The sequence below is a fragment of the Amycolatopsis rubida genome, from assembly GCF_900115345.1.
GTDB lineage: Bacteria > Actinomycetota > Actinomycetes > Mycobacteriales > Pseudonocardiaceae > Amycolatopsis > Amycolatopsis rubida.
This window is the reverse complement of record NZ_FOWC01000024.1, coordinates 56312-100425: the sequence shown is the minus strand read 5'-3', so window position 1 is coordinate 100425 and position 44114 is coordinate 56312. Positions and strand designations below refer to the sequence as shown.

General features: G+C 64.4%; 35 protein-coding genes and 2 pseudogenes (1 of these 37 cut by a window edge). 22 read left to right on the top strand and 15 right to left on the bottom strand.

The genetic code is table 11. The features are described 5' to 3' along the window. Window positions 1-113: 113 nt before the first annotated feature. On the bottom strand, window positions 114-1685 hold the full coding sequence (locus BM362_RS43865; RefSeq protein ID WP_093577166.1) for a hypothetical protein: 1572 nt from the start codon (window positions 1683-1685) through the stop codon (window positions 114-116). A gap of 611 nt (window positions 1686-2296) precedes the next feature. On the opposite strand from BM362_RS43865, the gene BM362_RS43860 reads away from it, so the two are divergent. Then, entirely contained in the window at window positions 2297-2851 is a 555-nt protein-coding gene (locus BM362_RS43860) for a RipA family octameric membrane protein (protein WP_208865526.1), read from the top strand. 1237 nt (window positions 2852-4088) lie between these two features. On the opposite strand, the pseudogene BM362_RS43855 reads toward BM362_RS43860, so the two are convergent. The 4 genes and pseudogenes from BM362_RS43855 to BM362_RS43840 all read right to left on the bottom strand — a co-directional run. Continuing rightward, window positions 4089-5209 (bottom strand): annotated as a pseudogene (locus BM362_RS43855) (IS3 family transposase); the annotation flags it as partial. 94 nt (window positions 5210-5303) lie between these two features. Then, window positions 5304-5492, bottom strand: a complete 189-nt coding sequence (locus BM362_RS43850) for a hypothetical protein (RefSeq protein WP_093577165.1) — start codon at window positions 5490-5492, stop codon at window positions 5304-5306. Next, a complete protein-coding gene (locus tag BM362_RS43845) occupies window positions 5489-5953 on the bottom strand; it encodes an AbrB/MazE/SpoVT family DNA-binding domain-containing protein (protein ID WP_244287483.1) in 465 nt (154 codons plus the stop codon). The genes BM362_RS43850 and BM362_RS43845 overlap by 4 nt, the downstream gene beginning before the upstream one ends. A gap of 578 nt (window positions 5954-6531) precedes the next feature. Beyond that, a complete protein-coding gene (locus BM362_RS43840) occupies window positions 6532-6756 on the bottom strand; it encodes a hypothetical protein (RefSeq protein ID WP_093577164.1) in 225 nt (74 codons plus the stop codon). Window positions 6757-6856: 100 nt separating this feature from the next. On the opposite strand from BM362_RS43840, the gene BM362_RS43835 reads away from it, so the two are divergent. Then, window positions 6857-9562: a tetratricopeptide repeat protein gene (locus tag BM362_RS43835; protein ID WP_167545668.1), complete on the top strand. Its 2706-nt coding sequence runs from the start codon at window positions 6857-6859 to the stop codon at window positions 9560-9562. A gap of 24 nt (window positions 9563-9586) precedes the next feature. Here BM362_RS43835 and BM362_RS43830 read toward each other — a convergent pair whose 3' ends face one another. After that, window positions 9587-10471: a serine/threonine-protein kinase gene (locus BM362_RS43830; protein ID WP_093577162.1), complete on the bottom strand. Its 885-nt coding sequence runs from the start codon at window positions 10469-10471 to the stop codon at window positions 9587-9589. Between the two features lie 31 nt (window positions 10472-10502). On the opposite strand from BM362_RS43830, the gene BM362_RS43825 reads away from it, so the two are divergent. Genes BM362_RS43825 through BM362_RS43810 form a run of 4 tightly spaced genes read left to right on the top strand, consistent with a single transcriptional unit; the run spans window position 10503 to window position 19221 of the window. Then, window positions 10503-12116 (top strand): PD-(D/E)XK nuclease family protein, encoded by a 1614-nt coding sequence (locus tag BM362_RS43825; protein ID WP_143132647.1) that lies wholly within the window; start codon window positions 10503-10505, stop codon window positions 12114-12116. Beyond that, the gene (locus tag BM362_RS43820) at window positions 12116-13102 is read left to right on the top strand and encodes a pPIWI_RE_Y domain-containing protein (protein WP_093577160.1); all 987 of its coding nucleotides are present in this window, start codon (window positions 12116-12118) and stop codon (window positions 13100-13102) included. The genes BM362_RS43825 and BM362_RS43820 overlap by 1 nt, the downstream gene beginning before the upstream one ends. Then, window positions 13095-16517 carry a pPIWI_RE_Z domain-containing protein gene (locus BM362_RS43815; protein WP_143132645.1) on the top strand — a complete coding sequence of 1141 codons (3423 nt, stop codon included), beginning with the start codon at window positions 13095-13097 and terminating at the stop codon, window positions 16515-16517. The genes BM362_RS43820 and BM362_RS43815 overlap by 8 nt, the downstream gene beginning before the upstream one ends. Beyond that, the gene (locus BM362_RS43810) at window positions 16510-19221 is read left to right on the top strand and encodes a pPIWI_RE module domain-containing protein (RefSeq protein ID WP_093577158.1); all 2712 of its coding nucleotides are present in this window, start codon (window positions 16510-16512) and stop codon (window positions 19219-19221) included. The genes BM362_RS43815 and BM362_RS43810 overlap by 8 nt, the downstream gene beginning before the upstream one ends. Window positions 19222-19366: 145 nt before the next feature. Here the strand turns inward: BM362_RS43810 and BM362_RS47185 are convergent, their stop codons facing one another. Next, entirely contained in the window at window positions 19367-19726 is a 360-nt protein-coding gene (locus BM362_RS47185) for a hypothetical protein (protein ID WP_143132644.1), read from the bottom strand. 89 nt (window positions 19727-19815) lie between these two features. Here BM362_RS47185 and BM362_RS47180 point away from each other — a divergent pair, with 89 nt between their 5' ends. Together BM362_RS47180 and BM362_RS43800 are read left to right on the top strand one after the other, a co-directional pair. Then, window positions 19816-20172, top strand: a complete 357-nt coding sequence (locus BM362_RS47180; RefSeq protein WP_143132643.1) for an ATP-binding protein — start codon at window positions 19816-19818, stop codon at window positions 20170-20172. Continuing rightward, window positions 20153-21781, top strand: a complete 1629-nt coding sequence (locus BM362_RS43800) for a hypothetical protein (protein WP_093577156.1) — start codon at window positions 20153-20155, stop codon at window positions 21779-21781. Before BM362_RS47180 ends, BM362_RS43800 begins: the two co-directional genes overlap by 20 nt. A gap of 101 nt (window positions 21782-21882) precedes the next feature. Here the strand turns inward: BM362_RS43800 and BM362_RS43795 are convergent, their stop codons facing one another. Both BM362_RS43795 and BM362_RS43790 read right to left on the bottom strand, forming a co-directional pair. Further along, a complete protein-coding gene (locus BM362_RS43795) occupies window positions 21883-23118 on the bottom strand; it encodes a DNA cytosine methyltransferase (protein WP_093577155.1) in 1236 nt (411 codons plus the stop codon). 107 nt (window positions 23119-23225) lie between these two features. Beyond that, window positions 23226-23618, bottom strand: coding sequence for a very short patch repair endonuclease (locus BM362_RS43790; RefSeq protein WP_093577154.1), 393 nt, complete (start codon window positions 23616-23618; stop codon window positions 23226-23228). Window positions 23619-24329: 711 nt separating this feature from the next. Between BM362_RS43790 and BM362_RS47175 the strand changes: the two genes are divergently transcribed. Genes BM362_RS47175 through drmB form a run of 5 tightly spaced genes read left to right on the top strand, consistent with a single transcriptional unit; the run spans window position 24330 to window position 33609 of the window. After that, entirely contained in the window at window positions 24330-25103 is a 774-nt protein-coding gene (locus BM362_RS47175) for a hypothetical protein (RefSeq protein WP_143132642.1), read from the top strand. 17 nt (window positions 25104-25120) lie between these two features. Then, entirely contained in the window at window positions 25121-26599 is a 1479-nt protein-coding gene (locus BM362_RS47170; protein ID WP_143132641.1) for a hypothetical protein, read from the top strand. Then, window positions 26596-28287 (top strand): nuclease-related domain-containing DEAD/DEAH box helicase, encoded by a 1692-nt coding sequence (locus BM362_RS43785; protein WP_167545667.1) that lies wholly within the window; start codon window positions 26596-26598, stop codon window positions 28285-28287. The genes BM362_RS47170 and BM362_RS43785 overlap by 4 nt, the downstream gene beginning before the upstream one ends. Further along, window positions 28280-31735 carry a helicase-related protein gene (locus tag BM362_RS43780; protein WP_093577152.1) on the top strand — a complete coding sequence of 1152 codons (3456 nt, stop codon included), beginning with the start codon at window positions 28280-28282 and terminating at the stop codon, window positions 31733-31735. The genes BM362_RS43785 and BM362_RS43780 overlap by 8 nt, the downstream gene beginning before the upstream one ends. Before the next feature lie 8 nt (window positions 31736-31743). Continuing rightward, the gene (gene drmB / locus BM362_RS43775; RefSeq protein ID WP_208865524.1) at window positions 31744-33609 is read left to right on the top strand and encodes a DUF1998 domain-containing protein; all 1866 of its coding nucleotides are present in this window, start codon (window positions 31744-31746) and stop codon (window positions 33607-33609) included. Between the two features lie 282 nt (window positions 33610-33891). Here the strand turns inward: drmB and BM362_RS43770 are convergent, their stop codons facing one another. The 4 genes from BM362_RS43770 to BM362_RS43755 all read right to left on the bottom strand — a co-directional run bounded on the left by BM362_RS43770 (window position 33892) and on the right by BM362_RS43755 (window position 35596). After that, entirely contained in the window at window positions 33892-34203 is a 312-nt protein-coding gene (locus tag BM362_RS43770) for a signal peptidase I (RefSeq protein WP_093577151.1), read from the bottom strand. Between the two features lie 345 nt (window positions 34204-34548). Then, on the bottom strand, window positions 34549-34743 hold the full coding sequence (locus BM362_RS49760; RefSeq protein WP_244287482.1) for a hypothetical protein: 195 nt from the start codon (window positions 34741-34743) through the stop codon (window positions 34549-34551). A 158-nt stretch (window positions 34744-34901) separates the two neighbouring features. After that, window positions 34902-35144, bottom strand: coding sequence for a hypothetical protein (locus tag BM362_RS43760; protein ID WP_093577150.1), 243 nt, complete (start codon window positions 35142-35144; stop codon window positions 34902-34904). Further along, a complete protein-coding gene (locus BM362_RS43755; RefSeq protein ID WP_093577149.1) occupies window positions 35141-35596 on the bottom strand; it encodes a hypothetical protein in 456 nt (151 codons plus the stop codon). Before BM362_RS43755 ends, BM362_RS43760 begins: the two co-directional genes overlap by 4 nt. A 144-nt stretch (window positions 35597-35740) precedes the next feature. Here BM362_RS43755 and BM362_RS43750 point away from each other — a divergent pair, with 144 nt between their 5' ends. Then, window positions 35741-36898 (top strand): NsdA family TPR-like regulatory protein, encoded by a 1158-nt coding sequence (locus BM362_RS43750; protein ID WP_093577148.1) that lies wholly within the window; start codon window positions 35741-35743, stop codon window positions 36896-36898. A 42-nt stretch (window positions 36899-36940) separates the two neighbouring features. After that, a complete protein-coding gene (locus BM362_RS43745) occupies window positions 36941-37489 on the top strand; it encodes an NUDIX hydrolase (RefSeq protein ID WP_093577147.1) in 549 nt (182 codons plus the stop codon). On the opposite strand, the gene BM362_RS43740 is transcribed toward BM362_RS43745, so the two are convergent. Both BM362_RS43740 and BM362_RS43735 read right to left on the bottom strand, forming a co-directional pair. Beyond that, window positions 37475-38608, bottom strand: coding sequence for an NsdA family TPR-like regulatory protein (locus tag BM362_RS43740; protein ID WP_244287481.1), 1134 nt, complete (start codon window positions 38606-38608; stop codon window positions 37475-37477). The genes BM362_RS43745 and BM362_RS43740 overlap by 15 nt on opposite strands. Before the next feature lie 174 nt (window positions 38609-38782). Beyond that, window positions 38783-39157 carry a helix-turn-helix domain-containing protein gene (locus tag BM362_RS43735; RefSeq protein WP_093577146.1) on the bottom strand — a complete coding sequence of 125 codons (375 nt, stop codon included), beginning with the start codon at window positions 39155-39157 and terminating at the stop codon, window positions 38783-38785. 165 nt (window positions 39158-39322) lie between these two features. On the opposite strand from BM362_RS43735, the gene BM362_RS43730 reads away from it, so the two are divergent. From BM362_RS43730 to BM362_RS43705, 7 genes and pseudogenes are all read left to right on the top strand, one after another. Beyond that, window positions 39323-39517, top strand: a complete 195-nt coding sequence (locus BM362_RS43730; RefSeq protein ID WP_093577145.1) for a helix-turn-helix domain-containing protein — start codon at window positions 39323-39325, stop codon at window positions 39515-39517. Continuing rightward, window positions 39514-39828: pseudogene (locus tag BM362_RS43725) on the top strand (WhiB family transcriptional regulator); the annotation flags it as partial. The gene BM362_RS43730 and the pseudogene BM362_RS43725, both read left to right, overlap by 4 nt. 15 nt (window positions 39829-39843) lie before the next feature. Further along, entirely contained in the window at window positions 39844-40173 is a 330-nt protein-coding gene (locus BM362_RS43720) for a hypothetical protein (RefSeq protein ID WP_093577173.1), read from the top strand. Then, window positions 40170-40895: a hypothetical protein gene (locus tag BM362_RS43715; RefSeq protein ID WP_093577144.1), complete on the top strand. Its 726-nt coding sequence runs from the start codon at window positions 40170-40172 to the stop codon at window positions 40893-40895. The genes BM362_RS43720 and BM362_RS43715 overlap by 4 nt, the downstream gene beginning before the upstream one ends. Then, a complete protein-coding gene (locus BM362_RS43710; protein ID WP_093577143.1) occupies window positions 40885-43056 on the top strand; it encodes a P-loop NTPase family protein in 2172 nt (723 codons plus the stop codon). Before BM362_RS43715 ends, BM362_RS43710 begins: the two co-directional genes overlap by 11 nt. Window positions 43057-43203: 147 nt before the next feature. Continuing rightward, complete coding sequence (locus BM362_RS49755; protein ID WP_244287480.1) at window positions 43204-43488, top strand: hypothetical protein; 285 nt, start codon at window positions 43204-43206, stop codon at window positions 43486-43488. Then, window positions 43473-44114, top strand: the 5' end (the start) of a protein-coding gene (locus BM362_RS43705) for a recombinase family protein (protein ID WP_244287479.1). The gene runs 837 nt beyond the window's last position; the window shows 642 of its 1479 coding nt (coding positions 1-642); the start codon lies at window positions 43473-43475; its stop codon lies beyond the right edge, outside the window. Before BM362_RS49755 ends, BM362_RS43705 begins: the two co-directional genes overlap by 16 nt.

Below are 44114 nucleotides of genomic sequence, written 5' to 3'. Positions count from 1 at the left end.
CTACCGGCTCAAGCTTCGGCCCCCGACGTCCCGCGGCACCATCAGTCATGCCGCCAGAGCCTAACTGACGACGAATTAACGACGCAGGACACTAGTTGCATTCGGGCCGGGTCTCATCGACGCTCGAGCAACTCGGCGACGTGGTCGGCGACGGGCTTGAGTTCGCGGCACACTAATCTGCGGATGGTTCCAACATGCCGGAGGCGAGGAACGGTCGACGGAAACCGGGTGAACTGCGGACGCTGGTCAATGGTGAAATGGAATATTCCGGTGAGAGGGAAGTCCCACGGCATGCCCTTGTCGCAGCGCCCGGGCGGTGGGAGATTCGGCAGATCGGGCAACGGAGGCCAGAACTCTCCATCCGCTGCGGTTGCGCGAACGGTATTTGCGTGTCGAACCTTGTCCCGAAAAGTGTAGTAGTCTGTTTCGTTGTATACCAGAAGCAGCAGCCGGGCGGGAGTGGAAACGCGGACCACTTCGGTGAATTCCCATACTGTCCCCTCGCCAGGCGACGCTGTCATGATGATGGCGTGCGCTCCGTGGATCAGGCTGCTCAGCGTGTCCTTCCAGTCGTCGATCGGCAGGTATCCGCGTTCGGCGCCGAGTTCGGGCAGTCGTTCGCCCGGCTGGCCGATCGCGATGATGCGGCCGAAGCCCTGAAACTGCCGCATCACGAAATTTTCGTGCGTCAACCCCGGCAGCTCGAATGGCGAGCGGGTGAGCCAACCGGGCGCCTCCGTTGGAGATGAGGCCATCGCGGCGTCGGCGGAGAAGGGACGGAGGTAGAGCAGATATCGTTGTCCGTCGAGGGATTCGAAAGAGTCGATGGTCCGGTGGAGGTGTCGTCTGCCCCGCTTGAGGACAATCGGGGACACTGCGAAGAGCAGAATGCCAAAGCTCAAGATCGCGATCAACAGTGTCAGTCGAATCCAGGACGGGATTTCCTGGAGGCTGCCGGCTGTCTCTGTGAAGAAGGTCCGATAAAGGAGTGCGCCGCTGAAGGTCAGGAAAAGACCGAGCACTCGGCATGTCCAGCCCAGCGTGACCAGCAATCTCCCCAAGCTTCGACGCTGAGCGGTTGAGATGGGGGCGGGCATGCGCACGGGTGGCTGCCCGCTCAGCGTGGTTGCCGTGCGGCCCTCGGCAGAAAATTCCTGCTGGTGAAGATGTGGCTCGTCCTCCTGGTGGGCGAACCCTCTCAGCGCCGCCAATACGACCAGCGTCCAGGGAATTGATTGATGGGAAGCGAGATGGTCGGACATCTGAACGGCGACCGACGAGGTAGCCGCCGCGAGTGCCAGAACGTTCCACGCCGTCACCGGAGTGACAGAACGAGCGGCCGCCAGCGCTCTGATGCTTGCCGCAGCCGCCCAAGTGCCCATGAGGAGGATGAGCAAGTCGATCGCGAAGAGCGACAGGAACAGCGGCACGGCGGTGTCGGGCTCGCTGTCGGGGCCGACCATGAGCCCGCCTTCCGCGGCGAGCGTGGTATCCGCAAAGCTTCGAGCTGAGAACCACGCGATACAGAGCGTCGCGGTGAGGATGGCCCATTTCAGCAGTTCTGGCGGTGGCGTGGTGGACAGTCTCCCGGAGAGCCACCCTTGGCGGGGAAAGAGCACGGCCGCGGTCGCTTGGAACAGAACCGCCATGGCCACGATCCAGGTGACCTCGGAACCCGACAACACCCGCCGATGATCGCTTCCCACGAGCTTTCGCGTCGCTAACATCGGAAAAGCGGCACCGTACGGACGCGCCGATCACTCTAACGGAGCAGGCGGGGTTGCCTTGTCGACGGTCGACGCAGAACGAGGCGCGTTCCGGCGGAGGTGCAGGCAGATTCGGTATCCGCGGCGAGGCAGCCGAGCTGGCGTTGGCTCCGGTGGTCTTGTGCGGCGCGGCATCGGGCGAGGGAGTGCTCTCACCCGCACAGGCTCAGTGCCCGGTGGATCCGGCGTCGGGCGTAGAGCTCACTGGTCTCGGTTTCCGAGGTGTCGTGTCGGTGGAGGCGAATCAGGGCGACGGCGGGGCGGGCCGACTCGAGTTGAAGCGAGGACCGTGAAGCGGCTGTGTCGGCAAGCCTGACGGCGTGCCGGTGCTCCCCCCTGACAGGACCGCCGTGGCTCACTCAGTACCGGTCCGAGTGCTGGTGAGCAGGCACCGGCCCCGGTGGCTAGCGGTTTGCCCGGAGCGGCCGGCTTTACTGCCTCGCGCCGTGGCCGGCTGCCGTCGACGAGGGCATGCCGGCGTTGTTCGCCTCCGGCGGCGACTGAGCCGCGGACCCGGCTAGAGTGAGCGGGTGCCCGAGTTCCTGGCCCGGTATTTCCGACCGAAGCCGATCGACGTCGATGTCGTGCGCGGTGGCCTGTGGACAGCGGTCGACGCCACGGCTTACGCCGGTGAGAAGGCCGCCTACCAGGCCGCGCTCCTCGACCAGTACAAGATATACGTCGAAATGGCCGATCGGATCAGCGCTCGCCGAGCGGTGGCGAACGGGTTCTTCCTGAGCCTGAACACAGCGACGTTGACCGCGGCGGGTGCGTTGTGGGGCTCGGCGTCCCTGCGGTCGTGGTTGCTGTTCGTGCCGCTGTGCCTGCTGTTGGCGCAGACCGCGGCCTGGTTCTGGATCGTCCGCTCGTACCGGCAGCTCAACTCGGCCAAGTACATCGTGATCGGGATGATCGAAGAACAGCTCCCCGCATCGCCGTACTGGCGGGCCGAGTGGCAGGCGCTGGGCGAGGGCAAGGACAAGGCGCTGTACTGGCCGCTCACCCACCTGGAGCAGTGGCTGCCGGTGATTCTCGCGGTAGTTTACGTCCTCGGCTTCGTCGTCGCGGTGGCCCTGCCGCGCTGATCTGCTGGACGCAGTAACGGTTTTTCGCAGCACAATGAGCTCCTCCCCGATGCGTGCGCCGAGCGGGAACGTCTTGATACAGACGGTGCACGAAGCGGGTCTGCCTGTCGTGAACCAGGCCGTAGCCGCAGGCTCGGACCAGGCCGAAGGCGGACGCGCATCAGGCGCTGGCGAACGGGATCCGTGCGGATGACGGCGTTCTGGCCGGGAAACGCCCGGGGCCTCGGGCCGCCGCGCGACTATGGCGACCCGGGTGCCATGCCGGAATGCGCCGCTGATCCGGTTCGGCATCGCGTAGTTCGGCCAGCCAGCTGGGGCATCCAGCGCGGATCCGGGTGCTGGAGCTGCTGGGCGCAGCGGGAGCACGCGGTGGCCGAGGTCGGCATCGAGCCGGCGAATCTCTCGCAGCAGCTGGCGGTCCAGATGCACGGTAGCCTCGACCGACCTGGTGACTGCCCAGTCGACCGCGCGGGCGGAGCTGGAGATGGTCGGCAGAAGCAGGTCCGGGTGCTGCCGGGTCATCTCGGACATCGGGGCTGCCCCGTCCTCGAATACGGTGGCCAGGGCGGCCGGGGACTTGCCTGTGGGCCATTTCCGAGGCAGCTGAGCCACGCCGCCGTTCGGGTCGCACACCGGCCGCCATCAGCCGTGCGAAGTAACCCGCGACGTCCAGGACCTCGGGAACGCCCCGGGCGCGAGCATGTCGCGGTGGAGCTGGGGTTGCCGACGATGGAAGCAGGCGTGCATTACGCGCGTCCGGAGCAGGACCGGCACGCGTGAGCGGTCGCGGCGGTGCTGGGCGCGGCGGTCGGTGAAGGAGCTGGAGGGGTGGCCGCCGGCGGACAGGACCGCGTTCCTGCGCTCGGGGGAGAAGCGGGTAGAGGGCTCGGGGTGGCAGTAGTGAGTGTGGTTGCGGAGCATGGCGTGGAGGACGTCGCAGCGGCGGCGGGCTGGGGGAAGGCGGTGTTCTCGTTGAAGTGCTGGTGTGTGGACAGGCAGTGGTGGAGGCAGCCGGGCATGCGGTTGAAGAGGTTGCGTTGGGCGGCTGCGTGGCGGTCACCGGTTTGGTGCCGGCGGTCGTAGTGGCGGCGTGCTCCTGGTGGTGCGGTGAGGGCGGTGAGGTTTCCCCGTTGGGTCGGACACCGGGTTCCATGCTGCGTGGGTGGTGGGTGGACTGGCGTTGCCCAGGTTCTTCGGACTGTCGTCTGTGGAGTGGTTGTTGTAGTTCGTGGAGTCTTTCATATTCGACTGGGGTGAGGTACCCGAGTTTGGAATGGCGGCGTTGCCGGTTGTGGAAGATCTCGAGGTACTGGAAGATCTCGTTGGCTAGTTCGGTCCGGGTTTTCCATTTCCTTCGGTCGAGAAGTTCGGTCTGCATCTTCGACCAGAACGATTCCATCATCGCGTTGTCGTATCCGTCGCCGACGGTTCCGAGCGAGGGCATCAGACCGGCCGCCTTGACGCGGCTGGTGAAGGTCCAAGACGTGAACTGCACCCCGTGGCCGGAGTGAAACACGTTGCCAGGCTTGGGATCACGGTTGCTGATCGCCATCTCCAGGGCGTTCACGACGAGCGTGGTGTTCTGGCTGTTGTCGATGGACCCGCCGACGATCTTGCGGCTGAACGCGTCCAGCACCGCGCAGCAGTAGAGTTTCCCTTCCCGGGTGGGATGCTCGGTGATGTCGCACACCCAGAGCAGATTTGGTTGGGTGCGCAGGAAATTCCGGTTGACCAGGTCTTCGCTGCGGACCTCGACTTTCGGGTTCTTGCGGGTCTGCGGCCGCGGAATCCCGGCCAGCCCGGCCGCCCGCATGAGTTTCGCGACCGTCTTGCGGCTGACCATGATGCCCATCCCCAGGCGCAGTTCGGCCTGCACCCGTGGTGCGCCGTAGGTGCCGCGGGAGCGGGCATGGATCTCGGTGATCACTCCGGACAGCCACTCCCGGCGCAGCGCCGCCGGCGAGACCGGCCTCGAGCGCCACTCATAGAACCCGGAATGACTCACCTCCAGCATCCGGCAGGTCAGCTTGATCGGTAGACCCCGCTCCGCGAGCCGGGCGACTACCGGAAACGCCCTTTTGGGTCGCCCTTCAGCTCCTCATAGATCTTCGACGCCTCACGCAGGACCTCCAACTCGGTCTCCAGCTGGCGGATCCGTCGCTTCGCCGCCACGAGATCGGCGTGCTCGGTGTTGCTCAGCCCAGGACGTTCACCATGGTCGATACGGTCCTGCTTGATCCAGTTGTGCAGGCAGGACTCGCTGATCTCGAGCTCACGTGCGGTCTCCCGGACCGACCTGCCGGCCCGGACCAGCGCGACCGCCCGAGCCCGAAACTCAGCGGGATAAGCCTTCGGCACGATCGACAGCCTTCCAGACGACAAGCCATCGACTCCACAAACCCGAGTCCGTCATCAGGGGGCAACGCCACCGTGTCCGGCGAACGGGGGAAGCTCAGCGGGTGCCGTGGGTGACTGCGGCGGACACGACGGGGATGTAGTCGGCGAAGGTCGGCAGGAGTGGTTTGGAGGCGGGTGTGTTGAGGAGGTCTTGCGGGGTGAGGCCCATCCTGTCGAGCAGGAGCCGGGCCGCGTCGAGGTCGGTGTTTCGGGCCGGTTCGGTGCCGTGGCGTTGGGAGGTCATGCGGGATCACCGTCCAGCAGCGTCGGGTGGGCGTCGGCGAGCAGCCGGTCGAGCTGTGCCGGTGGGTGTGCGAGAAGCACGCCGCGGTCGGGGTGGGCGGCGAGCAGAACGCGGTCGCCGGTGGCCAGGCTGCAGCGGTGTCTTACGGGTGCGGGCAGGCGCAGGTCGCCGTGGCCGGTCATGGCGAGTGTGCCGTTGGGGTCAGCGACGATCACCGCAGTTGCGTGAGTGACGTTGACGGCCAGTCGTGTCCCGGGTTCCCAGCCCAGGGCGGAGAACACCGTGCGGTCGGCGATCCGGCCGTGGCAGTCGAGGGCCGACAGCCCGTACGCGACGGTGCTGGTGCGCGGGGCAGGGATATCGGGCAACGGCAGGGGCTTGCTGGCTGCCGCAAGCGGGGAGCGCCTGTCGCGTGCCGATGTGGAGGGGATCGCCACCGGAGCGATCACGGTGCCGGTCATGCCCACCACCCCCGAAGCGGCGACCGGCTGAAGGCCGGGCCGGGGTGTTGAGGTGCCTTCCGGCACCGGTACGTTGCTTGTAGCACGTATGCGACAAAATTGTGTCCGAGGGGTGAGTTGCACACTATCCACACGCCTTCGATCGCCAGCTTGACCACCGATCAAGGTCGACGCTCAACTGGTAGGTCAAGTAGCGTCATAGCTGTGAGTGGTGGACGACCGGAGCGCCGCTTGCGGGGCTGCAGCTTCCGGGACGGGGGATTCGTCTCGCTCGTGGTGTAGGCATGGCTAGTGACCATCTTCTCCAACTTGCTGTTTAAGAATAAGAGTCGCTGCTTGTTCAGTCGGACGGTGCCGGGTAATAGCGGGCAGTGTCTTTCGCCTAGTCGCGGACGCGCGTCGTGTTGTGGGATGTAGGTCGAGGAGTCGGGCACCGAGAACGTTCAGCGGTGCTGGGCAGCGAACTTCGGGAGCGTGGATGCATGCCCAGACCTCGGGCGGGTCTCATGCGAGTATTCGAAGCTCTTGCTGGCCGGGGACTGTCGCCCCGGCCAGCAAGAGCTGTCTGATGACGCGGGTCAGTGGACGCGTGGGTCGTCCGTGCCGCCTTCACTGCTGATGTTGATGTTCACGATGTACACCTCCTTTGTGGAGTGCCCCGGCAGGTCTGGCCACGCGCACCGGTACCTGCACCATACGATCAAGGTAGCCATGACCAGCAGTTGCATCCACGCGTGGATGCTGCCGGACGTGGCGCTGCCGGCAAGACCGGTCAGTTCGCAGCCGAGCAGTGGGTGGTTCATGGCGCTCTCCTTTCTGGTCTTGTGGACCGCTTTGCAGCATTCGCGAGTGCCGTGGCTATAACGTGGCCATTTCGTGGCCAACCGCATGGAGGAGAGGCCGATGTTGATCAGGCTGCTGGGACAGCCCGCCGTGATGCAGAAGAACGGAGAACTGAAGGTCCTGCCTCGGCGGGTCGGCGAGGCGGTGGCAGTCCTGGCGACGAGGCGCGGGCGGAGGACAAGCACCCGGCAGTTGCCAGAGCTGTTGTTCCCCGGCGTGCCGCCAGACAAGGCGGACTGGCGCACGCTGTTGAAGAAGGCCCGGAAGGAACTGCCAGCAGGGACCTTGCCAGATGCCTACGGCGGCGCGGCCCGGTTGATTGTCGAGTCGGACGAAGTCGACTGCCTGCGTTTCGCGGACCTCGTGCGGAGGGCCGAGCATGAACAGGGAGGTGCCCGTGCTCGGCTGTTGCTGGAGGCGTTGGCATTGTGGACGGACGACGTGCCATTCGAAGGATCCGAGCTCCGGTGCCTGGACGAGGAACGCGCCAAACTGGAACGCCACCGGGCCGACGCACACTGCTCATTGGTGGAGGCGTTGATCGCGGACCACCAGCTCGGTGTTGCTTGGACGCACGCGCGGAGTGCGCCGCCCGAATGCATGGATTCTGAGCGGTTCCTCGCGGCGCTGGCAGCTTTGCTGGCTGAGCGGGGCGAGATGCGCGAGCTGAGGTCACTGATCCCCGGTTACGAACAGCGGACGGCCGCACCGGCGAGCCGGGCGCTCCGCGAACACGTCGATCGCTTGCTGGCCGAAGGGTTCTCTTCGCAGAAGCTGCAGGCTATCCGCATGGGGCCAGGCGTGCCGAGGGAGCTGCCGCGCGGACGCGCCGAGCTGACTGATCGGGAAGCAGAACTTGCGGAGCTCGTCGATCGTCTTTCACGAAGGGGCGGCATCACTGTCGTATACGGGCAGGGTGGCGTGGGGAAGACCCAGCTCGCTCTCCGCGCCGCTCGGGAACGCCAGGGTGAGTTCGACGGCGGGACGTTGTTCGCCGACCTGCGAGGGTTCTCCGTCGACCCGCCGCGAGACCCTCGGCAACGCCTGCTGACGTGGTTGTCGATGCTGGGGGTTTCGACGAAGGATTACGGCCTGGACACTCCTTCGGCCGATATAGACGACCTCGCAGCGCTCTACCGGAGCGTGCTCGCCGAGCGCGCGGTGCTGGTGGTCCTCGACAACGCGGCGGACGCGAACCAGATCCGGCTGCTGCTGCCTCCGCCCGGCCCCTCAGCGTGCTTGATCACCACCCGGACCGAGCTGAGGTCTCCGGAACTGCCCTCGGACGTGCAGAGTGTCAAGCTGCACCCGTGGCGGGTGGAAACGGGCATCGCGTTCCTGCGAGAGGCGCTCGCCGACGGGCGAGTTTTGACCGACTCGATGGCCGCACGGACTATTGTCGAGTACTGCGGTGGGCTCCCGCTTGCGTTGGACGCGGTGAGATCGAGGCTGCGCAGGCGCGGAGACTTGAGCCTGGGCATGGTGGTGGCGGAGCTGAAGGACCTCCGAGAGCGATTGCGTACCCTGGACCGTTTCACGGCAGAGCCGGGTGTCAGCGCTGTCCTCAGCTGGTCAGTTCGTGCATTGCCAGACTATGCCGAGGACGCTTTCCGGCGGATCGGAGTAGTACCGGAGCTCGCGATCACGGCCTTCTCCCTCGCCTCCGTGCTCTCCGAAAGGGGATCGGAGGCCAGCGCAGTCATCGACGAACTGGTCGAGGCGAACATCATTTCGCCGGCGGACCGGTACGGGGTGTTCGAGATGCACGATCTTTTCCGCGCTTGCGCGGCGACTGTCGCAGCTGACCTCGAGCCGGAGCAGCGGCAGTGCACGGAGGACAGCGTGCAGGACTTCGCGCTGCAACAGGCCATCGCCTGTGATCAGGTCCTCGATCCGAGACGAGCGCTCTCGGCGCCGGAAGCGCGGGAAGAACGTTCGGTCTGCGTCCCGGAATCAGTCGAAGGAGCCCTGCGCCTTGGGGAAGCTTTTTACGTTGTGTGCAAGTGGGCACTGGATCGAGCCGCCCGGTTGGAGCAACACAAGTATTCGATGTGGATGCCCGTAGTATTGGCGGTTTTCTACCGGAAGACGGGGCGGTGGAACGACCAGGTGGCAGCCCTGCGGCAGGCGAGTGAGGTTGCCGAGATCTCCGGAACCCCAACTGAACGTGCGCGCGTATGGCGCCATCTTGGCGCTGCGTACAACTACATCAATCAGCATGGTCTTGCAGTGACCAGCCAAAAACGAGGACTCCGGATCAGCGTTGAGAGCGGCGACCGGACGAGCGAGGCGTTGTCAACGCAGGCGCTGGGCATCGCATACGAGAAGGCAGGGGATCTTGCGTTGGCCCAGCCCTGTTTCGAGCGGGCCTTGGAGCTTTTCGAAAGTCTGGGAGACGAACGCGGGCTGGCTCACGCGCACAATGGCATCGCATGCGTGCGATTCGCGGAGAACGACCTGAAGGCTGCCCTCAGGGCAGCGAGGACCGCACTTGACAAGGCGGAGCGCGCGGGAGACGTCAACGGGCAAGGCGCGGTTCTCCGCAGTCTCGGACAGATTTACCACGGGTTAGGAGATGCCCAAGCAGCTGTCGACGCTTATCTGGAGGCATATGAACGATATCTCGCAGATGGCTACGTGACTGCGGCGGCAAAGGCGGCCCGGCGCGCTGCCGACCTCCTGGCTGAGACCTCTCCGGATCGAGCGCAGGCGCTGCGCGACAAAGCCGATGTCTTGCTGGCTGGCCTGCCGAAGGCCGGCACTTAGCAGCCTGCTGAGTGAAGCGGCCGGTCATAGCTGAGCCGATTGCCGGTGTTTCGCGGTGAGATCCGGTCGGGCGGCGAGAGGGTGCGGAAGCGAGCTGGGCTCGGGCAAGAGCGGGGCCAGCCGCTCGACCACCTCGTTTATCGATTGCGGGCGCTGGGTGCAGTCTCTCTGCACCATACTTGTCAACAGCGGCCGGAGCGGCGGTTCGATGCGCTCCCGGATCGGCTCGGGAACCTGGTGCGCTTCCGCTTCGACGTTCCAGTGCAGCTTGGCGTCATACGGGACTTCACCCGTTTGCGCCTTGATCAGCGTGCAGCCGAGCGCGTATATGTCTATGAGGGGGTTCACGACGTCGGCTCGCACCTGTTCGACCGGAGCGTATCCGCGCGTGGCGAATCTGACGGTGCGGTTTCCGGTCTCGTGGGTGATGCCCAGGTCGAGCAGGTAGACGGCGGCGTCGTCGCCGATCATGATGTTCGACGGATTGACGTCGCAGTGCACCAGGCGCTTCCGGTGCACCGCGGCCAGGATCTGGCCCAGGGCGGTGCCGAGTGCAGCGATCTCCTCTGTGCTCAGCAAAGGGTTTGCGTCGAGGAAGCTGTCGAGCGTCCGTCCGTCGACCAGGCTCATCACGTAGTACGCGGAATTGTTCCAGGTGCCGGCATCGAGGTATTCCGGGATTCCTGGAATATTCCTCAGTCGCTCGGCGGTACTGCTCTCTCGCTCGAACTCTGCCCATTTGGCTTTGAAGAGGCTGGTCGACTCGTTGAACCGGTCCTTGACTCGCTTGAGCGCGACCTCAGCGTGGGTTTCGAGATCTACTGCTCGGTAGACATGGCCCATGCTTCCTTGCCCGGCTTCTTCTACTACGCGGTAACGGCCGTCGACCACGTCACCTTCGAAAATCACGCCCGCTCCGTTTCGTGCTTCTCCGGCCGGTTTGCTTCCTCTTGGAGAGCACTATGGCAGAATATGCGCTCGGCGACAGCGAAGGGGAGGTCAAGTGTCGGCTGGGAATCATCCGAACTGCGCACGGGGAAGTGTTTCCGGGCTGACTGTTTCGGTCGGGAAAATCGGTGCGTCGAAGTTCAACTGCCCGATGAAGGACGCGCTGAACGCCAGGGAGGGCTTGGCACCGGAGAGGCCGGTGCCGAGTGGGCGGGCGCGGATGGAGGAGTTCGGGCTCGAGCCAGTCATGCGTGCACTGGATCAGTTGGAAGGTTTACCCGGCGAGTATCGGCCGTCTGCTGCGGTGCACGAGGGGCACGTCCGATGGGCCGAGCACGCTGTGCGGCATTACCAGCAGGTCTTCGCTCCTGCGGAGGCTGGGGTTCCGCAGTTGCGGCCGCTGCTGGGGCGGACCTGGAAGACAGCGTGGTCGGCCGAAGGGCAGGTGAGCAAGACGATCACCGCGTGGGGCCGCCGTTACGCTTCCGTGGACGGCGCTTTCTGCGAGTTGCGGCCGATCACGTTCCGGAGCCGCGATGAGGCGAAGGAGTTGCGCGAGCTGAAGGCACAGGTCGCCGCGTATGTCATCGCCAGAGCAGAGCCCCGTGCTAAACGCATTCGCGTGGTCGATTTCGCTTGTCTGGATGGGGACCGCCTTGTCAGGTTCGACGGTCCGCCGGAACTGGCCGCGGAACTTTACCGGGACAAGGGCCGGAAGGCTGTCACGGCTGTCGTGGATGGCGAATCCCATCAGCCGGGTACGGCGTGTGGGGACTGCCGGTTCATCGCGAGCTGTCCCGCCGTCCCCGAGGTGCCTGGCCTGCTGGGTGTCCCTGGACGGCCGATCCGCCGCAGGACCTGGTCGCCCAGCACCGGGCGGAACCATCAGGCGTGCCCGGCCCGCCACCATCTCCGGGACCGGCTGCACCTGCCGATAGACCAGGTACGAGAACACGAAGGGCCGGCCGAGCGCGGTCGCGCCGTCCACCGGGCGCTGGCCTCGGCGCATCGTCGGCAGCCGGCGCGCCGGTGCTCGCCGGTCCCGGAAGAGGGCTGGGAACCAGAGGGCCTTCCGGATTCCGAGCAAGAACTCGCCCGCCAGTTGTTCGCGGAACACGCGGAGGTCTGTCCCGGCGTGCATTTGCCGGCGACCGCGGAGCTGCGCCCGGAGCACGATCTCGTGGTGTGGGACTCGGAAGCGGACGTAGTCGTGATCACGACCCCCGACCTGTTATACGAGGAAGCGGGTTCGACCGTGTGGCGGGAGGTGAAGAGCAGCCGGACGCGGCGTCCGTGGCGCGGCGACCCGGTGACGAAGCTGTCGCAGATCGCGCTGGCTGTGCTGATGATGCGGCACGGCGTGCTCGGGACAGGGCCCGGGCAGCGGATCGAGCTGGAAGTCCTGCGTCCGGACATTTCCGAGGTGATCCCGGTCGATCCGTTCAACGAGTCCGTGCACGAAACCGCTCGCACGGTCATTCGTGAACTCGTTGCGCCGTGGCACTCGGACGATCTCTTCCCCCCGAACCCGGGTGAGCGCTGTGCGGCCTGCGTGGTCGCGCGTTGGTGCCCGTCCGCCATGCCCGAGGCCAGGGGCGAGGCTTGATGGAGCAACGGTTTGTGAGCGATTCCGCGCTGATCCGGGTGGTGGCGCAAGCCTTGCTCGATCTTGAAGCAGGGCGGGTGGGCAGTTCCGGCGCGGTGTACCCGTCGGCTGTGCAGCAAGCGCTCGACCAAGTTGGCCTAGCGTGCCTGCTCAGCGGTGACGACGATGTTCCGGGCACTGTGCCCGCATTGGTCTCTTGGTGCGCCGCGACGCCGTTGTCCCGGTGGCCGTTGAAGCGGCCGGGGGAAGAGGACATCTACTTGCTCGATCCAGATACGCGGAGACCGACTCGGTACTGCCTGGATTTTTCTGGTGCTGCGGTGTCGCGGAACGAGGACGGCGTGCTGCGTATGCTTGCGGATCTGCGCGTTCGGGCTGGCTCGGACGAGCGGTTCCGGCAATGCCGCAGGCTGCTGATCGAGTCGGGCGCGGTAGACCGGGACACCCGGCTGGGGTTCATGGCGGACCCGGAACAGGGCGGATGGTGGGAGCTGATCCGCCCGCTCTACCTCGACGCGGACCCGGCTGCGGCCGGGAATGCGTGCGCGGGCTGCGGGGAACGCGCCGAGGGCTCCTGTTCTACCCCGTGGTGCACCTCGACGGAAGCTGTCCCGGTGTCGGGCGCACAAGTGCCGGCTCGCGAAATGCGGCACCGTGTCGTTCACCCCGGGCTAGGAGAGCACCAGATCGAGGCGCGGCTGCAGGCTCTTGGCGTGCGGACCGGCCCCACTCCCGGTCTTCTCGGCGGGTTGATCCTGCCGGACCTGGCGTGGACCGCGTACGCGAGCAGCCGGACCCTGCCGGAGTTCGTCGTGGCCGATTTGCCTGACCAGACGCCGGAAGGGCGAGTTTTCGTCGTCCTTCCCGATCCGGCGCCGGATGAGGAGTTCCGGAGCGAGGTCCTTGAGCGATCCGGTGGCCTCAAAGCCGAAGCGGTCTCCGCGCAGGATTTCTTCGATCTGGTCGGGAGGGCGTTGGATGCGTAGTTCTCGATCGTTTTTCCGGCCGCTGGTCGAGGAAATGCGTCGCTTCTGCAGCGCGGACGCGGGATTGCTCTACAGCGCCTGCGCGGTCGAGCTTGGCCTGGAAACGGCCCGCCGGCTTTCCGGGTCTCTGCGTGTGCGGGATACCTGGCCGTTGTTCAGCGGGCATCCGTTCGCGCGCTGGGCCGGCTTGACGATCAGCCCGGCAGATGAGGCGATGCTGCGCCTGGTCCGGCAGGAGCTGTGGACGCTGGCCGGACCGACTTCGTGGGCGGAGGCGGTCCGCGGATACGGGCAACTCACCGAACTGGTGCGCGGATTCGACAACGTTTCCTGGAGCGAAGTACCGAACCGCCGCCAGGTCGGGGTCGCCAGGGAACGGTGGGACGTCTACGACCGGCTCCTGATCGAAGCCGCGCCGCTTTCTGGCCGGGCCCTCCTCCCGGCTGAAGCTGGTCGGTACAGCTTCTTCAGCGGTCGGAACCGGCTGACTCTGCATCTCCCGGAATTGAACGCGACTGTGCCTGAGCCGCACGACCTCGGCGCGCCGGCGGCCGGTGGCGGACAACCGATGAGGGTGACGAAGGACGAGCTCAAGGCAACCGCGAAGGCCATGAATCGTCTGCGCCCGGAAAACTGGGTCTCGCGGTTGAATGATGTCTGGTTCGAAATTAGCGACGGGAGTGAGTTCGTCGATTCCGAGGAACTCACGATTGAGGGCCTGACTCACGTGCTCGGCATCGTAGGTGCCGGAAAAAGCACCCTGCGGGACATCTTGGCAGTGCATGTGGCTCGGAAGCTGAACGGACGGGTGACAGTCGTCGTCAATGACGTCGCCGAAGCCCTCAAATGCGTTGAGCGGTACAACGCGTGTCTCGGTGCGAACGGGCACGCGGCACCAGTCATCGGGATTTCCGGTCGAGCAGAGCACTTGCGCCGGCTGCACCGGCGCAAGACGAGCCGCGGCGTGCGAAATCTCCTGGATCATCAGGACGAAGGTTTCGCCTATGTCAGCGTGCAATGCCTCCTGAACCCGATCCTTGCCGCGCAAGGGGCGGAGCCGGTCGAGTATCACGCCGCGCCCTGCGAAAGCCTTTACCCGCCGACCCGCGCTACCCCGGACGAGGCGGACATCGACGACGTCGAATGGTCCTCTGCCCGTCGTGCCTGCCCGCTGTGGAACCGCTGTGGGCGGCATGAAGGAGCCCGCAGACTTCGGGACGCGGCGATCTGGGTGGCGACGCCTGCCGCGTTGGTCGACGCCCGGATTCCCTGGGCACAGAACTCCGAGAAGGTCCACTTCCTCGAGGCCGCGGCGCGGCGCAGCGACCTGATCGTCGTCGACGAGGCGGACCGGGTGCAAGTCCAGCTGGACGCGATGTTCGCGCCGGGGATCGTCTTGACCGGGCAGGGCGCGCAGTCCTGGGTGGACAACACGATCATCCATCGGTCGGGGGAATTTTCCGCGCATGGGCGGGTGCAGCTGTCCAGCCAGACCGTGGAAACGTGGAATTCCTCGATGCACGGCGTGGGCATGATCTCGGACCAGCTCACGGCGAAACTGGTGCAAGACAAGGCTCTTCGCCGCTGGCTCCCCGCCAGGCACTTCAGCTCCTGGCGGCTTATGCAGAAGCTGATCGCCGACATCTACGGCACGGACCAATCCCGGGCGGCGGAGCGAGACGTGGTCACGGACGTGCTGGACGCGTTTCGCGGCAATCCATACGGCGATCGTGCCCGGCCTGGCTATGAGGTCTGGGACGCCGACCGTGAGCTGCTGCAGCAGGAACTGGTGACGTTGACCGGCCAGTTGCTGCACACCCGGTTCGAGGATTTCACCAGGAACGAAACGCTGCGCGTGTACCGGGCGCTGTTCGGCTTGGACCTGGCGACGCTGGACGAGGCGACGCGCAAGCTGCGCTGCCTTCAGTTCGAGTTCTTCCTCCGGCTCGCCGCGCTAGAAGCCGATCTAGCCACGGTCGTCGCGATGTGGCCGCGCGTACGAGCGGCGATGCGCCTCGGCTTCAGTGAACTCTACCGCCGGCCCGTTGCCTACGCACCGATGGTGCCCGAGGCACCCATGGGCAACGTCCTCGGGTTCCAGTTCCGGGAGGACGCGGTGGACGGGGAGGACCGGGTGCGCGGTCAGCTGCGGTTCTTCCTGTGTTCCGGTGTGGGCAGGGCATTGCTCGATGCGTTGCCGCGAATGCCGGAAATCGACCGTCGGCCAGGGCTCCAGGTGATGGCGTTGTCGGGAAGCAGCTGGGCTGGTTTCTCGACGCGCTATCACCTGCGCGCGCCGGTGACCGTGCTGATCAAACCTGACTCCCGGAAAAAACAGCCGATGCGGGACGGCTGCGTTTTCCGGTTCGAGCCGTTGTTCGACGGCGGAGTTCCGCTGACCTTGTCCGGTGTGGGCCTGGACCGACGGTTCGAGATCTTGGAGCGAATGACCGTCGAGCTGGGCAGAGGAGGCAACGACGGAAAACTGGGGACCGAACTGAGCGAGATCAAGAATCGTGATCGTCGCCGGGCACTCTTGCTGGTCGGCAGCTACGAGGAAGCCCAGTTCGTCGCCGACTGCCTGCACAATCTGCACCCGAGATGGAAGGGCAGGGTCCTGCGACTGGTTTCCGACGATGCCGAGGACGAAGCGCACGCGGCGGAGGTCGGGGAGTCCCAAGGAGACCGGCAGGCTCGCATCGTCCGGCGCGGTGATGTCGAGACCCTGAGCGAAATCAGAGGCGCGGAGATTCTTGTGGCACCGTTGCTCGCGGTCGAACGCGGTCACAACATCCTGGTGAGCCAGAGAGATTACGCGGCCATCGGAACGGTCTTTTTCCTCGCCCGCCCGCAACCCCGGCCGGACGACCTGGGACTGACGGTCAACATCGTCAACGACTGGCTCTGCCGGAACGAATCCGAGGCAGCGGAATGGCTCGCGTCAGCCGGCAGCCTCGACGAGGGAGCCCGGAAGTTCCGGAGCGAAAGCCGCACGCGCTGGCATCAGGCCATGAACAGGTCTTACGGCTGGCTGGCGCTGGCCGGCAAGGGCCGCGAAGCCGACCACTCAGCCGTCACCTGGAACCTGCTCGTGTTGATGTGGCAGGCGATCGGGCGACTGGTTCGCGGGGGCGTCGAAGCTCGGGTCGTGTTCGTCGACGCCGCCTTCCTGCCCCGGTGCGCTGCCCGTCGTGCTTTCGTCCGGAGCGGAGAAGAGGCCGAGTTCGTCCCGGACGACGCCGCATCGAGTTTGCTCGTGAGCATCGCCGAGCAACTCGGCCGATATCTGGATCCGGACGCCTCCGAACGCGGAGTGCCGGAGAGCGAAATCCGGATCGCCGACCTGCTTTACCGACCGATGTGGACCGCACTGACGAAGTGCCTCGACGAAGCGATGAAGGGCTGCGATGGTTGACTATGTCCTCCGCCCGACCGCCTACCGGCTCGATCCGGACTTCCCCGGTTGGACGCCGGAGTTTTACGTGATCGAGTTCGGCGATGAGCGTGCCGCCGCCCTGAGAGACCTCCGGATCCGGCTGTCGAAGCACAAAGGGCTGCCGACTAAGGCGCTGAACCAGCTGTTCGAGGCGATCTGCCCGGGCGTGATCGCCGCTCGGAACGCCCAGGACGCTGAGGACAGCACCTGGTTGTACTCCCGCCGGGAAGTCCCGATGAGGGTGGTCTGGGCTGCGATCAACAACTGGGTGCGCAGCTGGCGCCGAGCCGACGACACCGGCAGGGACGACGAGGACATCGCCGAGGTGCTGCGAAACCTTCGGCGGACACCGCTGGAATGGCGCGCGGACCGAGTGAACCTGGCCGAGCGGACAGCGTCGCCGGGCGGCGCGACGCTCCCGCACCGTCGACTGTACAAGATCCTTCCAGAGTTCCTCGCGGCTCGCCTGACAGCCCATCCTTGTCCGTATCTCGGGCCTAGGAGCGGGCTCCGGGTCCTCGGGGGTGGCGAACGGACCGAGCTCTTGTCCTGGCCGCCACAGCAGTACCGTGCAGACGGTCGCGTCTGGCACTACTCGCTCCGGGTGCGGATCTCCGTGCAGACGGTGCCTTTCGGACGGGACTTCCGGGTCCACGTCACGACGGGGATCCGGCGCTGGCTGACCGGCGAGCCGTTGCGGGAGCGCAGTGCTACCGCGGTCCTCGAAACAAGCCTGGACTGGCTGTGCCCTTCGGCAGAACCGGCCCGGCTGATCTCCGGGCGCATCTGGCGAAACTCTCGGAGCAGGGAATACCGCTGGGGAATGCACAGTCTGCCGGTTCTGCTGCCGTCGTTGTCCGATTACTGCCCGCCCGCAGACGACCTGATGCGGGATCCGGACCGGTGGGCGTCGGGTGACAAGCAGGCCTACTTGACGTACTGGACGCGCCATGAGTTCAAGCACAAGGTCAAGCCTGGCCTCCTCCCCAAGGAACGTCGGCTGATCGACGAATGGGTCCACGAAAGCCTGCGGGGCTGCCTGGTCCGCGACGGCGACCTCGTCCGTGCACTCGGCGCACGATCGCTGCGCCGCCCTCGGCCGCCGGCCCGCACTTCTCCGGAAGTCGGTCGCCAGCGGCGCACCGCGATTGCTCGGGCTACCAACGGAAAGCCGGTCGTGCTGGAGCTTCTACATCGCGAGGAGGCAATGGCCGAGCTCGTGGTGAGTGAGCTTGCTGTCCTCCTCGGCCTGCCCGCACCGTTGGCCTCGGACAGGCAGTGGAAGTGGGACACACCCGAGCTGACCGTCGTGCTGCGGACCTTGCAGGACGTCGGAGTGCTCGCGTCCTTGCCCGCCGGCAAGGGGGACTATCAAGAGCGTGCCGAATTCCATGACCAGGCGGTGCGGGCGCGGCGGGGCGAGGTGGCACAGTCGCTGTCCGCGGTCGGTCCGGAGGCCGCGGTGCCCATCGCGCTCGTCGAGCTGCCCGGGCCGAAGAAGTTTCCGGATCCGCGCCGGGACCCGAAATTCGCCGTCCGGCTCGGCTGCGCGCGGGCCGGACGGGTCAGCCAGTTCGTCCGGCCGGTGTCGGAATCCGCCGAAGATGCTCCGCATCGAGTCAGGGCGGCTTTGCTGGATGGGTTCCGTCAGCTCGGTGCGGTACCGGTGCCTGACCACACCTTGGGCGATCTGCTCGAGATCGACTTGGACTACCTCGGAGTGTGGATGATCAGGAAGCGCCGGAACCGGGAGGACAGCCATCTGGCGAACGCACTGGTCGCCGTTCGGATCAAGCGGTCCGGGGACGGGTACGTCATCGAAGGATGGTCGGGTCTGCAGCGCAGGTGGCGGCCCTACCCGCGCTTGCTGATCGAACTGGCCGAACTGGCCGAGATTCCGGAAGACCCGACGATGCCTGCTCCGTTCGACCGCTGGCACAGTAATGAGGATCAGCAACGCATCTGCGCTTCTCAACTCAAGCGGCTACTCGCTCAGGTTCGCGGCAGGCCGACGATGGTGGTCGCGGGCGCGCACAACCTGCGACTGGTCTGGCCGTGGCTGCAGAACGGTCAGCTGGTCCCCGATTTCCTCCAGTTCGGCGAGCAACCGCCTCAGCGGATCGATGTTTACGGCCGAGACCTGCGGCTGGTCCTCGTTCGCGGCGAACCGGACGAAGTCCCCCAATGGTATTGGCCGAAGGGCTCCGGTGAAACCGCTACTGCGGGATTCCGTCAGGGCTTGTGGAGGGCTGACTACGCTGCTGATGAGAACAGAGTTTTTGTCAGCACGGGTGAAACGTCAGCGCAGAACGGCAAGATGAGGAGCCTGCTCAAGATCACACCCGAATCCGCGTGGCCCACGGCACCCGAGACTTCTGGCTGGAATCCCGGTTATCTGGAAGTTGCCGTCGCCGGATGTTTGTCGCCGCAGATTCTCGCGACCAGCGGCCGTACCGACACGAAACCAGACGATCCGTGCGCACTGGCGGCACTTGTGCACCAGCTGCGCCATTCCGACGACTATCCGGGGCCGTTGGCCCTGCCGCTGCCGCTGCATCTGGCCAAGCTCGCCGGCGAGTATGTGCTTCCGTCGCGTGAGGATGGCGACACGGAGGGGCTGACAGAAGATCTCGACGAGGATGATTCGACGGAGGATCTGGTTGCGGACGACGAGTCCGAATAAGGATGTGGGACTTGAGCGGGTCGATAATTGCAGAAGTAACCGCAGACGAGCGCGGAATGGGTAGTGCGCCGTGCGGTGTCGGGGTGTTCCCTGCCAGGTGTTCGGCAGCGGGCGGGGAGATGACTGCGGAGGGGCGAATTGCACACTAACCACACCACTCGAACTGCTCGGATGAGCTGGGCTCAACCAGTCGGTGGCGCGCGTCTGAAGGCCGGCGATGTCTCATCGCAGGTTTCCTGGCCGCGGCATCAAGTCTGTCGTATGCGTCGAGCCAGGACCGCACGGTGTTGACCAGATCGAAATCCGCGACAGTGCTCGCAGCGATGTACTCTCCAATTCGTTGTGAGGACACAAAGTGAGTCGGTACCCACAGCATGAAATCTACGCCGTCCTGGCGATGGTTATCGGCTACTACGACCAGCATGGCGACGTCGCGGTGCTCCGCCGGGCAGTCGACATGGTCGAGACGGCCCTGTCGAACAGTCTTGCGCTCAGCGATGAACATCGCGATATGTCTGAAGCCGAGGCAAGGGCGCGTGGCTCTTGCACGCGAATTCTAGGACATCGGTTCTAGGCATGAAAGGTGTGACGGCTGTGGCACGTCGTGTCACGGTGCCGGAGTCCGGCGCCAAGGAACTTATTCGTCAAGCGTACGAGGCCGGCGGGCCCTATCAGTGGACGCGGGAGGCGTGGCGCAACGCCGAAGAGTGCGGCGCCAGCCGCATTTTCTTCGGGTTGGAGCGCCAGGCCGCCGAGTCCAAAGGCAACCTCCGGATGATGATCTCCGACAACGGTAGCGGCATGGAACCGGACGAAATGCGAATCTTTATGACCAGCTTCGGTGGCGGCGGCAAGCCGATTGGCATCGACGGCAATTTTGGTCAAGGGTTCAAATCCTCGGTACTTCCATGGAACGCCTTACGGCGTCGTCGTGATCAGCTATACCCCTGAGTACTCCAACGGCTCGATGCTGTGGATCGAGCGTGACCCGGACGGCAACTACGCACTCCACGAATGGCAAGTCGAGGACGAAGAAACCGGCGAGATTAGGTACGAGGACGTGGTGGTCCCATTCGATGACCCGGACCACGGCTGCGACTGGTCCGCAGTCAAACCGTCGTGGCTGAAAGACCAGGGCACTGTCATCGTTCTGCTCGGCGACTCAGCGCACGCCGATACGATAGACGGCGACCCCGACCCCGCGCGAAAAGAGACGGCCGGTGGCATGGTCCGCTATCTCAACGGCCGGCTGCTGGACATACCCGAGCGCAAAGGTAAGCGGGTAGACACGACCATCGAGGACATCGAGTACCCGCGCGCCCGACCCGGTCGAAGCGCAAGCAAAGACACAGTCATCGAGCTGCCGTCGGGCAAGGCGATCGTACTTCACCAGCGCAAGGTCAACGGCCTGCGCAACTTCATTCCGACACAAGCCCAGTCCGGAGAAGTTATCGTCGACGAACACGGCACTCGCGTGGAGTGGACGTACGTGCCCGCGCCGACCCCACCAGTGTCCGGATCAGCCGACTACCGGACCGGTACCCCCGTCGTCTGCGTTGACTATCAGGGCGAGGCTTACCACGTCGAAGCCAAGCAGTCCCGATACCGACAATTCGGCGTCACCGATGAGATCCGCGGCCGCACCTGGCTGATCGTCAAGCCCCCGGTGTACAGCGATCAGGAGCCGACCAAGTGGGGTGTGCTCACGCACGCATCACGGTTCAGTCTGCACGCCAAGGGTGGAGGCGAGCTGCCATGGGACGCTTGGGGTGACGCGTTCTACGCGAAGTTCCCGGCCACATTGGCCCAAGCTCGCGACGAAGCCCGGAGCGCAAACACCGCCCAGACCGACCCGGCGATGGCGAAGAACCTTGCCCGGATACTCGACCGGCTCAACCCGCGATTCCGCGCCTCCCGGCTGCTGGCGGCAGCCGCCGGCAAACTGCGAGGAACCGACAGCGACGAGCGCGCCGGCAACCCGAACAAGCGGACGCCCCGGCCGTTCTCGCCTACGCCTCACCCACGACCGTCAGGAGGCGGGGGCGGCACGAAGGGCACTGGCAAAATCCTCACACCAGCCTCGACCGGCGACACCCGTGGCGAAACCAGCGACGTACGTGCCGGATACCCCGGCTATAAGTGGGACACGTTCGATGCCGAAGAAGCCATCTACCTCGCTCGCTTTGACGAGAACGACGACCTCAGAGAAGGCACTGTTGTCTTCCGAGGTGTCGTGCATCTGAACGATCGTCACCCTGTTTTTGTCGAAGATTTCCGCCACTGGACCCAGGACGTTTGGCCGAAGGCGGACAGCGACAAAGTGATCGACCTCATCCAGCGAATCTATGGCGAGGAGGCCGTGGCTCACGTTGTCCATGCTCGCCGACTCAGCGGCACCACTGTGGCCACCGATGCCAACGGACCAGTAATCATCGGCAAGGACGACGTCGAAAAACTGGTGAGCATCGTTGCACTGAGCTCGGCGATGCTCGGCCTGGTAAATGTCGAACAGCGCATCCTGACCGCCGGCGGTGGCCTTTTCGGGAAAGCAGCAGCCTGACCCTGTTCCGGTAGCGGTTCGCAGAGCCGCTACCGGAACACAGGATTGAAACAGATCCGTCAGTGGCCCACTTACACCGACGCGGCACGCCCGAGAGCTCGTTAGCGAGCACCAGGACGACCGTCTCGAAGCGTTCGACGTCTACCATTCCGGTTTAGTTCCTCTCGACCACTGGTCAGCCGAGATATCGCAGCCGCCGCTACGACGGCTAGCGCACGGGCCATAAGAGGCGGTACCGCATTGCCGACCTGCTTGAGCATCTGCCATTCACTTGATTTGAACACGAACCCATCATGGAACGACTGGAGGCGCGCAGCTTCACGCACCGTGATCCATCGGTGCAGCCACGGATGGACCCACTCAGACATATCCCGGTGCATTTGAGCAAGGATAGTATGGGACGGCTTCTCTGGATCCAGACGACGCCATTTCTCTGCTCGCGCACCCGACCATACACCGGGCGAAAGGGTTCTGCCGTTAGCTCCCGCTTTAAGACCTTGGATAAGCTCACGACGACGGTCCATCATACTTTTGGTATGATGATTATATAGTTGAACTGAAAGCCCCCCAAGGGCAGCCAACTTTAATTCGCTGGAGTACCAGTTTCCGTCGCGATCAAGACGATATTCTCGTCCGGGCTTTGTCACCCTCCTGCCAGATGGATACGGAAGTGGCCCATCATCTTCCGAAACCCCTTCCGGAAGATCTTGTAGTACTTTACCTACTGACGGCGTGGGTACACGCTCAGCTTCTAAGCTCTTTACAAGAAAGTCGCGTGCATCCATGCCGAGGTCATACTTGTCGCTCACGCCAAAAAAGATTGCCCGGCGACGCAGCTGCGCAACACCATAGTCACTCGCATATACAAGCGCCACGCCGGCATTCGAATAGCCGACGTTGGACAGTGCGGCTAGCACCTCGTCTTTAAAGCGACCACCCGCCAGCGCTAACATGTTTGGCACGTTTTCCATCAGGAAGACCTTGGGCTGCAGCACGGCTAACACCCTGACAAACTCTTGGTATAGAGTGTTTCGAGGGTCATCAACTGCCCTCGGGCCGATCTGACTGAACCCCTGGCACGGCGGTCCGCCGAAGACAAGGTCCGTCGGAGTCTGTTTAACATGAAGGAATCGCGGCCGCTCTCGACGCCATCCGACCGAGCCATCGTTCAGAAAGTCACAAACATCGCCATGAAACAGTGGAACCTCGGGGAAATTATGGCGATACGTCTCCACTGCATACCGATCGAGCTCGACAGCGGCGTGAACATCGAATCCACCAAGGCGAACCCCCTCGCAGAACCCACCGCACCCGGAGAAGAGGGAAACAGCGCGCAATGGAGTCAAGGTTTCTCCTCGTTCCCGGTTGACATCTCAGACAAAGGCGTGCAAGCTGTTGCAGCTTACATGGCAACTTCAGTTGAAGTGGACGATCAGAAAATTCGCTATCGCAAAGACTTGTCGTCGTGTGCGCACGAAACCGCAAGCGCGACCTTCCTCGCTGCCACAGCGGCGTCCTCGTGTTCCCAGACTCGCATGACAGTCCATCCGGCTTCTTGAAGCAGCTCGTCCGTCTGTCGGTCTCGCGTCTGGTTGCCCGTGATCTTGTCGTCCCAGTAGGCCGTGTTGGTTCGCGGAAGGCGGTAATGCTCAGGACATCCATGCCAGAAGCAGCCATCCACGAAGATCGCTACTCGCGCCTTCGGGAAGACAACGTCGGCGGTCCGACGGACCTCGGCAACCGGCCGAGCGCAAACACGAAACCGCAGGCCCATCGCGTGCAAAAGGGAACGAAGCACCTTCTCAGGCCGAGTGTCCCTGCTCCGACAGCCGAGCATCGTATGCCGTATGGCGTCGCTTGATGCCCAGCTCTCACGCTGACGAGGCAAACGACCGACCTCCTGACATCGCGACTTCGCCGACTGAACCCTGGCCGGTCACAGTCTATTTCGCGAGCCGACTCGGACGCCAGCGGGGCCGACCGGTCACCGCGCTGCGGCCTCGATCCGCCTACCGTGATCTGTTTCCAGCCGATGGCAACAGTCGCACAACGATGAGGTCAAGATACGTTCTCAGGGTCCGTAAACACCACGCCATCGCTCGGCCGAACGGGTGAGCAAAGGCTCCGGTCCCCGGCCAACTGCGCGATCATTGCTCGCTATCGTGAGCTTCGCCGCGTGCTCCTGCACCGCCTCACTCGTCTGATTGGGTGTAGCAAACTGCGGCCCGCGAGCGATCATGCGGAGGTGTGCGGACTACTTGGCTACGATCTCAAGGGCGTTGATGATTTGCGGCGACTTCACACCGTGAACGCCACTGGACATCGCTGTGGACATGAGGGGGAGGTGGACTAGTCGGTGGAGGGCACCCCCAAGTCGCTTCTCACCATCTCCGACGACTCAGGCACCGAGCAAGCCTCACCAGCATGGATGGACTCGTGGCAGATACTGGGGGCGCGGATGGCAAGAACGATCGCCAGCTATGTCCCTCGCCGGTTTCGCAAAGTGGTCATAGCTACGACGACTCCCAGCCGAGAGTATGCGGCTGTCATGGCCGCCCTCGGCATGGTGCGCATCTCGTACCGGGACCGGGTCTTACCCGGTGCCAATGACAACTTTCACCGGCTGGCATCACTACCACCGCACACGATGGTGCGAGCCGTGATGTCGGCCGGCGGGAAGGTTGAGGTCGGACCGGTGATGGGCACGGATTTAAAGGGCAATCTTCGGTTCGGCCGGAAAGCCTTGAGACCGTCTCATTGCGCAGACATCACACCCGCGCCATGGGCAAGACCCGACTACCGCGAGCGGAGGTACGACATCGAATATGATGCGGACTTTATTCGTAACATGGTGCCATCCGCACGGCCGGGCCTCTTTGCAACCGAAGGCCGGACTGCGTGCGTGGTGATGGGCCCGTTAACTGACCTTCAGGACGAGTTGAACCTACTAGTAGCCAGGACTAGCTCCGGCGCTCGACTGGGCCCGGTACATGCGATACTTCGGCCATTCGATAAGTACCAAGCGCAGGGCTGGCAAAGCGTAATCTGCGGAACGCATTCATTCGATTGGCCCCTCCCTGCGGCAGAACCCGGGCACCGCTTCCTCATCCTCGATGGTGCTGCAGCGGTGAATCGATGGTTCGGCAACATCGAGAATGCCGATATCGTCCTCGCACTTGTTCATCGGAACGACTCCTCTGCTGTCGCAGCCGCAGACGCTATCCTCAATGAGCGACGCAGTGCGCGAAGGCTCGAGATGCGCGAGATCGGCTGGACGCCGCCGTCGGGAGTAGAGGCAATCGCATTCGGACAGCCCACATGAGCAGATTAGAAGACGCAGTGGTCAAGTACTACGCGGCCTCACACTTGCGGGTCGAGAGGTCTGTCGTAGATGACCCCATCGTGCACGGTATTTGCACGGCCGTCTCGACCTTCGTTGCGCGGGTGGAGGAGCGCGGCCGCCCTGTTGTCTGGTCAGATGCGCGGAATGCCGCAGCTGCTCTGCGTTGGCGTCTACTCACCGAGCCACTTGCTGGCGCAGAAGGCATAAGTGTCGCACTCGGAGTTCTACGCACCGAAGTTCATCGACTCGCTGAGCGGGTAGACCAGGGCGTGCTGGAAGAGCTGCGTCGCCTTGTCACGGCAGCGGGAAGGCTCGAAGATGCCGAGGATCAGCTCGGTGATTCAATCGCTGCCGCTACAGTGAACACGCACGGAAGCGTATGTGTCGTGTCTGTAGGAGTCTCTGCTCGGCAGGCATTCCAGCGGCAGCTTAGCGCCCGCCTTCCAAGCGTTGCCTTCGTCAGCCCTCGGCAGTTCCTCAACGGTCCAGTCTGGAGGCGCGCGATCGTCGCCGGAATTTCGTCGTGGTTCGCGGACGAACTCTTTACAGCGCCGCGCTGTGTAGAGCTGGTGCTTGTTCACCATGCCTGGCTGCGGGACCGGAGCGTGGTCTCCGGACTATTCGCCACAGCTGGTGGTTCCGGTATCGAGCTGCCGCTGCCGGCTCAGCGCACGTCTAGCCGCGTATACGAGACCATCAGACCGCCAGCAGAAACAGTCGATTGGTCGGGCGTCGAGCCGGTCGGAGGCAAGCCCCAGGACGACGACCCCTCCGATGACGTTCCAGCCCACCTCGTCGCACTTGCCGGAGGGTACGGCTTCTACCTGGACGTCGATGCTGACACCATCCGTGGAGTCGATCCGGCCGCAGCTGCCGGGCACTGGGTACGACAACTACCGGCTTCTGAGCTCGATGTCGGGAGCATCGTTCTGCTGCGCAAAGGGATCAGTGAGCGTGACACGCTGCTGCCGAGGGTCAGCGCAGTCCTAGGTGATGACGAAGCAGTCGTTCGCGAGCAGCAAGATCTTTGGAAGTGTGCACTGCGCCATCATCTCGAGGCGGGTAAGCTACCAGCCATCCGGCGCGCACTGGACAGACCCCGACTCACGCTTACTTATGCCCGATACTGGGCCGGTAGAAACTGTATCAGCCCACGCCAACCGACTTTCGGCAGACTACTGGAATATCTTGAGACCAAGGATGTCGAGGCTTGTTTAAGCGCGGCGAGAAAGCTTCATTCCGCTCACCTCAAGGCCGGTCAGCAATTAGTCAAAGAGCTCGGAGACAGCGTTGACGAGGCTGTCATACGCCGGATGGACACTGAGGATACAGTGACGCTTTCGGTGGGAAGTGGCTCCGGCTCGCTCCAGATCACCCTTTTCAAGGTAATCGCAGTCTCACCGGAGACCACAACGGTACCCGCGTCTGCTCTCCGTACCGCGCTCCAGCTCAGGGGCGCCGAATGGCTCGCATGATCCCCTCGATCTTCGACCAGGACACGTCCAGCCCGGGCGAGCTCCGGCTCTTCGAGCGCTTCCAGTCCGCACCCGGCACCGAGGACTGGACCGTGCTCCATTCACTCGAACTTGCCGACCACCCGAGCCAGGTGTGCGGCGAGGTCGACTTTGTGGTGATTGTGCCGCAACTGGGTGTTTTGTGCATCGAGGTCAAGGCCCACAAGCGGATTGGTCGAGACTCCGACGGCAACTGGCTTCTTGGCAGACAACCGCCCACTCCCCGAAGCCCGTTCAAACAGGCCGACGAACAAATGCGCGCCATTATGACTTTTCTCCGCAAGTCCGATCCTGCGCTCGCAGCCGTACCAGTGCTGTGTGCAGTCTGGTTCACGAACTGCAGAGCCCGGTTGCCCCGGAGCGTGGAGTGGCACGACTGGCAGCTGCTCGACCAAGATGACCTTGCACGCCCAGTCGCGACTGCGGTGACCGAGGTGCTCACCAGGGGTCGTACACACCTCTTGCGGAAGGCAAGTGGCCTCCGACGTGAAGCCCCCAACGAACGTACGTGCAAGCTGCTTGTTCGCACATTGAGACCCGAATTCGAGCTCGCCGTCTCATCGGAATCCCTGCGATCTGAACGTGCACAGCAAGTGCTTCGCTTCACAGAAGAGCAATATGACGCACTGGATGTGATGGAGCGAGAAGCTCGCGTGCTATTCACGGGTGCGGCTGGCACAGGCAAGACTTTTCTGGCACTGGAAGAAGCGCGAAGAAGCGTACGCCGTGGCCGATCTGTACTGCTCGTTTGCTTCAGTAAGCTTCTGTCCGATTGGCTGAAAGGCGTTGTTCCCTCTGGTGTCCGGGTCGAAACGCTGCATGCTCTCATGTGTAGAGAATCTGGTGTGCGTCCACCCGACGACGCGTCCGACACATGGTGGCGCAAGGAGCTCCCGGAGCTGGCGCTCGAAGCGATGCTCGACAGTGCAGCTCAGCCAGCTGACATGCTTCTAGTCGACGAGGCCCAAGACTTAATGGATCCATCATATCTAGATGTTCTTGACTTGGCGGTCAAAGGCGGACTGTCTTCCGGGACATGGCGCATGTTTGGCGATTTCGAGCGCCAAGCAATTTTCGGGAGCACCAAGGGGCATAGTAGCCTAAGCACACGTTCCGCTGACGCCGTTGAAGCCGTCCTCCGGCGCAATTGTCGCAACACGCCGAGAGTCGGCCGCATGGCGGCGACGCTGGCTGCCCTGGCGCCGGGATACCAAGGCTTCCGCCGGCCTGACGACGGCGTCAACGTCGCATTCGCCCTCTACGCAAGCGCGAGTGACCAAGAACGGCTCCTGCTGACCCACCTGAAGCGGCTCCACCGCGAGGGCTACGCTCATGACGAGATTGTCATACTCTCGGCCAAGGCGGACGGCGTTGCAGCCAGGAGCCGAGATGTCCCGCTCTCTCAATGGGTCGCACCGGTCGGTAGTACAACACTCCGTCGGGCACGCTACTGCACGGTGCACGCATTCAAGGGTCTCGACGCTCCAGCTGTCATCGTCACTGATGTCGAGAACCTGCAGGGGCGCGCGGCGCAAGACCTACTCTACATAGCAATGACACGGAGCACCGGGGCCCTCTGCCTCCTCGTAAACCGCAATGCGGGCCCAGCCGTCGCAGATCTTCTCACGAAGGAGATGTCCGATGCCTGACTTCATCCGAGCCCGAGAGCATATTCAAGCCGCGCTCACTGCCGAACTTATCGGTCCGAAGCCCGCTGGTAAGCCTCTTGACACGTCGGCCCAACCTCGGTTTTCTGCGTGGGAGCAGGCACGTGGGCCATGGCACGACAAGAGAACCGGGGAAGAAATCCTCACTGAGGCAGGACCTACGACTCGCTATGGCGTGGGAGTCTTGTTCAACCCGCAGTCGCCCACAGAAAACGGCACGAGCAATACAGATGAGGACAGTATCCCGCAAGACAAGGAGATGCCCGAAGCCGACTTCGAGAAATTGAGCGCCAGCTTGAATGCCTCACTCCAGGGAGCAAACACCAGGACAGCTGACGACGACGACTTCGACCTAGGGAACGCCAATACCTATCGACCGAATACCATGGGAATAACCTGCCAGGTATGGCTTCCCGCAGGTAGCCGTGTCGAACTATCAGGCACGTTTGGCCGGTATCACGAATTAACAGTCCACATCGGTTCGGCAGAGCGCTCCTGGTACCGGCGCGAGCCCGTCACTATTCGATCAATATTCACTGCAGCCGACCTCACAGCGCATCCGGGCCGGCGAACAGTCCGAGAGGACGTCTCGCAAGGTGAACGGGTCGGGGATGAGGGCCTAGATATCGCAGTCGGCGCGTACAGCAGACCGATAGGCGACAACACCGACGATCGACTCATCACATTCTATGTCGAAAACCGGACTCGCGGACGTAAGGACCTCGCCAGTCTATTCCAGAGCGGATTCAAGGTCACCGCCCAGGACGGCGCGGCAATCCTGCCTTATAGGTCGGCCGCAGAAGACCTCTCCGATGATCCGGAGAAGGCAAGCATCGCAATGCTGTACCGCCACCATAAGATGTATGCGGTTGGACACGGATGTGCCGCGGACTGGGGCGGCGAGGTCGGTGGTGACCGTTTGACATGGGCTGAAGCAACAGTCCTTCCCACATTCGAGACACCGAGTATCACGCCGGTGATCAAGCTTCGCGACCGCAGCGAGCTCCTTGTCGACATGCGCGCACTGGCGGACGACCGCCAGCTACCGCAGGCGCGCCAGCAGATCGACACGCTTCTGGCCGCGTATCAGGAGTGGATCGAAGATCGTCGCAACGAGATAGCGAAGCTGCCAGCACATATGATGCCAACCGCAGAAACTCATCTAAGCGAATGCGAAGCGGCGTTGCACAGGATGCGGGCCGGATGGCGACTCGTGGAAGATTCCCATGACGTTCGTAAAGCTTTCCAACTCGCCAATCGTGCGATGCTGACCCAGCAGTCACGATCGAGCGAACCGGTGCGCAATCTGACCCTTGGACCCGAAGGCGAGTTTATTTTTTCTGGCGCCCCGCCGACATCGGAGCCGCACAACGGCCGCGGCTTTTGGCGGCCGTTCCAGATCGCCTTCTTTCTCGCCGTCCTTGATTCGATAGCCGACAGTGACAGCGAGTACCGGGATACAGTTGATCTGATCTTTTTTCCGACCGGCGGCGGAAAGACTGAAGCCTACTTGGCAGTTGCGGCGTTCACGATATTCCTGCGCCGCCTCCGCGACCAAACCGACACCGGCACAGAAGTCTTCATGCGATACACTCTTCGACTCCTGACTACTCAGCAGTTTTTAAGGGCGTCTGCGCTAATTTGTGCTATGGAGGAACTTAAAGAGCGCACTCCTGAGCTTGGCGAAGAAGAGTTCTCAATTGGAATCTGGGTAGGCGGTACCAGCACTCCGAACAACCGCAAGGATGCTGTCTCCAAGCTTGCAAAGATGCCGAGCGGCGCAGAGAATCCATTTCTTCTTCTGCGCTGCCCTTGGTGCAATGCTGCCTTCGGTGCGATCCGCGATCAGCAGGCGGGTAGAAAGAAATACGCCATTGCCGGCTACCGCAAGATTGGCGCGAGCGTTCGGTTTCAGTGCTCAGATTCGAAGTGTCACTTCTCTCGGCGCCCTCTGCCGGTATACGTAGTGGACGATGACTTGTACGCCGCGCGACCGAGTCTCGTTATTGGGACAGTCGACAAGTTCGCGCTGCTCGCCTGGAAGCCCGATGCACGTGCACTGTTCGGGCTTGACTCCGCTGGTCGGCGCAACGCTTCGCCTCCCGGCCTGATCATCCAGGACGAGCTACACTTGATCTCAGGCCCACTCGGCTCAATGTCCGGACTTTACGAGGCTGTCATCGAAGATCTATGCATCAACGACGACAGCCCCAGCCCGACGAAGCCGAAGATCGTGGCCTCGACTGCGACGATCCGCCGGTACCGGGAACAAGTCCGCAACCTGTACGGACGTAAAGACACACGGCTCTTCCCCCCACACGGTCTAACCGCAGATAATTCGTTTTTTGCGACATGGGCCCGCAGAGAGGATGGAAGCCTCCTCCACGGTCGACGATACCTGGGTGTTCATGGCCCAGGTCTCGGGTCGATGCAAACGGCGCAGGTGCGGACCGCCTCGGCACTTCTCCAAGCTCCCATGGAGCTGCCCGCGAACGAGCGTGATCCATGGTGGACATGTCTGACTTTCTTCAACAGCCTGCGCGAGCTAGGTAACACACTGACCCTCTTCCAGGCGGACATTCCGACGTATCTCGGTGGTGTCAACAACCGCGACGGCCTGGACAGGAACCACCAGCGATGGCCGCGCCGGCCGCTCGAGCTGACGAGCAGACTCCGGAACGACGAAGTACCACGTGCGATCGCCGCGCTCGAGGTCGGCCTCGGCGAGCAAGGTTGCATTGACGTCTGCCTCGCCTCGAACATCATCGAGGTCGGTATTGACATTGACCGACTGTCGCTCATGACGGTAGTCGGCCAGCCGAAGACCACGTCGCAGTACATCCAAGTAACCGGTCGGGTCGGGCGACGTTGGGAGGAGCGCCCTGGCCTCGTCGTTACGCTTTATGGTGCTGCAAAGCCAAGAGATCGCTCGCACTACGAGCGCTTCCGCACCTTTCACGAACGGCTGTACGCTCAAGTCGAACCAACCAGCGTAACACCCTTCGCGCTGCCGGTGCTGGAACGAGCCGTCCACGCGGCCCTGGTCGCCTATGTACGGCAGAGGGGGCCGCAAAGTCTCAAACCCTACCCAGTCCCTGCGGATGAGATCGACAGGGCCGCCGACTTACTGAGGCAGCGTGCCCGCCTTCTCGACGGAGTGGACCTCGACGACCTCGATAGAGTCCTGGCCCGGCGCGTGAACCAGTGGAAGCACTGGGAGCGGACCAAGTGGGACGCCAACCCAGACCGTGGCGATCCGAACAACGGACTTATCCGCTACCCGGGAACCACGGTCGAGGAAAAGGTTCGCGGACGAACGTGGGAGACGCCGACGTCCATGCGCAATGTGGACGCGAATTGCAGGATCGAAGTGACATCCAGCTACGCTTACAAGCCAGTTGGCGACTCGGACGGAGATGACGACGAATGAGGCAGGCGATGGAGGGAGTCATCCGGCGTTCGCAGCTCATTGCCCCTTTCGGCGTCGGTGCGATGAGCGTACTGGCGAATGGAACGTCTGTCATCGGTGCGGGGCTCGACCACTGGTTCAGTAGACCAGAGCACACCGACCTGGACCTTGCAGAGTTCGAATTGAGCGAGTGGCGACTGCAGCAGCGGTTGAAGGTTGGCGGGTTCCGTCTGCCACCGGACTTGCGGACACACGAATCTTCTGGCAGCCGCGCAGTTAACGTAGGCTTGACGGTACCCTTTTTGCGCTTCCCGACCTGGAGCTTCTGCCCCTTCTCCGGCTGCAAGCGGCTCGCACAGCATCCCCTATCGCTGCAGGAGAAGCCGGCATGCAATGCGGAGGTTCACGCAGACCAAAAGTACGACAGTCTCATGGTCCAGGTTTCGTTTGTTGCGATCTGCGAAAATGGACATATTATGGACTTCCCGTGGCGAGAATGGGTGCACCAAGACGTCAGCCCTACCTGCCGCGGCGAGCTAAAGCTGATATCGACGGGCGGCGGGACTCTCGACGGGCAGCGTGTCGAGTGCGAATGCGGGGTGAGGCCACGGACACTGCGCGACGTGACAATGGTGAACCCGGACGGATCCTCGCGACTGACTTCCAACCTCCAGCGTGGACAAGAGTTTCCCTGTCCCGGACGCATGCCTTGGCACGGTGCCCATAGCTCGCAGCCATGCGGTGTTCCAATCCGGGCAAGCCTGCGAGGAGCATCCAACGTCTACTTCGCACAGGTTGCTAGCTCGATCTACTTACCACAGCACACGACTGGCGTTCAGGATGCGCTCGACGTCCTTCGCCAGCAGACCGTCGGTTCCGTTGTAAGCGCACTCCTCGAACTAGGGCACCAGTTAACTCCTGAAACGGTGAGGAAGTACGCCGGGGCCCAGAGCGCGACAATTTCGGACGACGACATCCGGGAAGCACTTGCGGTCATGCAAGGCGAGATGGCTGCAGAAGGCCGGGCAGACAGCGCAGACGTCGGTGAACAGGAATTTCGCCGCCCGGAATTCCAGATGTTGCGGGAGACCAGCTCAAACGAGTCACTGCGCATTAGTGCGATCGACCACGACGCCTACGGTGACGACCTCGGCGACTGGCTGGACCGCGTCACGCTGGTGGATCGACTCCGCGAGACCCGTGCCTTGTGGGGATTCTCCCGAGTCTACCCGCGAGCCCCGACGCGGGAGGCTGGCAAAGCGATGCTGCGCGCCGCCCCTGTCGACTACTCGGACCAATGGCTTCCTGCGTACGAAGTCTATGGGGAAGGGATCTATCTGGAGTTCGACGCGGACAGAGTCGCAGCTTGGGAGTCGCGGTCCAGCGTCGTCAGCCGTGTCGCGAAGCTACTCCAGCAGCGCGAAGCAGCCGCGCGCGGGAATACTTTGTCAGGACCTCTAACCGCGCGAATGGTATTGATTCACACCTTTGCCCACCTACTTATCAATCAGTTGGTGTTCGAATGCGGATATAGCTCGGCGGCACTCCGCGAGAGGCTGTTCGTCTCAGAAGCTCCCAATGCCATGGCAGGCCTGCTCATCTACACGGCATCCGGCGACTCCGAGGGCACGATGGGCGGGCTCGTACGTATGGGCAGACCCGGACGCCTCGAACCTGTCCTGCGTGCGGCACGCGAGAATGCGACATGGTGTGCATCCGACCCCGTGTGCATGGACCTCGGCGAGTCCGGGCAAGGTCCGGAATCCTGTAACCTTGCGGCATGTCACAGCTGCACCCTGCTTCCTGAGACGGCGTGCGAGGAGTTCAACCGCTTCCTCGACAGAGCGATGCTCGTCGGCACGATGACCGATCCGGAGACGGGGTTCTTCAACTAACGTTAATTAGATGGGTCGGAATTCTCGTCGATCAATCTTGGAGCTCGACATCCGGAAACAGCGACTGCAGCCCAATATCGCTCTAACGAAGTCTATGGGCGGCACGCCGCCCGGGGCAAATGCATGGTACTCATCGCCGCCTCAGCGGAAATTCGACGTGCCGGCCAACGTTCACCCGACTCTGTTGTGAGAAAATCACAGTTCTCGATCCAAGGTTTTATCAACGAATCATGGGGTCGAAGGCCGCCTAATAGTCACGACGACGGAGTCTGTTAGAGCCTCCTAGGAATGATCGGTGCCCGGCCCCCACATCATGTAATCACCTTGTCGACTCATTGTCCTGCTGCCATCCGTGACGTCCACGCGGAACGTACCGGAGATCAAGATCACGAGCGTGGTGCGCTGGTCGTCCGATGTCCAGTGCAAGCGCCTCTCCCGCGCATTGTGATGCGCCCACTTCACTTCGACGTCGCTGGTAGCACGGCCGCCGTGCGATGGGTCAATGAAGTGGCCCACCAGCCATCCGCGAGTGTCGGCTGAGTCGTCGTTGGCGTTGCCAGCTGTCCAACTGCCGTTGGCGGGTTCGTCGCCCATTCGGTTACCTCCTGGCTTCAGTACTCCAGCACCAGCGCGTAGCTGCCCGATTGCTTGCATCTGATCGAAGCCGACATCTGATGCAGATGCGACCGGACTCGCACCCTGTGTTCCAACAGCCTCTCGTTGGAAGGATCAGCAGCGATCGCTGCAGCCGCGGGTGAGATCGGCCGTCACACGCCGTGCCCGATGTCTGTCACACCGTCTCGCCTGGCGTGACGGCTCGAAAGACCGGCCGACCTGCGGAAACTATTCCTGTGACGGCTGTCGCTGCTGTCGCACCGCTCGTCACAACTGATCGTCCGAGCTTTCGCGTGCTGGCATTCGAGACGCTGCTCGTGCCCGTCACAGCCCGACGTCGCCCCGAGGGCGCCGCGTGGTCGGGAGGAGTTTGACAGCGGCGAACGCGACCCGGCTCAGCGCGCCGACGTGCTCTGCGAACCTATCCCAGCCGAGATACGTCAAGCGGAGCTTCTTACGGTCTCCCTGGGAGCGGATCTCCAGATACCCCGCCGCCCGCAGGCACTCGACATGCGTCACGAAGGATCGTTCACCAAGCTGCAGAGCGCTCCGAACGGCGATGTCGTCGCTCCACTCGCCGTCGGCGAGTAGGCACGCAATGAACAGCCGAACCGGCATGAGCAACAGCGGGTCGAGTTCCTGCTGAAACGTCGGCAGAACGGCCCGTACTGGTGGTGTCACGACTCGGCCGCCGGGAGTTCGCTGGTGGGGCGCGGTGAGCGCTGGAGGCAGATCAAACACGGCATGCCGAGCGGGCGTTCCAGCAGCTCCAGTTCGCCGGGGCCGAACGTGGCGTCGCAGTACGCGGTCAGACGCTCCGGCATGGCGGCGTCGGCCGGCAGCGGGAACAGGTGGACGACGCGGCGGGTCTCGCCCACGGTGCCGGGCAGCGGGCGCGCGATGATCAGCCTGGTCGTCATCGCTCGCTCCGCCGCTCGTGGCGTCCGGCGAGGGCGGGTGCGATCGGCGCGCTACCCGCCCCCGCCGAAGTCTGGAACCCGCGAGCGCGAGAAGTGCGGGCGCTGTGCGAGTGGGCCTGTTCAGGCACGTTGACCTGCGGGACGTGCTGGAAGAGTCGACGCCAGCGTGACGGCTTACGGTGCCGCGGTGGGTGAAGGCGCTGTTCGACCGTCGGGAGCGTGGTCCGAGCCGCCAGGAACGCGCGGCAGCGGACACACGGCCGGCCGGGCGCGACGAGCATCGACGTCGGCAGCACGACGTGCCCGCACAGCCCCTCGTATCGGCCGAGCGCGTCGCGCCAGCCCCGGGAGAACTCCTCGTCGGTCACCGCGTGGTCGCGGCCGTCGATGTCGCTCCTGTGCCAGCTCACGTACAGCCCAGCGGCCCTCCCCTGCCGTACTACGTCGCTCACGTGCCCCTCCGCTACCTACCGGCTGACCAGCCACTACGGGCTGTAGAATCTGAAATCAGCCTGACTTGTGCGCTCATATAAGCGCCAGGTCACGCGGACGACTTAGCGAGGACATATCGCGAGTGGCACGTCAGGAGGGCGGAGATGGCAGCCGAGGACGGAACCGACGACCTGACGCGCACCGTTCTGGAGCTGAAGCTCCGTGAGCGGAGTCAGACGCTCGCCGAGTTCGTCGAGGATGCCGAGCGGTTCGCGCGCACGTTCGGCGAGACCGGCACGCTCAGCGTGCGGCACCTGCAGCGCCTGATCTCGGGACGCAAGCCGGACGGGCGTCCGCGGCCGGCCACTGCCCGCCTGCTCGAACGGATGCTTGGTCTCCCGATTGACGACTTGCTGTCCTCACCCGATGTCGTCCGCGGGCCGGTCGAGGCGGCTGAAGAGGAGTTGCGGCAGCGGCTCAGCGCTGCCCGCCGCGTGAACGCCGACGTCCTCGCCTTGCTTGAGGACCAGTTGACCGCGGTACGCCGTCTTGACCGGCAGCTGGGTGCCTCGACGGCGCACGAAGAGGTGTCCACAAAGGTCCGGCAGATCACGCGCCTGCGCTCGCACAGCCTGACTCCGGGGGTTCGGAGCCAGCTCGGAGCCCTGCTCGCCGAGTTCGGCACGCTCGCCGGCTGGCAGCAGCTCGACATGGGGTTCGTCGGCGACTCCTGGCAGTTCTACGAGCGAGCCAAAGCGGCCGCCCGCGAGTCCGGTGACGCGGCGTTCGAGGTGCACACGGCCGCTGAACAGGCTTTCGTGCTGATCGACGTCGAGGAGACAGCATCAGCCGTCGAGCTGCTGCAGGCCACCGAGCAGCGGGCCCAGCGCGTTGCTGGCCGTCTGCTGAGGTCGTGGCTCGCTGCCGCACACGGCGAAGCCCTCGCAGCGGACGGGCAGCGCTCGGCGAGCATGCGTGCCTTCGACCGCGCCGCGGGGTTGTTGCCAGCCGATGTGTCCGCGGTGGACGGTCCTTATGTCGTCCTCGATCCAGTCCATCTGGCGCGCTGGCGTGGACACGCGCTCGCCAGGGTCGGCGAGCCGGACGCCGTTGACGTGCTCTCCACAGCGTTGAGCCGTCTCGATCCGACGTTCACCCGCGCGGAGACGGGTTTGCGAGTGGACCTGGCGACGGCGTTCTTTGCGATGGGTGAGCGCGTTGAGGGACGCGCGCACGCTCAGCGTGCTCGGACTTTGGCCGTCGAAATCGGTTCTGTCCGGCAGCAACGTCGGATCGCTCGGCTGATCGGGCTGGCGAACTGAAGGGCGGTACGAGCGGGAGCCGCCAGCCCGTAGGCTCGCGGCGTGGCTGAGGAACATGGGTCGTGGAAGACGTTCGGTGAGCGGCTGGTCTACGACAACAAGTGGGTCAAGGTCGGGCTGACCGACGTCGAGGCGCCGAACGGTGAACGCTGGGACTACCACGTCGTGCACCTGGCCAGGATCGCCATAGCGCTGATCGTGAACGACCAGGATGAGGCGCTGATGCTGTGGCGCTACCGCTTCGCTACCGAGCAGTGGGGCTACGAGCTGCTGGGCGGCATGGTCGACGACGGCGACGACTCCGCTGGCACCGCCGCTCGTGAGGCGGCCGAGGAGTCCGGCTGGCAGCCTGTGGGCGAGCCCGAGCACCTGGTGAGCTTCGAGCCGCTTCCCGGCCAGGTCACCGCCCCGGTCGACGTGTACCTGTGGCGTCAGGCCGAGCACATCGGCGACCCGACCGACACCGAAGAGGTCGGCCGGGTTGAGTGGGTGCCGCTGTCGCGGGTCAACGAGCTTGCGCAGCGTCAGGAACTGCTCGGCTCCGGCACGCTGGTGTCGCTGCTCTACTACCTCAACTCACGCCGGGCGTGAGCCGGGCAGTACGAGCCGTTCGAGGCGGCGACGCAATCGCACGGAACCAACCTGGGAGATGACCCGCCGGGCCTGCAGTGCGTAGGTCCTGGCGGCCTCCCGGTCGCCCGCTGCGCTGTAGGCGTGGGCGAGATCCACATACACCGCGGCGCCAGCCCGGACGAACGACGTCGATCCGATGCCCTCGACCACACGCTCGAGGTGCTCGATCGCTTCCGGCGCGCCGAGGTGGACCAGGCCGTTTCCGCGCCAGCGGTCGAGGTGGCTGCCGCCGAGGAAGACGAACGGCAGCTCGGGGTGCACGACCTCGTTCGGCAAGAGCGTGTCGGCTTCGTCGAACGAGCGAAGGGCGTCGTCCCGGTGGCCGGCGATCGCATGGCCCTCCCCTTCGGCGGCCGCGAGCCACGCTCGCAGCAGCTCAGGAGCATGTTCGCCGATCGACCGCGCTTCCGCGAACAGGGCGAGCGCGTCCTCGACGTTGCCCACGTCGATGAGGACGAATGCCTGCTCGGCGGTGGCGTGGGCGAGCAAGGCTGCCGAGCCGGACTCCGTCGCGGCGTACTTCGCGCGTTCGTAGTGCGTCCACGCCTGGTCGAGCGCGCCGATGTCGAGCGAGTTCCAGCCGGCCAGCGTCGATGCCTCGACCAACACACCGGCCAGCGGAGCGCGGTCGCGGCGCAAGATCGTGTGCCTGAGCAGGCCCTCTACCTCGGCGATCTGACCACGGAGCCGTTCGAGCCGCGCCGCCGACCCGAACCGGCGGTCGGCGTGTCGGACGCTGATCACCTCTTCGCGGAACAGCTCGATCGTCTGCTCGTCCACCCTGCGGGCGATGATCAGCCGCTCGGCGAGTTCGTCGCCGGACGGACCGCCGAAGTCTCCCGACGGGAATCCGAGGTCGTCGTCGGTCCGGCCGTAGATCTCGCGCAAGACCGCTCGCATCGGGGGTTCGGGCATCACGTGCCCGTTCTCCCATCGGGAGATGTCCGTCTTTCTGCTCGGAACCGAACGCTCCGGCAGTCCGTGGGCCGCGGCGCGGGCGTTGATGGCTCGCGCGAGCTTTTCTTGACTCCAGCCGAGCGCATTGCGCGCCGCCTGCAGCGCAGTTGTCGAGGTCATGACCTGACCGCCGGATAAGTGCGCTGACCTGCGCAGGTAACAAGAGATAACACCGGGTTTGTCATCCGCTGCCAGCTCCCGACCAACGCGGAAATGCCGTTTCTTAGAGGCATGACATACGACGAGAAACACCGGCGGGCCGCCGAGTCGGCCGCCCCCCGAAAGGGATTCGCGCTAGTCGCGGGACGTCCCATTGCGGCGAAGCAGCTCGGTGAGATCGGCCAGCTGCTCGGTGATCTGAGTCAGCCGCTGCTCGATGACAGCGAGACGCGCCGACACGGCATCTTCCATGTTCTCGCGGGGCTGCCCCAGCGTCGGCGGGATGCGGCCGTGCAGGACGGCGAGCAGGTGTTGCGGGTGCAGCCCGAGTGCGACGGCCAGCGCTTCGAGCGTCCGGTCGCTGCGCTTGCGCTCGACGGTGTGGTTCTGGATTTCGCGGACGATCGCCTGGGAGACCTGCGAGCGCTCGGCAAGCTCGCGCTGTTTCCATCCGAGCTCGTTCACGCGCTCGTTGATGGCCTTCGCGACCGCCGCCCAGTCTTCCGACACCTATTCCTCCGTGGTCCGCCTCAGCGCCGACATTAGCGCTTGACGGATTCGACGGCGCCGAGATCCACCCCGCGTCGCGCATTCGGGCCATTCTCACGTCTTCATTCGACTAAATCAGCTCTCATTTCACGCTTAAATCAGCGTGACGACTTTAGGAACTTCCCAATGCAGAAGAAAATGCCCAACGCCGGTGGTCCGGCGTTCTACTCGCCAGCCGAAGCTGCCTGGCTACTCGGCATCGACCTCAACTCGATCCATCGCGCTATCCGGGTCGGCGAGCTGCGCGCAGTGCGGCGCCGCTCCCGGCTCGTCATTCCGGCCGCCGAGCTGCGGCGGGCGCTCGGCGGTGGTGCGCGATAAGCGATCACGACTACGCGGCGATCGCTGCCCGCCTCGACCGATACGCCGCTGTGCCCGACGACGTGCTGACAAACGTCGTGGCCAGGGACGGCCTGTGCTTCTGGGCGTTCGAGCGGGCCGAGCTGCCGGAGCTGACCGGAGATGATCCGCCGGATAGGGAGCTGGCTGCCCGGCTCTGTGCCGGCTGCCCGGTGATCGATGAGTGCCTTGAACTCGACCTGCGTTCCGCCGGGCCGGACACGCTCGGCGTGTGGGGCGCGCTGCCGGACACCGACCGTCGCGCCCTGCATCCCGTCTGGCTGCGGCGACGGGGAGGTGAGGCGTCGATGACGCTCACCCTCTCGCCTACGCAGGTTCTCGCGGGCGTCGCGGTGCTGTTTGCCCTGTTCACGATATGGCGGTTCGGCGCACGCAGGGCGCGCCGTGCTGCCGAGACGGCGCGAGCGGGCGCCCGAGTGGTGTCGCTCGCCGGGCGGGTGCTGTTCACAGGCTCAGCGTTCGTCGGCGTTCAGTGGCTCGTGATCACGCACCCAGGGAACCCGACGTTGCTGCTCGTAGTGCTCGGCGCGCCGGACCTGGTCGCGGCCTACGTCCTGACTCGTGCTCTCACCGTGACGTCGCTGGACACCACGCGCCGGGGCGGTGGTCGCCGATGAGCGAGCAGCTTCCCCGCGCTCAGCGGCTCGCCAAAGACGCCGCCGAAGCGGCCGACGTCCGGCGCTGGCGGACCCACCCGGACGTGGTCGCGCTTCAGGTCGAGCGAATCCGCGCTCAGGTCGACCGGCTGTGCTGGGCCGGGATCATCCTCGGTCTGGCGTTCACGACGGCCAACGTGCAGTGGTTCGCCGCCGCCGGAGCTGCCTTCGGGTCGCTGCCCTGGCTGACAGCGTGGCTGCTGGACCCGACCGTGTGCCTGGTGCTGCTCGCGATCCTGCGAGCCGAACAGGTGACCGCCCGGTACCAGGTCCACACCGGACGGTGGGTCCGAGCGGCGAAGTGGCTCACGCTGGCGGCTACGTACGTCATGAACACCTGGTCGTCGTGGGCGGCCGGATCGCCGGCCGGTGTGGTTCTGCACTCCGTGCCGCCGATGGTCGTGTTCGTCGCGGCCGAGGCTGTCACCGACCTGCGCGACAAGCTCACCGACGCCGTGCAGGCCGCACACGCGAACACCACGAACGTTCATGAACTGCCGGCGCCTGCCCGTGAACGGCCTGCGCGGCGGCTGTTTGCCGACTACCTCGCCGAGGCACGTCAAGCGTGGACGCCTGACGTGAAGGTGACGCCGGCATGGGTCCGGGAGGTCACCGGGTGCTCGCGCGGGTTGTCGTCTCGGCTGGCCAGCGCGCTTGCGGACGAGGTGCGCCATGACCGCTGAATCGGATGCCGAGGTAAACAGCAGCGCCAGGCTCGCTCGGGTGGCTTCGGGGGACGTCGAGCACGTCGGCCCGGTGCTCGACGGCGAACTGATCGACGACACCTTGCCTCAGCCGCGCGCCCGGACTGTCCGACGTCGGTTCGCTCGGTGGTGGACGCACTCGCCGCGCGTGCCCCTGTGGCTCAAGAGCAAGCCGCAAGCGATCCAGGCCGCGAAGGATGCCGTGGTCTGGGTGGTCAAGTCACCGGTCCGGTACGTCGGCGCGGTGGTGCGCGGGATCGTGGTCGGAGTACGGTCCTGGCGCGGTTGGGTCAAGGTGAACGACTACCGGACGGCAGCCGAGGAGTCGGAGAAGCTTGCCGACAAGTTCACGGAGATCCGTGAACTCACCTTGTTCCGGTGGAAGGTCACCGGCGCGGTGGTCGCCGTTGCGGTGTTGGCCGTCGCCATGATGAATCTGCTGTACGGCGCCGATCCGTTGTGGATCGGCGGGGCTGCGGCGTCTTTGGCACTCGCTGTTCTGGGCCGTCGTAAGGACGGCAGTCCAGGACGGAAGCCCGCACTTGCCGGCCCGCGCACACTCACGTGGACGATGGACCCGCAGGTTCTCGTGGACGCGTTCCGAGACACGAAGCTCATCGGAAAGGACGAGACGCTTCGCCTGGTCGAGCGCGCGACCCGCGTGGGCGACGGGTGGGCCGTGACCGTGGACTTGCCGGCCACACGCAAGGCTGCGGACGTCGTCAAGAACCGGGATGCACTGGCGTCGGCGCTCGCGGTCGACGAAGTTCAGCTCATCGTCGAGCGCGTCCGCGGCAACGGCGGGCACGCCGGGCGGATCTCGATGTGGGTCGCCGATGAGGACCCGTATGCCCGGCCGCCGCTCCAGACGCCGTTGCTCAGCGTGACGCGCTGGGACGCGTGGCGAGCGGTCCCCTTCGGACGCGACGCACGAGACAGGCGGATCGACCTTCCGCTCGTATGGACGTCGCTGCTGATCGGTGCAATTCCTCGGCAGGGTAAGACGTTCGCTGCTCGACTGGCGGCGAGCGGGCTCATCTTGGATGCGTGGGTGCGGCTCTATGTGGCGGACTTCAAGGCCGGAAAGGACTGGATCGCGGCCGCGCAGGTTGCACACCGCTTCATGGCAGGTGACGAGCCCGAACACGTCCTGGCGCTCGTCGACTGGCTGGTCGAGCTGGTTGCCGAGGTCCAGGGCCGGTACCGACGGATGCGGGATCTCGACGACATCGTGTGCCCGGAGTCGAAGGTGACGCCGGAGATGTCGCGGGACAAAGCCCTGAACATGCCGGTCACGGCGATCTTCATCGATGAGGTTCAGGTGCCGCTCGAAGACCGCACGCCCGTTGACGTACAAGGGAAGAAGCTCGCGGCGGGCGAGTACGTTGGCGAACTGCTGACGTGGCTGGCGAAGAAAGGGCCGGCGGCCGGAATCGTGCTTGTCCTGGCCACGCAACGGCCGGACTCGAAGACCATCCCGTCCGGGCTCCGGGCGGTGCTCGGGTCGCGGTTCGCGCTCCGAGTGATGGACTGGCGCGACTCCAACATCGTGCTCGGCGAGCAGATGAACACCCGCGGGTTCGACTCCTCGCGGCTGCTGGCCTCGCACAAGGGTGTCGGCGTTCTCCGGCCGGACGGCGACACGGCGGCCGGGGCCGACGTGCTGGCCATGACGGTCCGGACGTACTACATGCCGAACGAGGACTGGCAGACCATCTGCCAGCAGGGGCGTGCTCTGCGCGAGGCCGAGGGAACGCTCACAGGGCACGCGGCCGGTCAGGACGCCATGCCGACGCTCGACCATGCGGCCGTCGCGCACGCTCTCGGCGCGGGCACGGCCGTACCACCGGCCGAGTTGCCGGAATCGCTCGCCTCGCTCGTCACCTACCTGGGTGACGACCTCGGCCCCGACGGTCGCGACTTCGTGCCGACGGCCGAGCTGCTGGAGGCGTTGGACGCTGACCGGAGGACGTTCTCGCAGCAGATGAGCGAGGTGGGGTGCCGACCAACGCGCGATCGCGTGACCAGCGAAGACGGCGAGACGCGGCAGGTACGCGGCTACCTGACCGCTGATATCCGCCGAGCTGTCGAGCGTGTCCGCGATGGCGGCGAACTCGCCGGAGCCGGTGATCCGTCATGAGTGCACGGGTGGAAGGTCAGGCCTATCGGGTTATCCTACCTGCGGGATTGCCACAGTTGACGCCTGCGGCTGCGCGCGCGTTGCTGGCCGTACTGATCGAACTGACTGAGGTGCCGGTGCTAAAAGGGCCGGCAAGGGAGGCCACAGATGTCCGCTGAAATCAGCGACCAATGGTCGAAATTGGACGAGATCCTTGGGTTGGACGTGGCCGCGCCCGTTGACGAAGGGATCGGCACCTTGGCCGTCTACGGGCGGTGCTCGACGGAGGACAACCAGGACCCGGAAACCTCTCGCGGCTGGCAGTTCGGGAACGCGCGGAAGTTCGTCGAGCCGCTGGGTGGCCGGATCGTGGCGGAGTACTTCGATATCGGGCAGTCACGTTCGGTGCCTGGGACCGCCGTACCGAGGCTTCGCAGTTGCTCACCGCACTGAAGAACCCCCGCCGTGGTTGGGATGCGCTGGTCGTCGGCGAGGGCACCCGGTGTTGGTTCGGAAATCAGTTCTCGCTCATCGCGCCGCGGTTCGCGGCCTACGGTGTGGACTTGTGGGTGCCGGAACTGGGCGGGAAGTTCGATCCGCGGAACCCGTCTCACAAGATGCTGATGAGCGTGCTCGGCGGCATGAGCGAGTCGGAGCGGCAGCACGTTCAGGCTCGCGTGCGGGCCGCGATGGACGCGCAGGTAGTCAATGAAGGACGTCACCAGGGCGGCCGGGCTCCGTACGGCTACGTAGTCGTGGACGGCGGACCGCATCCCAACCCGAGGAAGGCAGCAGAGGGGTTCCGGTTGCGTCTACTCGCCCTTGACGAATCAGCTGCCGAAGTCGTGCGTCGCATCTTCGCCGAATACCTCGGAGGCAATGGAGACCGGGCGATTGCCAACGGGCTGAATCGCGACGGCATCCCTTGTCCGTCGGCGCGGCGGCCGGACCAGAACCGGCACCGCCTTGCCGATGGTTGGCAGGGCAGCACGGTGCGGTCGATTCTGAAGAACCCGCGTTACACCGGCTTCGCTTTCTTCGGGCGATGGGCGAGGCAGGAAATGCTGCTTGATCCTGAT

Coding starts and splice junctions, on each gene's coding strand:
- BM362_RS43850 (WP_093577165.1), bottom strand. CDS start 5,492: ATGACCTCCCAACGCCACGGCACCGAACCGGCCCGAAACACCGACCTC.
- BM362_RS43845 (WP_244287483.1), bottom strand. CDS start 5,953: ATGACCGGCACCGTGATCGCTCCGGTGGCGATCCCCTCCACATCGGCA.
- BM362_RS43840 (WP_093577164.1), bottom strand. CDS start 6,756: ATGAACCACCCACTGCTCGGCTGCGAACTGACCGGTCTTGCCGGCAGC.
- BM362_RS43835 (WP_167545668.1), top strand. CDS start 6,857: ATGTTGATCAGGCTGCTGGGACAGCCCGCCGTGATGCAGAAGAACGGA.
- BM362_RS43820 (WP_093577160.1), top strand. CDS start 12,116: ATGGAGCAACGGTTTGTGAGCGATTCCGCGCTGATCCGGGTGGTGGCG.
- BM362_RS43815 (WP_143132645.1), top strand. CDS start 13,095: ATGCGTAGTTCTCGATCGTTTTTCCGGCCGCTGGTCGAGGAAATGCGT.
- BM362_RS43810 (WP_093577158.1), top strand. CDS start 16,510: ATGGTTGACTATGTCCTCCGCCCGACCGCCTACCGGCTCGATCCGGAC.
- BM362_RS47185 (WP_143132644.1), bottom strand. CDS start 19,726: ATGTTCATCGCTGAGCGCAAGACTGTTCGACAGGGCCGTCTCGACCAT.
- BM362_RS43790 (WP_093577154.1), bottom strand. CDS start 23,618: ATGCTCGGCTGTCGGAGCAGGGACACTCGGCCTGAGAAGGTGCTTCGT.
- BM362_RS47175 (WP_143132642.1), top strand. CDS start 24,330: ATGGCCGCCCTCGGCATGGTGCGCATCTCGTACCGGGACCGGGTCTTA.
- BM362_RS43785 (WP_167545667.1), top strand. CDS start 26,596: ATGATCCCCTCGATCTTCGACCAGGACACGTCCAGCCCGGGCGAGCTC.
- BM362_RS43780 (WP_093577152.1), top strand. CDS start 28,280: ATGCCTGACTTCATCCGAGCCCGAGAGCATATTCAAGCCGCGCTCACT.
- drmB (WP_208865524.1), top strand. CDS start 31,744: ATGGAGGGAGTCATCCGGCGTTCGCAGCTCATTGCCCCTTTCGGCGTC.
- BM362_RS43770 (WP_093577151.1), bottom strand. CDS start 34,203: ATGGGCGACGAACCCGCCAACGGCAGTTGGACAGCTGGCAACGCCAAC.
- BM362_RS43760 (WP_093577150.1), bottom strand. CDS start 35,144: ATGACGACCAGGCTGATCATCGCGCGCCCGCTGCCCGGCACCGTGGGC.
- BM362_RS43750 (WP_093577148.1), top strand. CDS start 35,741: ATGGCAGCCGAGGACGGAACCGACGACCTGACGCGCACCGTTCTGGAG.
- BM362_RS43740 (WP_244287481.1), bottom strand. CDS start 38,608: ATGACCTCGACAACTGCGCTGCAGGCGGCGCGCAATGCGCTCGGCTGG.
- BM362_RS43730 (WP_093577145.1), top strand. CDS start 39,323: ATGCAGAAGAAAATGCCCAACGCCGGTGGTCCGGCGTTCTACTCGCCA.
- BM362_RS43720 (WP_093577173.1), top strand. CDS start 39,844: ATGACGCTCACCCTCTCGCCTACGCAGGTTCTCGCGGGCGTCGCGGTG.
- BM362_RS43715 (WP_093577144.1), top strand. CDS start 40,170: ATGAGCGAGCAGCTTCCCCGCGCTCAGCGGCTCGCCAAAGACGCCGCC.
- BM362_RS43710 (WP_093577143.1), top strand. CDS start 40,885: ATGACCGCTGAATCGGATGCCGAGGTAAACAGCAGCGCCAGGCTCGCT.
- BM362_RS49755 (WP_244287480.1), top strand. CDS start 43,204: ATGTCCGCTGAAATCAGCGACCAATGGTCGAAATTGGACGAGATCCTT.